This is a genomic window from Devosia geojensis (assembly GCF_000969415.1).
Lineage (GTDB): Bacteria > Pseudomonadota > Alphaproteobacteria > Rhizobiales > Devosiaceae > Devosia > Devosia geojensis.
The window spans coordinates 1-42,024 of the sequence record NZ_JZEX01000022.1 but is presented as its reverse complement, the minus strand read 5'-3'; the positions used below and the strand labels follow the sequence as shown (position 1 = coordinate 42,024).

The window sequence follows — 42,024 nt, the reverse complement described above, 5'->3', positions numbered from 1 at the left end:
GCCCAAGGGGATATAGGCGGCCTTGCCGGGTTCGGTCGCCAGCGAGATGCCGACGAGGTCGGCCTGCTGGTTGTCGAGGCCGGTGGTCTCGGTGTCGACGGCGACGAACCCTTGCGCGTAGATCGCGGCGATCCAGCGTTCCAGCGCCGCGCGCTCGCGGATGGTCTCGTAGGACGAAAGATCGAAGGGGATGGCCTTGATCTTTTCGTGCACCTGCGCCGCATGGAGAACGGTCGGCGAGGCGTCGCGCCCTTCGGCGGCAAGCCGCGCGGCGCGGGCCTCGGCGCGGGCGGCATTGTCGAAGCCGACGGGAGCGACGGGCTTGACCGCCAGCTCCGGGTCCGGCTCATAGGCGTCGGCATCCGCATCGAGGAGGGTCGCGAGGCGCTTGGTCGCCGCGTTGAACTCCATGGCCTTGAGGAACGGGAAGAGTTTTGAAGGCTCGATCGGGACGCGCGCCAGGGCGGAGAGCTCGAGCTCGAGCGGCACCTCCTTGGAGAGCGTCACCAGCTGCTTCGATATGCGGGCGAGGTCGGCGTTCTCGATGAGCTTTTGCCGGCGCGAGGGCTGCTTGATCTCCTCGGCGTGCGCCAGGAGGTTTTCCAGGTCCCCGTAGGTATTGATGAGCTCGGCGGCGGTCTTGACGCCGATGCCGGGCACGCCCGGCACGTTGTCGACGCTGTCGCCGCAGAGCGCCTGCACCTCGATGACCTTGTCGGGGGTGACGCCGAACTTGGCCATCACCTCGTCCGGCCCGATCCAGCGCAGCGGCGGCTGGCCGGGGCGGGGGATGGTGTCGAGCATGCGCACCCTGCCCTCGAGGTCGACCAATTGCATCAGGTCCTTGTCGGACGAGACGATGGTGACCTTGCCGCCGGCGGCGAGCGCTTGCGTGGTGTAGGTCGCGATGATGTCGTCGGCCTCCCAGCCCTCCATTTCGATGGGGGGGATGGAAAAGGCGCGGGTGGCGGCGCGGGTCAGCGGGAACTGCGGCACCAGTTCCTCGGGCGGAGGCGGGCGCTGCGCCTTGTAGTCGGCATAGATGGCGTCGCGGAAGGTCTTGGCCGAATGGTCGAAGATGACGGCCATATGGGTCGGCGCGTCCTCGCCCTTCAGGTCCTCCATCAGCTTGAAGATCATGTTGGTGAAGCCCTGCACGCACCCGACGGGCAGCCCGTCGGACTTGCGGTTGAGGGGCGGCAGCGCGTGAAAGGCGCGGAAGATGTAGGTCGAGCCGTCGACGAGCAGCAGGTGCATGGGCGATTCTCTATGAGGCGAAGTCGGCGGACTTTAGAACAGTCGGACGGCGAACGGCACCCTTTTCCGGGCAGGCGCATTTGGGCCGTTTTTGCCTGTTAACACTTGTGGCAAGCCGACCTGGACAGGCCGACTGGAGGAACACTTGCCCAACTTCCCCTCGACGCAACCCGCGGCGACCATTCTGGTGGTCGATGACGACGCGCTCATCGCCATGAACATGGTCGACATCCTCGCCGATCTCGGCCATGGGGCCCTGGAGGCCTATTCGGGCAGGGATGCCCTCGACATCCTGATGAGCGGCGCGCCGGTCGATGCGATGATCACCGATTATTCCATGCCCGGCATGAACGGCGTCGAGCTCGCCCGCGAGGCGCGCCGGCTGCGCCCCGGCCTGCCGGTGATGGTGGCGAGCGGCTATGCCGACCTGCCCGAGGGCGTCGAGGAGGACTATCCGCGCCTGGAAAAGCCGTTCGACGAGCGCCGGCTGGCCGCCTGCCTGGCACAGGCCCTCGGCGGGGCCTCCGTCGAGGCGCAGAAGTAGCGCGGGCCGCCGGCGAGGCGCGCACGGTCTCGACACAATCCTGACATCAATCTCATATTTGGAAGACGGCATGCGCCGCTGTCGCTGCGCGCGCATGCATCTGCAATCGGGGGACTAAATCGATGTCGAAACTGGTCGTATGGACCGCCGCCGCCTTCCTGGCGCTGGCGAGCCTTTCCGCTCATGCCGCGCCTGCCGTCTCGTTCGGGGACGACAATGGCGACTACGCCAATGATGGGGAGTGCGACGACGGCCGCTTCGTCGGCAAGGGCATGACCGCGACGCCGCTATTGAGCGACGACGTGCTGCACGACGCCACCGATTGCAAGGCGGCGTACGAAGCCGGCACGATTAGCCTCCGCGGGGTGGCCGACGACGGCGCCGTCGATTTCGGCGACGACAGCGGCGAATGGGCCAATGACGGGGAATGCGACGACATGCGGTTCGTCGGCCCGGGCATGACCACCACCGCGCTGCTCGAAGACGACATCATGCGCGATGCCAGCGACTGCCGCACGGCCTACGAGGCCGGCGAGATCAAGCTGCAGCTGAAATAAGCGGGCTGACGCCCGGCACGAACGCCTGCCGTTCCGACGAGCCGGAATGGCGGGCGCGCTCCGTCCGTCGCGGCCAAACCCGTTCTGATCGAGTCAGAACGGGTCTCTCAGCCCTTGTGGTGGTGCTTGCGAACCGGAAAGTGCCGTCCGCTTTCCCTGAAAACCGCTTCGCGAGCGGCGGGAGCCGGTCCGGTTTCCGGGGCTTTAGCGCAGCCCGCTCTTTTCGAGCAGCCCCTGGCGCTTGGCGTGATAGTAGTAGCCGGCCGCATAGAGCTGCACGGCCCGGGCCTCGTCGCCGCCGGCGACCATGTAGGCGCCGGCCAGATACCGCACCGCATAGCGCAGATTGGTTTCCGCATCGAGCAGGCCCGCAGCCTGCCCGCCGTAACCCATGCCGCGGGCCGTATCGTGCCGGATCTGCATCAGGCCCCAGTAGGGTCCGTTGCGCGCTGCCGGATTGTAGTCGCTCTCGCGGTCGATGACGCGGCGGATGAGGCTCTCGGGCACGCGGTAATGGTGGGCGTAGTGGGCGATGAGCCCGTCGAGATTGCCGGGGCCGGTCGAGGCATAGGCCAGCACCTCGGGCGAGGCGGGCGGCACCATGGCGGCATCGGGCACCGCGTCGGGGTCGGCCGCAGGCGCGAGCGCGGCGATGGCGGCGGTCGCCGGCTGCGTGGTGGCCGGGCGGGTGAACGCGCTCGAGCATCCGGCGAGCGCCAGCGCCGCGCAGAGGGCGGGCAGGGCCTTGGTAACGGCGCGCGACTGTCTCAAGCGCGGATCTCCCAGTGAGGCGGGGGCCGGCCGTTCACGCAGACGCGATGCGGCAGGCCTTCGCCTATTATGGTGGAATTCTGGCGCCGATGTGGCGGCGCCCGATCACGGTGCGCCGGCCCTTACAGGCCCAATGGTTGCCGAACCGTTACCGCGACGGGCGCGGCCCCGAAGGGCCAACCAAACCAGTTGCACGACTCCCGCCCTTCGATTAGGTTGCGCGCGTTCTCGGCGGGCCCTGCCCCGCCTCCGGCCTGCACCCGTAGCTCAGCTGGATAGAGCGCTGCCCTCCGAAGGCAGAGGCCACAAGTTCGAATCTTGTCGGGTGCGCCAGTTTTCGGTGTGATCTCACGCCCGAAATCTTGCCTGTAGTCTCCCGGTGAAAGACCGACGACCCGCGTGAAGACCTTTCTGAAGGCCCCCGGATCGGAATAGCCGACTTCCCACACGATGCGCTCAATGGGCTGTTTGCCGAATTGCAGCAGCTCCTTCGCCTTGGCCACCCGCACACCCGGCATAAAACGCCCGGGCGGAACTGCGCGGTTTCGCGCACGCTCAAGGCTTTGCCGACAAGCTTCTCACTCCGATGGCGAAACCGTCATGTTTAAGCATCAGTCGGCCCGAGCGCCCGCCGGGCTGGCTTTGCCTAAGCCGTTTCGCCGGATGCCCGGGCGCTCAGCACCTCATCCGGGACTGCATCGCCCCAGTCCTTCATGGCATAAAGCACATCACTCAACGACAGTCCCAACGGGGTCAGCTCGTACACGACCCGCGGCGGCGTCTCGGCGAAGGCCGTGCGCGTCACCAGCCCATGCTGCTCGAAGCGGCGCAGACGGTGGGTCAGGGTATGCGCGCTGATCCCGCTCAAGACCTCCCGCAGCTCTGTAAACCGCCGGGGGCCGTTCAGCAGTTCCCGCACGATCAACGTCGCCCAGGGCCCATCGAGAAGAAGCAGGAACCGCTCCACGCCGCATAGCGGCAGTTTTTTCTGATCCATGCTGATTTTCTTCCATTAGTGCATTTGACGTAACCGATGCAGATAATGCACCAACAAGCATTCAATTGCTACACCAATGAAGGAAAACCGATGTCTTATATCATCCATGGCGCCACCGGCGCCCAGGGCGGCCCGCTCTATGCACGCCTGCTCGCCTCGGGCAGGAAGGCGCTCGCTGCCGTTCGCGATCCGGCCAAGATCGCGGGCAAGCCCGCGGTTGCGGTCGACAATGATTCCGTGGATTCGCTCGTTGCCGCCTATCGCGGTGCCGACGGGGTCTTCATCCACCTGCCGCAGACATCCGAGCCCGCCCGCGTCCAACAGGCCAGGAACATTGTCGAAGCGATCAAGGCCGCGAAACCCAAACGTGTCGTGGTCTCGACCAGCGGCACCATCATAGACCAGCCCGGAACGGTCCTTCAGACCCCCGAGGACAGCGCCGTCGCGATCCTGGCGCGGGGCGTGGCGGAAAGCGGCGTCTCCCATGCCATCGCCGCGCCGCGTCTTTATCTCGAAAACCTGCTCCTGCCGATGGTCCTTGAACCGGCGCAAGCCGAAGGGGTATTGCGCTATCCGGTTCGCGCCGACTTCCCGGTTTCATGGAGCTCGCACCTCGACGTTGCCGAGGTGGCTGAACGGCTGTTGACCGACCATACGGCAACCGGCGTTGTCGGTATCGGCCACCGGCCCGGCCTGAAGGGCGCGGATCTTGCCGCAGGCTTCTCGGGGCAATCCGGCCGCACTGTCACCTTCGACGCGCTGACGCCGGACGCGTTCGGCAAGCTGATCGAGCCAATGCTTGGTCCGGCCACTGCCGGCGTCGTCGGCCTCTACCAAGCGCTTTCACAAGCCGCGGACAATTTGATTTCCGAGGACACCAGCGCGCAGAACCTGCTCGGCCTCCGGCCACGCAGCGTGCAGCAATGGCTGGCGGAGGTGCTGGCCTGATCCTGAGGCCCTCATCATTTGGAGGGCTACAGCGTAGACATAACTCTCAATCTTCACCCGGCGCGGCGCCATTCGATACAGAAATCCGAACGTCGAACGCGCCGGGAGCGTGCTCAGTCATCAGGTGGTCAATCCGAGATCGGGCGGCCACCGTATGATGCTGCAACGAGAAGGAGAGTCGGATGGAGTATCGGATCTTTCAACCGCCAGCAGATCTCGCGGACCTGGTCGAACATCTCTGGGCCGTGGAAAATCCGGCCCCTCTGGATCGACATCGCGAAATCCTTATCCCCAACGGGCGTCCAACAGTGCTGCTCTGCATCGGTGATCCAGGTTTGCGGATCGCAGAAGATGGAAGCGAAACGTCCAATCGCAGCAATGCCGCCGACGCAGCAATCCGCGTTCGTGCCGAACTATCATCTGCTTGATCCTGCCGACGCGGGTATCCCGGGTGCCGTAATGGACCGAAGCTACCGCAGCCAACCCGTCATCCTGTGGTTCGAGTTCAATGATCTCGGCGCCAGCATCCGGGCAATTGTCGAATCCGGCGGTGTCGTTGCGGGTGAAAGAAACACCATTCCCGGTGAGGGGCATGTCCAGTATATGGCCGACCCCGAAGGAAACGTCTTCGGCCTGAAGCAGCCTCTGCAGGACTGAGCCGGCGTTGCCGCTCCCGAGAGGCGCTGGATGCTTTGAGGTAGGACGGCATACCCTACCCGCCGTGATTATTGAATTCCATGCATAAGCCCATGCGGATCTCGGCATCTAAATAGATGGGCTGACATCGCCTAGGTCTAGGGCACGTTCCGGTGGAGACCCCGAGCATGCCCATTCCGACGATCAGACTGAACAATGGCCTCGACATGCCCGCCATCGGGCTCGGCGTCTTCCAGAGCCAGCCCGACGAGACGGCGGCCGCCGTCGAGGAAGCGTTGCGGGTCGGCTATCGCCACATCGACACCGCCGCCGCCTACATGAACGAACGCCAGGTCGGCGAGGGCATCAAGCGGTCGGGCCTCAAGCGCGACGAGGTGTTCATCGAGACCAAGATCTGGATCAACGACTACGGCTATGACGAGACGCTGCACGGGTTCGAGAAGAGCGCCGGCAAACTCGGGGTCGATGAGATCGACCTCCTGATCCTGCACCAGCCGCTGCCCTCGGCCTTCGAGCGCACGCTTGGAGCCTACCGGGCGCTGGAGACGCTGCTCGCCGAGGGCAAGGTGCGCGCCATCGGCGTCAGCAACTTCATGCCGCGGCACCTGGAGCGGCTGCTGGCGGAGGCGGCAATCGTGCCGGCGGTCAACCAGATCGAGGTCCACCCCTATTTCCAGCAGGCCGAACTGCAGCGGCTCCACGAACGGCACGGCATCCTGACGCAGGCCTGGTCGCCCATCGGCGGCATCACCTTCTATCGCGGCGGCAGCAGAAGTACGCTCGAAGACCCGACGATCCTTTCGATCGCGCAGGCGCACGGCAAGTCGGCGGCGCAGGCCATGCTGCGCTGGGGCCTGCAGAAGGGCCGCTCGGTGATCCCCAAGTCGGTGCAGCCGGCCCGGATCGCCGAGAATTTCGACGTTTTCGATTTCGAGCTGACCGGGGCGCAACTGGCTGCGATCGACGCACTCGAGACGGGCGTGCGCGGCGGGCCCGACCCCGACGCCATCAGCCTCGAGAATTTCAGCAGACCCATTCCGGAAGCATGAGGAGGAAAGAGATGAAGACGCGAACACTGGGCACGAGCGGCCTCGAGGTCTCGGCCATAGGCCTCGGCTGCATGGGCATGAGTGCGTCCTTCGGGCCGCCCATGGACCGCAACGAAGCGATCACGCTCATTCGCGCCGCGGTCGATCGCGGCGTCACCTTCTTCGACACCGCAGAGGTCTATGGCCCCTACGCCAACGAGGAGCTGGTGGGCGAGGCGCTGCGCCCGGTCCGCGACCAGGTGGTCATCGCCACCAAGTTCGGCTTCGACATCGAGGGCGCCGACAAGAGCGGCGGCTTTGCCCGCAAGCCGCTGAGCAAGCCCGAGCACATCCGCAAGGTGGTCGAGGGATCGCTCAAGCGCCTGCAGACCGACCGGATCGACCTCTACTACCAGCACCGCGTCGATCCCGGCACGCCGATGGAGGATGTGGCCGGCACCATCAGGGACCTGATCGGCGAGGGCAAGGTCAGGCACTTCGGCCTGTCCGAGGCAGGCGTCCAGTCGATCCGGCGCGCCCATGCGGTGCAGCCGGTGACGGCGCTGCAGAGCGAATACTCGCTCTGGCATCGGGAGCCCGAAAGGGAGATCATCCCGCTGCTCGAGGAGCTCGGCATCGGCCTCGTGCCGTTCGCACCGCTGGGCAAGGGGTTCCTCACCGGCACGGTGAGCGCCGGGCAGACGTTCGGGGCCGACGATTTCAGGAGCCGGCAGCCGCGGTTCTCGCAGGAGAACCTGCGGGCCAACCAGGTGTTCGTCGACGTCGTGCACGCGGTGGCGGCAAGCAAGGGCGTGACGAGCGCACAGGTGGCGCTCGCCTGGCTGCAGGCGCAAAAGCCGTGGATCGTCCCCATTCCCGGCACGACAAAGCTGCACCGCCTCGAGGAGAACATCGGCTCGACGCAGATCGAGCTCGATGCCGCCGACCTCGCCCAGATCGAGACCGGGCTGGCCGGCATCGAGCCGCAGGGGGACCGTTATCCGCCCGAGAACAAGGCCATGGCGGGTCGATAGGGCGAAACCCCCGGCGACCTAACCGCGGCCGCGCACGACCGCGAGGTTGAAATCGGGGCCGCCGAAGGTGGCCTCGAGGCGCATCCAGAGGGGGATCAACTGCTCCATGGCGCGGCAGGCGCCGAGGTCGCCGAGATCGAGGATCGATTGCCAGCCGAAGGTGCGCAGGAGCGCCGTCACCTCGGCCCTGGCGGCCTCGTCGTTGCCGGCGACGAAGACGTGGTGCCGCGCGCCGAGCGCGGCCGGATCGACCATCAGGTGGGCGCTGACGCTGTTGAGCGTCTTGACCAGGCGCACATCGGGAAACGCCGCCTGGATCGCCTGCCCGAGGGGCACGGCGATGGGCTGGTCGACCGCATGGTCGTAGTTGGCGATGTCGACGATGATCTTGCCGGCAATGGCGCATTGCCCGAGAACGGCGACCGCCTGCTCGCCCGGCAGGGCATTGACGATCCATTCGCCGTGATCGGCGGCTTCGGCGTGGCCGGCGACGCGGATGCCGGTCTCGCGCGTGAAGCGCGCGGCGCTGTCGCCGCCGGGACTGCGCGAGCCCATCACGACGTCGTGACCAAGCTCATCGAGCTTGCGCGCGATCGCCCCGCCGACCTGACCCGTACCCATGACGGCGAACTTCATCTCGTTTCTCCGACCAGGAAATCCTCGGCCACTATAGCGGGTCGAGAGCCCGGCGAAAGGGCAGTTCGGCTGCCCTGAAACGCGCCGCGACCACGCGTCGCGGCAGCGCGCCGAGGCATTGCGCGGGGTTCCATGACGCACCGGAAGGGGCCTTTTTGCGGGAGGGAACCGGGCGCTGCGCGACAGATCCGACGGGCGGACGCGCGCGGCAACGTGGCGCAAGATCGCACAACGCGCCGATCAATGGGTTGCCCAACCGGTTTTCGACCATTAGCTAGAAAATACAAATCACTCGAGCGCCGGAGCCTGCCAGACGAGATGCCGACAGACATCGCCCTTACCGTCATCTGGGTTCTGCCGTTCCTGGCCAGTCTGGTTGCTGTGGCCATACCCCGCGGAGCCCGCGACGGAGCGGCGTGGCTCGGCGGCACGGTGGCGGGCATCTGCCTGCTGGCGACGCTCGCGCTCTATCCTGCCGTCGCCGCGCAGGGCGCGGTGCGATCGGGGCTGGACTGGATACCGAGCGCCGGCCTCAACCTCTCCTTCCGCATGGATGGGCTGGCCTGGCTCTTTTGCGTGCTCATCACCTTCATCGGGCTCCTCGTCGTGCTCTATGCGCGCTACTACATGTCGCCCAAGGACCCGGTGCCGCGCTTCTATGCGCTGCTGCTCGCCTTCATGGGCGCCATGCTCGGCCTCGTCATCTCGGGCAACATCATCCAGCTCGCCATCTTCTGGGAGCTGACCAGCCTCGTCTCGTTCCTCCTCATCGGCTACTGGTATCACCGCGGCGACGCGCGCGACGGGGCGCGCATGGCGCTGATCATCACCGGCACCGGGGGGCTGGCGCTCTTCGTCTCGATGCTGCTCGTCGGCCATATCGTCGGCAGCTACGAGCTCGACGACGTGCTGGCCTCGGGCTCGCTGATCGTCGAGCATCCGCTCTATCCGGTCACGCTCATCCTCTTGCTCGTCGCCGCCTTCACCAAGAGCGCGCAGTTCCCCTTCCAGTTCTGGCTGCCCAACGCCATGACCGCGCCGACGCCGGTGTCGGCGTACCTGCACTCGGCCACGATGGTGAAGGCCGGCGTCTTCATCCTCACACGCTTCTGGCCGGTGATGTCGGGTTCCGACCTCTGGTTCTGGATCGTGACCTATACCGGGCTCATCACGCTGATCTTCGGCGCCTATACCGCGCTCTTCCAGCGCGACCTCAAGGGGCTCCTGGCCTATTCGACCATCAGCCACCTGGGGCTGATCACCACGCTCCTCGGCATGGGCACGCCGCTGGCGGCGGTCGCTGCGATCTTCCACACCGCCAACCACGCGACCTTCAAGGCATCGCTGTTCATGGCGGTCGGCATCATCGACCACGAGACGGGCACCCGCGACGTCAGGAAGCTCAGCGGGCTGCGCCGCTTCATGCCGTTCACCGCCACCCTCGCCATCATCGCCAGCGCCGCCATGGCGGGCGTGCCGCTGCTCAACGGGTTCCTCTCCAAGGAGATGTTCTTCACCGAGACGGCGATCTACGACCCCAACGTTTTCGTCAACCTGTCGCTGCCGATCGGGGCGACGATCGCGGGCATGCTGAGCGTCGCCTACTCGGTCAAGTTCGTGCACGGCGTGTTCTTCGGGCCGCCGCCCACCCAACTCGAAAAGACCCCGCACGAGCCGCCGCCGCTGATGCGCCGGCCGATCGAGCTGCTGGTCCTGATCTGCCTTGCCGTCGGCATCATCCCCGGCATCACCATCGGGCCGTACCTGGCCTCGGCCGTCACCTCGGTGCTGGGGACCGAGACGCCCTACTACAGCCTCTCGGTCTGGCACGGGTTCAACCTGCCGCTGGTGATGAGCATCATCGCCATGGTCGGGGGTGTCGCCATCTACGTGCCCTACTACCGGCGCCTGCGCGACGTCGACGGCGCGCCGCTGATCGGGCGGTGGCGCGGGCAGCGAATCTTCGAGAGGATGCTCGTCACACTCACCAATCGCTGGGCCCGCAAGGTCATCGCGACCTTCGGCACCCAGCGCCTGCAACCGCAGATCTTCCTCGTCGTCCTGCTCGCGCTCGCCGCGGGAGTCGCGGCCGGATGGGCCCGCATCGGGCAGCTGCCCCTGCCCGACAGCTTCGACCCCGTGCTGGGGCTCGTGTGGCTCGTCGGCGGCATCAGCGCGCTCGCCGCCGCCCAGCAGGCCAAGTTCCACCGCCTGGCCGCCATGATCCTGATGGGCGGCGCGGGCCTTGCCACCTGCCTCACCTTCGCCTGGTTCTCCGCGCCCGACCTCGCCCTCACCCAACTCCTCGCCGAGATCGCGACGACCGTCCTGATCCTGCTCGGCCTGCGCTGGCTGCCCAAGCGCCTGCCGACACCCGACGACGTCACCTGGAAGGTGCGCATAAGGCGCTATCGCGACGCGGGCCTTGCCGCGCTCGTCGGGCTCGGCGCGACTGTCGCCAGCTACGCGATCATGACGAGCCCGGCTCCCGAGGGCATTTCCGACTTCTTCCTCACCAACGCCTACTCGCAGGGCGGGGGCACCAATGTCGTCAACGTGATGCTGGTCGACTTCCGCGGCTTCGACACGCTGGGCGAGATCACCGTGCTCGGCATGGTGGCGCTGACGGTCTTCGCGCTCCTGCGCCGGTTCCGGCCCGCGGCCGACAGCGCATCGCGGCCCGAGCAGCAGCAGGTGCTCGACGACATGGCCAACGGGGCCGGCCAGCAGGTCGCCGACGACTTCCTGCGCATTCCCGCGCTCATCATGAACTGGATGTTCCCGGTGGTGATCGTCGTCGCCCTCTACATGCTCTTGCGCGGGCACGACCTGCCCGGCGGCGGGTTCATCGCCGGCATCGTCATGTCGCTGGCCTTCATCCTGCAGTACATGGCCGGCGGCACGCGCTGGGTCGAGGACCGGCTGCGCATCCTGCCGGTGCTGTGGATCGGCTGGGGCCTGCTGCTGGCGCTCATGACCGGGCTCGGCGCGATGGCGCTCGGCGCGCCCTTCCTGACCTCCGCCTTCGCCTATTGGGACATCCCGCTCATCGGCAAGGTGCCGATGGCGACGGCCCTCCTCTTCGACCTCGGCGTCTTCGCGCTGGTGGTCGGGGCGACGGTGCTGATGCTCATCGCGCTGGCGCACCAGTCGATCCGCCGGCCCAAGGCCGCCTCGGCCCCCACACCCAAGATCCGCGAGGGGCTCGACAAATGGAACTGACACTTGCCCTGGCCATCGGCGTCCTGGCCGGCTCGGGGGTCTACCTGATCCTGCGGCCGCGCACCTTCCAGGTGATCGTCGGGCTCTCGCTGCTCTCCTATGCGGTCAACCTCTTCATCCTCGCCATGGGGCGGCTGCGCATGGATGCAGCGCCGATCCTGTCGGGCGCCAACGCCAATCCGGCCGACTATACCGACCCGGTGCCTCAGGCGCTGGTCCTGACCGCCATCGTCATCGGCTTCGCCATGACGGCCTTGTTCCTCGTCGTGCTGCTGGCCGCGCGCGGCCTTACCGGCAACGACCACGTCGACGGGACGGGAAACTGAGATGGGCGAGATGAACCACATCGCGATCCTGCCGATCCTGGTGCCGATGATGGCGGCGATCGCCAACCTGATCCTCGGCGACCAGCGCAGCAGCAAGCGGATCGTCGGCCTCAACATCGCCTTCAGCATCATCCTCCTGGCGTCGGCCGTGCTGCTCTTCGTCACCCTCGCCCAGCCGGGCGCGACGGCGGCGGCGGTCTATCCGCTGGGCAACTGGCCGGTGCCGTTCGGCATCGTGCTGGTGGCCGACAGGCTCGCGGCGCTGATGGTCCTGACCACCTCGATCCTGGCGCTCGCCGCCCTCATCTTCGCCTCGGCCCGCTGGTACCGGAACGGCACCAACTTCTTTCCCCTCTTCCACGCGCTCACCATGGGGCTCAACGGCGCGTTCCTCACCGGCGACCTCTTCAACCTCTTCGTCTTCTTCGAGCTGCTGCTGGCCGCCTCCTACGGGCTGGTGCTGCACGGGGGCGGGCGCAACCGGGTGCGCTCGGCGCTGCACTACATCGCCATCAACCTCGTCGCCTCGTTCCTCTTCCTCATCGGCGTCGCCCTCATCTACGGCACCACCGGCACGCTCAACATGGCCGACATCGCGCGGGTCGCGCCGACGATCACCGGCGAGAACCGGGGGCTGTTCGAGGCGGGCGCGGCGGTGCTGGGCGTCGCGTTCCTCATCAAGGCGGGCGCCTGGCCGCTGCATTTCTGGCTGCCCAACACCTATTCCTCGGCAGCCCCGCCGGCCGCGGCGCTGTTTGCGGTCATGACCAAGGTCGGCTTCTATGCCATCCTGCGGCTGTGGACGCTGGTCTTTGCCAACGAGGCCGGGGAAGGGGCGACCTTCGCGCAGAACGTGCTGCTGGTCCTCGGGCTGGCGACCGTGGCCTATGGCAGCATCGGGGCGCTCTCGTGCAAGGCGCTCGACCGGCTGGCGAGCTACCTCATCCTGGTCTCGGCCGGCACGCTGCTGCTGGCGGTGGCCTTCAATGCGCCGGGGGTGACGGCCGGCGCCCTCTACTACCTCGTCGTCGCGACCCTTGCGGCTGGGGCGCTCTTCCTCCTCAAGGACGTCATCGACCAGATCCTGCCGGCAGAGGCGCAGATCCTGGCGGTTTCGCTCGAGATCTACGGCGACGAGGACGAGGAGCTCGACGAGGACGAGGAGGTGAGCCCGGTGACGCCGACCGCCGCGACGCTGATCAGCTGGTGCTTCGCCATCGCGGCGCTGGTGATGGCGGGCCTGCCGCCGCTCTCGGGGTTCCTGGCCAAGTTCGTCATGATCTCGTCGGCGCTTGCGGTGGGGGACGCGCCGACGGCGGCGACCTGGTGGTTCACCGGGGCCATCATCGTCTCGGGCCTCTTCGTGCTGGTGGCGATGGTGCGCAACGGCATCAACATCTTCTGGACGTCGCTCCCCGACGGGGCGCTGCGCATCCGCCCGATGGAAATGGCGCCGATCGTCGTGCTGCTGGCGCTCTGCGTGCTGATGAGCGTCGCGGCCGGGCCGATCCTCGAATTCCTCACCGACACCGCCGCCTTCATCCATACGCCGGGCGGCTATGTCGGCGCGGTCCTGCCGCCGGGAGCAGCCCCATGAAGCGCATCCTGCCCCACCCCGTGCTCGCCGGCTTCCTGCTGATCCTGTGGCTGGTGCTGCAGCAGTCGGCGGGCCTCGGCCATATCCTGCTCGGCGGCGCGATCGCGATCGTTGCTTCCCTTGCCGCGCACGCCGTCATCCCCGAGCCGGTGACGCTGCGCCGCCCGCTCAAGTTCGTGCAGCTCCTCGTCGTCGCCGGCATCGACATCATCCGCTCGAACCTGGCGGTGCTCTCGGTGCTGCTGCATCCGCGCCCGCGCCCCACGGCCGGCTTCATCGAGATGAAGCTCGAGCTGACCAACACCTTCGGGCTGGCCATCCTCGCCTGCATCCTGACGGCGACCCCGGGGAGCGCCTGGCTCGAATACGACCGCGAGAAGAGCTCGGTGCTCATCCACGTCTTCGACCTGGTCGACGCCAACGAGTGGGCCAGGACCATCAAGGCCCGCTACGAAACCCTGCTGCTGGAGGTCTTCCAATGAGCGTCGCGATCCTCGAATGGAGTCTGCTCGTCGCACAGGTCATGCTGGGCGTCGGCATGCTGGCGACCCTTTATCGCATGGTGCGGGGCCCGCACGCGCAGGACCGGATCCTCGCCCTCGACGCGCTCTACGTCGTCGCGCTGCTGCTGCTCGTGACGCTCGGCATCCGCACCAACAGCCAGGTCTATTTCGAGCTCGCCATGCTCATCGGGCTACTCGGGTTCGTCGGCACGGTGGCGCTCGCCAAGTTCCTCATGCGCGGCGAGGTGATCGAATGATCGCGGACCTGCCGCTCTGGCTCTCGATCCTGGTGTCGGCCGGCGTACTGGCCGGCGCGCTCCTGACCATGGCCGGGTGCCTCGGCCTTGTGCGGCTCCGGGACTTCTACCTGCGCATCCACGCGCCCACCATGGGCACGAGCATGGGCGGCGGGCTCATCCTCCTCGCCTCGGCCATCTACTTCACGCTGACCCAACAGCGGCTGGTGGTGCACGAAATCGCCATCTTCCTCTTTGTGACGGTGACGACTCCCGTCACGCTGATGCTGCTGGCCCGGGCGACGCTCTTCCGCGATCGCGCGGCCGGGTTCACCGCGACCGGACCCGACGCGGCACCCAAGGAGCGGCCGGAGGTCGCCGACTGACATTCCGCACGCCGACGTCATCGGCGGCCACGTCTTCACAAGGAAAGGGAGAGGATCCTGTGGACCTCGATATCGATACTCTGGTCAACGCGCTCGTCGCCGCCCGCAACGGATCGGGAGGGCCGGTCGCAGCGCAGCGCCTCAGCCACCTGACGCTGGACCAGGCCATGGAGATCCAGAGCAAGGTGCAGGCCGCGCTCGGCGAGACCACGGCCGCCGCCAAGATCTCGGTGGTGGACGGGGGCGCGCTGATCGCCCCGATCTTTGCCGGCGCGGTCGTCGGCGACGGCGAGACGTTCTCCATGCCGCGCCGCAGCTTCATCGCCCTCGAGATCGAGGTCGCCGCCGTTCTGGGGCAGGACTATCCCGCAGCGGCCACCGCCGGGAATGCCGAGGACCTTTCGGCGGCGATCGATCATTTCGTCGTCGGCATCGAGGTCCTGGGCACGCGGCTCGTCCAGCGCGAGGAGGCCGGCAAGTTCGGCGCGGTGGCCGACAACCTGACCGGGGCCGGTTATGTCGTCGGGCGCCAGAAGATCGGCGCGCTCGCCGACATCGAGGGACTGCCGGTGCGGGTCACCCTACCCGGCGGCGAGACGCGCGAGCTCTCGGCGCGCCATCCCTTCGGCGGGCCGCTCGCGCCCATCCTCGCCTTCGGCCGGCAGCCGCACCGGCACTTCCCGGCGCTGCGCAAGGGCGTCGTCGTCACCACCGGCTCGCTGACGACGCCGGTCGCGTTCGCAGAGGCCGGCGAGGTCACCATGCAGCTCGGCGACTACGATCCGGTCTCGTTCACGCTCGACCTGACGGACTGACAGATGCGGAGGACGGCAAAGCCGTCCTCCTTCCTCTCAGGGCGTGAAGAGGGTGCCGGCGATGTAGCGGTCGGTTCCGGCGCCGTGGTTGTAGTAGTAGACCGTCAGCGCCGTGCCGTCGGCGAGAACGACGGTGCGCGGATAGCCGAGGTCGGACATGCCCGCGTCATCGCGCAGGATCATGTCCGCGCTCCAGCTCCTGCCGCCGTCGGCGCTGGTGCGCGCGCGCATGCCGTAGGGCGCATCGCGGAATCCGTAGACGAGGAGCAGCCGGCCGTCCGGCAGCGCCGAGAGCGTCGGCGGATTGCCGCCATAGCCGGTGTTGTCGACCGCCCGGCCTTCCAGCGTCCAGGTGCGCCCGTCGTCGCGCGAGCGGTACTGCTCGATCCAGGCCCTTCGGTCGGGGCCCTTGCCGGGCGTCGAGCAGCGCACGAGGCAGAGGATGCTGCCGTCGGCGAGCTTCAGGGACGCGGGCATGATCGCATAACCCTCCGGCTCGTCGCCGACGAAGCCCTCGAAGGTGAAGGTGCGCGCGCCGTCGCGGGTGCGCAGGCAGAAGACCCGCCCTTCCCTGCCGTTCGACTTGACCGCCGTCAGCAGGAACAGCGCGTCGTGCCGCCCCAGCGGCACGATGTCGGTGCGCGCCGAGATCCCCGGCAGGCCGAAATCGCCGAAGCGGTAGGGGCCCTGCCAGGATCGGGCGCGGTCGCGGCTGACGTAGAACCAGCTGATCGAGCCGGCGTCGAGGCCGGTGCGGGCGGCCATGACGATGGTCTCGGGATCGGTGAAGTCGACGGGCTCGCCGAGCTGGGGCAGGTCGCGCCCGGGCACGATGTTGGGCTGGCTCTGCAGCGCCTCGACCACGTGCTCGTCGCCCGAGAGCGAGGTGCCGCCGGGGATCGTGCCGGTGAAGGGCTCCGCGGTCCAGGTGCGCCCGCCATCGAGGCTGCGGGCCTGCCGGCCGACGAACGGCCGGGTCATGTCGCGGGCGTGCAGGCCCTCCTGGGCGCCCCTGAAGCCCTGGGAGAAGACGGCGACGATCTCGTCGCCCCATGCCCAGAGGCCGTAATTGGCCGGCCAGGCGGCGTATTCGCCGGGGACGTGGTGGATCTCGACGTGCTCGATCATGGCAAGAACTCTCCGATGCGCGCTGGCGCGCCTGCTGATAACGGGTGAACGAACGCTAGCCCTTGACGCCGCTGGTGACGGCTCCGTCGATGACGTAGCGCTGGGCGAAGAGGAAGACGACGATGATGGGCATGGTGATGAGGGTGGCCATCGCCATGACGACGTTCCAGCGCGCGTCGGGCCCGCTCTGGAGCAGCTGCAGCCCGATCTGCAGGGTCGCCATGTCGCGCGAGTTGGTCAGGATCAGCGGCCAGATGAACTCGTTCCAGGCGCTCTGGAAGCTCAGCACCCCCAGCACCGCCATGGCCGGACGCGCCAGCGGCAGCAGGATGCGCCAGAAGATGGTGAAGGGCCTGGCGCCGTCGAGGCGCGCCGATTCCTCGTACTCGATGGGGATGCGGGTGAAGAACTGGCGCATCAGGAAGATGCCGAAGGGCGTCGCGGCCGTCGGCAGGATCATGCCCCAATAGGTGTTGAGCAGGCCCGTGCCGCCATTGCCCAGCCAATCGTTGCCGCCGGCGAAGGGGATCTTCTGGACGATGAGGAACACCGGCACGATCTGGCTCTGGGCCGGCACCATCAGGAGCCCGACGACGAGCGCGAAGACCAGCGTCTTGCCGCGGAACTGCATGCGCGCCAGCGCGTAGCCGGCCAGCGAGCAGAAGGCGAGGTTCGACGCGGTCGAGCCCAGCGCGAAGATCAGGCTGTTGATCAGCTGGCGTCCGGTATCGGGCGCGTTGATGACGTCGAGATAGTTCTGCCACACCAGCCCCTGCGGCACGAAGCTCGGCGGGAACCGGAAGACCTCCGGATCGGTCTTGAACGAGGTCGACACCATCCACAGGAACGGCGCCATGGTGGCAAAGGCGGCAAAGAGCAGCAGGCCATAGCCGACGACGGCCTCGGCGACCGGCCGCAGGGCGGCGAGCCTCGATGCGGCGGAAACGGGGGCGACGCTCTGCGCGTCCGACGTGGCGGTGCTCATGCCTCACCCTTCCTCATGATCTTGGTTCCGACGATCGAGAACAGCAGGATGACGAAGAACAGCACCGTCGACATGGCGGCCGCGTAGCCGAACTCGGTGTAGCCGAAAGCCGTCTGGTACATCTGGAAGACGATGGTTTCGGTCGATCCCAGCGGCCCGCCGCCGGTCATGACGTAGATGGCGCCGAACACCTGGAACGACTGCACGATGAGGATGATCATCAGATAGAAGGTGACCGAGGAGAGCATGGGAACGGTGATGCGCCGCAGGATGGCGAACTTGCCCGCGCCGTCGAGCCGGGCGGCCTCGTAGATCTCCTCGGGGATGTCCTGGAGGCCGGCGAGATAGATGATCATGGCCGTGCCGAAATCGCGCCAGACGGCCATGATGATCAGCGCGGTCATGGCAAGGTTCGGCGATTGCAGCCAAGGCTGCGGCGGCAGGCCGAGCGAGACGAGAAGCCCGTTCATCGGCCCGGAATAGGGCTCGTAGATGTAGACCCAGACCACAGCCGCCGCGATCAGCGAGGTCAGCACCGGCAGGTAGAAGATGGTGCGGAAGGCGACGCGGAACGGAAAACGGCGATTGAGCGCCACGGCCGCGAGGAGACCCAGCACCATCGTGGGCAGCGTCACCCCGAGGGTATAGTAGCTGGTGTTGAAGACCGCCTGCTGGAAGCGGCCGTCCGAGAGAAGGCGCAGGTAGTTGTCGAGGCCGACGAAATTCGTCGGCCTCAGGAACGAGATGTCGGTAAAGCTCATCCCGATCGTGGCGGCGGCCGGCAGCAGCAGCGACAGGAACAGGATCAACAGCGCCGGGGCGAGGAAGAGATACGCGCCCAGGTTCTGGTTGAAAGCCGGAGCGTCGGCGGCACCCGATCGGAATGTCATCGCTCGCGCCTCAGCCCCGGTCGAGAATGGTCTGCACCTCGGCGGCCGCGGAGGTCAGCGCGTTCTCGACGCTCGTGCGGTTGAACATGGCCTCCTGCACGGCCCGGGCGATGATGGTCACGAGGCGGGAGAAGGCGGGGATGGCCGGAGCCTTGGCCGGCGCGAAGCTCGCCGTGTGCACGAACTTGGAAAGGTACGGGTCCGCCTGCACCGCCGGGTCCTGCTGGGCGGACTTGAGGACGGGCACGTTCTTGCTCTCGACGGCGAACGCCACCTGCTGCTCGGGCGAAAGCGCGAACTCGATGAACGCCACCGCGCCCTCGGTGTTGCGCGCATCGCGCGGGACCGCGTAGCAGAAGGGATCGACGATGGAGGTGAAGCCGCCGCCCTCCATCGGAATCGGAGCCACGTCGAACTCGATGCCGGCCCGCAGCGCATTGTTGGTCGAATAGTTGCCGGCGATGATCATGGCCGCGCGGCCGGTGTTGAAGGGGCTGGCGAGCCCGCCCGGCCCGAGCCCGAAGCCGAGGTCGGTGACCTTGTCGGCATACAGCAGGTCATAGAGGAAGGTCAGCGCCTTGACCCCCTCGGGACCGGCGAAGGTGGGCGTCGACAGGTCGTCGCTGAGGAGCGAGCCGCCCGCGCCCTGCAGGAAGATGGTGAAGGTCTCCCAGGCTTCCAGGTCATTGTGGAACATGCTGAAGCCGGCAACCTCCAGGAGGCCCGATTCGGCGCGCCTGGTAAGGGCGACGGCCCACTCGCGCAGTTCCGCCCAGGTCGTGGGCGGCGCATCGGGATCGAGCCCCGCCTGCGTCACCAGCGCCCGATTGAAGCCGATGCCGCGCGAGGTGCCGTACATCGGAACCGAATACTGGGCGCCGTTGATGTGGCCGTAGGCCAGAAGCGAGGGGTCGAGCGCCGTCATGTCGACATCGAGCGCCTCGCCGAGATCGAGCATGCGGTCGCCGGCCGCGTAGGTGAGGTTGTAGTCCCAGTGCTGGACGAAAAGATCGGGCGCGGTGTTGCCGTTGATCGAGGTGAGGATCTTCTCGTTGAGCTGCGGCGGCTCGGCGTAGAGGGTGCTGACGAGGTTGCGCTCCGGGTGGGCGGCCTTGAACGCGGCCTCCAGCGCCTCGCCCGCCGCGCGCTTGCTGCCGGCGAACTGAGACCAGAAGACCAGCTGCTGGTCCTGGGCGAAGGCGCGGCCGGCAACGCCTGTGAGGCCGAGCGCCAGGGCGCTGCCGGCGACCCCGCGCAGAAGCTCGCGCCGGTTGAGGCCGCGGTGTTTGATGGATGTGGACATGTGCTCTCTCCCTTGTGGCGCGCCGGCTCTCCTCGGCCGGGCGCGCGAAATGACTATTGGATGTCGCGGATGCTGCGTCCCGCCCCGTTGCGATCGAAGAGGTGGAGCTGCGCCAGCGGCACGCTGACGTCCAAGGCGGAGCCGCGCGCCATGCGCGGGTCGCCGTTGAACAGCGCCGTGAAGGTCTTGGCGCCAACGGGCGCATGGACGATGGTGTGGAGGCCCAGCCGTTCGACCGTCTCCGGGGTCATGCGGAACGAGAGGTGCCCGGCCTCACCGGCGCCCGGCAGCATGGCCTCGGGCCGGATGCCGATGGTGACCGCATCGCCCGCCGACACCTCCTTGCCGTCGTAGGACACCGCGAAGCTGCCCAGCCCCTCGACGGTGAGGCGCGCGGCATGGCCCTCGACGGCATCGACACGGGCAGCGGCGAAGTTCATCGGCGGGCTGCCGATGAAGCCGGCGACGAAGAGGTTTGCCGGGTTGTGGTAAAGCTCCATGGGCGCGCCGACCTGTTCCACGCGCCCGCCGTTCAGCACCACGATGCGATCGGCCATGGTCATGGCCTCGAGCTGGTCGTGCGTCACATAGACCATGGTGGAGCCGAGCCGGCGATGCAGCTGGGTGAGCTCGGCACGCATCTCCATGCGCAGGGCCGCGTCGAGGTTGGAGAGCGGCTCGTCCATCAGGAAGATGCCGGGCTTGCGCACGATCGCCCGCGCGATGGCGACACGCTGGCGCTGGCCGCCCGACAGCTTGGCGGGCCTGTCCTGCAGGCGGGTGGACAGCTGCACGATCTCAGCGGCGCGCGAGACCTCGCGCTTGATGTCGTCCTTCGTGCGCCGCTCCATCTGCAGCGGGAAGGCGATGTTCTCGAAGACGCTCATGTGCGGATAGAGCGCGTAGTTCTGGAACACCATGGCGACGGGCCGCTGGCCGGCCTGGCGGGCGGTCATGTCGTTGCCGCCGATGGCGATGCGCCCGCCGCTGACCGGATCGAGCCCGGCGATGAGGCGCAGCAGGGTCGACTTGCCGCAGCCGGACGGCCCGACGAACACGGCGAATTCGCCGTCCGCGATCTGCAGCGACACATCGCGCAGGGCGTTGAACGCACCGTAGACCTTCGAAACACCCGACAGTTCGAGTTCCGCCAACGTGTCCCCTCCCCTGCAAATCCCGTTGCCGCGAGCCTTGGCCAGCGGCATGCAGAAGGACCTTGCAACAAATTGGACCGTGTGTAAATACTTGATCGTCTCAAGCTTTCAATTAGTGATTGTATCAGTGAACCAGCCGCTCTCATCCGACACGAAAATCCGGCCTCTCGAGGCCGCCCGGCAACAGGTTGGGGGGATCGTCGCCGCAGCGCTCACGCCTGTGACCGACGACTACCGGATCGACATCGCCCGGTGGCGCGCCCATCTCGACTGGCTGCTGGCGCAGGGGTGCAGCTACGTGTCGCCGTTCGGGTCGACGGGCGAAGGCCCATCCTTTTCGGCCATCGAGAAGATCGAGGCGCTGACGGCCCTGCGGCACGGCGGCTTCGACATGGAGCGCGTGATTCCCGCCGCCATGAGCGCGGCGCTCGACGACACGGCGGCGACCGTTTCGGCGGCGGCGCGACTGGGATGCCGGGCCGCGCTCATCGTGCCCCCCTACTATTACGGGGCGAGCGGCGAGGGGATCGCCACCTATTTCGCCGGCTGCGCAGCGCGGCTCGGCGGGACGTTCCCCATCGACATCGTGCTCTACCACATTCCCCAGATGAGCCGGGCGCCATTCACCACGGGCCTCATCGAGGCGCTGCTCGCGCGGCATGGCGAGCGGATCATCGGCATCAAGGATTCGACCGGCGTCGAGCCGGACACCGTCGCCCTTGCCGGGCGCTTCCCGTCGCTGCGGGTGTTTACGGGCGACGATCGCGTGCTGCCGCCGCTGCTGGGGGTCGGCGGGGCGGGCATGATCGGCGGCATGCCCAATATCGTCGCGCGCGAACTGGTCGGCCGTGCAGGATCGCAGACCGCGCTCAACGAGGCTGCGGCCGTCGACCGGGCGGCCCGGCGCATCGAGGCGGTCGAGGCCTGCGGCGGCGTCGTGGCGCTGAAGGCCCTCAAGGCCCGCATGGCCGATGACCCGGCCTGGCGCCGGCCGATGCCGCCGCTTCTGCCCATCGATCCGGCTGCCGAGGCGCGCCTGATATCGGCATTCGAAGCAACCCGGTTTGATTTTGCCGCGCAGTCTGATTGATTGACCGGCAAGATCAATGATCGGAGAACCTGCCATGATGACGGGCAACAACCGTTCGGGCACACCCGCTTCCGGAGCCAGGCCGGAAGCGGCGAACGAAAGCGCCCTCAACCGGCAGATCGCCTATCGCCGCTTCCAGGAGCTGCTGCTCACCGGCGACATCCGCCCCGGCCAGAACCTTTCGCAGCGCGAGCTCATGGGCAAGCTCGGCATCTCGCTGGGGGCGCTGCGCGAGCTCCTGGCCCGCTGGGAGGCGGAAGGCCTGCTCGCGGTGATGCCGCAGCGCGGCATCCAGATCACCACGGTCGACCTGCGGATGATCCGCGAATCCTACCAGCTGCGCATCGCCTACGAGCGCGAGGCGACGATCTACGCGGTCGAGCACCTCAGCGACGAGGACCTTTCCGCCCAGCGGCGCCTGCACACCAGCATCCTGGAACGCGCTGGCGCCGGCATCACCCGCGAGCTGCTCGACGAAGCGCAGCACATCGATTCGGCGTTCCACGATTTCCTGATCGCGGCGACGGGCAACGAGACGCTGATCCAGGCCTATTCGATCAATTCGCTGCGCGTGCGCATGATCCATCTCGATCGCATCCGCCTCAACCCGGCGGTGCTCGCCCCTGCGCTCGACGATCACCTGGAGATCATCGACGGCATCATGGCGCGCGACAGGGCGCGCGCCGAGAGCGCCATCGAGCGCCACATCTTCAACGCCCGCCAGCGCGCCGTGGCGTTCTGATCACCTGACCGAGGGGGAGCGGGCGCGCCCCGCCGCCTTTCGCGTCACTGCGCCGGTACGGGCGTCTCCACCATCTCGCGCATCCGCCTTGCGGTTTCGACGAGGTTGGCAAGGCACGCCTCGACCTCCGGCCAGCCGCGGGTCTTGAGGCCGCAGTCCGGGTTGACCCAGAGCTGGTCGGGCGGGATCGCGGCCGCGGCCTTCCTCAAGAGCGCTTCCATCTCGATCCGGCCGGGCACGCGGGGCGAGTGGATGTCCCAGATGCCGGGGCCGATCTCGTTGGGATAGCGGAAATCGCGGAATGCCTCGAGCAGGTGCATGTGCGAGCGCGAGGTCTCGATGGAGATCACGTCCGCATCCATGCGGACGATGGCCTGCATGATGTCCTCGAACTGCGCATAGCACATGTGGGTGTGGATCTGCGTCCCGTCGGCAACGCCCGAGGCGGTGAGGCGGAAGCAGTCGACGGCCCAGGAGAGATACGCCTCCCAGTCGCCCCGCCGCAGCGGCAGGCCCTCGCGCAGCGCCGGCTCGTCGATCTGGACGATGCCGATACCGGCCGCTTCCAGATCCAGCACTTCGTCGCGGATGGCCAGCGCAATCTGCCGGCACGTCTCTGACCGCGGCTGGTCGACGCGCACGAACGACCATTGCAGGATGGTGACCGGGCCGGTCAGCATGCCCTTCATGGGCCTGTCCGTCAGCGAGGCGGCGTAGGCGGACCAGCGCACCGTCATCGGCGCCGGACGGGATACATCCCCATAGATGATCGGGGGCTTCACGCAGCGCGAGCCATAGCTCTGCACCCAGCCGTTGCGGGTGAAGGCGAAGCCGTCGAGCTGCTCGCCGAAATATTCGACCATGTCGTTGCGCTCGAATTCGCCGTGCACCAGCACGTCGAGCCCGAGCCGCTCCTGCAGGCGCACGGCAGCCGCGGTTTCCTCCTCGAGGAAGCGCTCATAGGCGGCAGTGTCGATGATGCCCTTGCGGAGCGCCGCGCGCTTCTCGCGCACGGCCCTGGTCTGCGGGAAAGAGCCGATGGTGGTGGTCGGGAAGGCCGGCAGGCGCAGGCGCGCGCGCTGGACCTTCCGCCGTTCGGGGAACGGGCTTGAGCGCGCCAGCTCCACGGGTTCGGCAGTCCGCGCCTCGACCTCGCGCCTGTGGATGCGCGGCGAGGCCTTGTGCGCCGCAAGCGCTGCCGCGCTTGCCTCGAACGCGGCCTTGGCCGCGCCCCTGCCCCTCTTGATCGCGCTCGCCAAGGCCGCCACCTCGTCGAGTTTCTGGCGGGAAAAGGCGAGCCAGGACTTGAGCTCGGCATCGAGCCCCGTTTCCTCGTCGAGATCGACGGGCGTGTGGAGGAGCGAGGAGGAGGGGGCGATCTCCAGCCGGCCAGGCCCAATGCGGTCCCAGGCCTTCCCGACCAGCGCGAACGCCGCATCGAGGTCGGTGCGCCAGATGTTGCGCCCGTCGACGACGCCCACGGAAAGCACCATCTGCGGCCCGAGCGCATCGAGCACCGGCACGAGCTGTTCCGGCGCGCGCACCAGATCGATATGAAGACCCGCGACCGGCAGGCTCGCGGCCAGCTCGAGATTGTCGAGCAAGGCGCCGAAATAGGTGGCGACGAGGATATTCGGAGCGACCGGCGCTAGCGCCGCATAGGCCCTGGCGAAGGCGGCCTTCTGCGCCTCGCTCAGGTCCAGCACCAGCACCGGCTCGTCCACCTGCACCCACTCGGCGCCCTCGGCCTTCAAGGCGGAGAGGAGGTCGGCATAGGCCGGCAGCACCGCATCGAGGAGCGTGAGCGGATCGAATCCGGCCTCTCCCTTGGCGAGGGAAAGCCACGTCACCGGCCCGACGATCACCGGCCGTGTCTCGATCCCCAGCTCGCGCGCCTCGCGGAATTCGTCGAGCGCCTTGCTGGCCGAGAGCGCGAAGCGCTGCCCTTCGTGCAGTTCCGGGACGATGTAGTGGTAGTTGGTGTCGAACCACTTGGTCATTTCCATCGCCGGCGCCTCGCTGGTGCCGCGGGCGCAGGCGAAGTAGCGCTCGAGCGGATCGGCGGTGCGCGCGAAGCGCTCGGGCACGGCGCCGAGCGCCACCGTCATGTCGAGCATGTGGTCATAAAAGGAAAAGTCGTTGGAGGGGACGATCTCGATGCCCGCCTCGCGCTGCTGGCGCCAATGGCGGGCGCGCAGCTCGCGGCCGGTTTCGAGAAGGACGGCGGCGTCGGTCTCGCCCTTCCAGTAGCTCTCGAGAGCCTTCTTCAGTTCACGATGGGCGCCGATGCGCGGGAAGCCGAGATTGGCCGATCTGGTCATGATGATACCGGTATGACGATGCGTCCCGGCGCCACGCATGAGCGACGACGGCCGGGCGTTGCGAAAACGATGAAAGGATGAGGGTGCGGAGCGGATCCGCGCGTCAGCGGGAGCGACGCATTCGGCGCGCTGCGGGCGTCGGGGTCGGCAACAGGGAGAAATGACGGTCGGTCATGGTCAAAGGTCCTTTTGCCGATTCCCCCGCCCGGCATGAAACGACGTTCGCGTCCGCGGTAGGTCTCCTGGCTCGCGGATCGTCCGGCCGCCCGCCTTCCCAGCTTTCGCCAGTGGCTCGATTGGGCGCCGTCACCGCCTACAGTTGCGGGGGCAGCTCCGGACTTGCGCGGGTCTGCCGCGCGCACCGGATTCCCGGTTATCCCCTCGCGGGGACCGTGGACCATCGCAGGATGCACCCGCGGCGGGGCTGAGTCAATAAAGATATAAAGATTTCTTTATGTGTTATCGATGCTTGTTTGCACACACGCACCCATGCACCGGGTCATCACCGCGAAAGCGGGGACCTCCGTTTGTGGTTGCAGCAGGAGGAAAACAGAGGTTCCCGCTTTCGCGGGAATGACCCTGCGGTTGGGCAGGATTAGGTGGCCTGAACCCTCAGTCCCACACCGACAGCATCGCCGTTTCCACATAGCGCAGGTGGTCGGCCATGGCCTTGCGCGCCGCGTCGGGATTGGAGCGCTCGATGCCGGCGACGATCGCCTCGTGGTCGACGAGGATATGCCGGCGCAGGTCGTCGATGCTGGCGAGATGGGCATGGAAGCGCCGGTCGACCTCCTCGCCGCGCGAGGTCCAGAGGTCGTTGAGCAGCTCGCGCAGCACCGAGTTGCCGCAGGCGTCGGCGATGGTCAGGTGCAGCGCCTGGTCGCTCGCGGCCGACCAGCGCCCGGCGGCGGTCTCCTCGCGCATCTGCTTCAGGGTCGCATGCAGCGCCGCGACGGCCTCGGCGCCGATGTTGCGCGCCGCGAGCGCGGCGACCTCCGGCTCGATGACGATGCGCGCCTGCATCACCTCAAGGGGCGAGTGGTTCTGCTCGGGCAGGGGCTCGCCGCCGTTGCGGCGCACGAACGCGCCGACGCCGACGCGGATGTCGATGAGGCCGGCGACCTCGAGTGCGATCAGCGCTTCGCGCACCGTCGGGCGGCTGACGCCGAGGTCCTGGGCAAGCTCGCGCTCGGAGGGGAGCTGACGGCCGGGTTCGGCCGCGCCCGAGACGATGAGATCGCGGATCTGGTCGGCGATCTGGATGTAGAGCTTGCGGTTGGATACGGCCTGCAGCTTCATGAGTCCCTACGCGTCGTCTTGGCGGCCGACTCGCGGCCGGGTTTGTTCACCTCACGGTCCTTTTAGCAACAAAACGGCTTTGCAGTCTACTGGCCTGACCACTTGACAGCCTAGCCTCATTACCTTAGCACTTTATCTTACGGTTCCGCCGCATGCCCGTTGGAGGACGGGTGCGGAACGCACGCAGATTTGCCGGAGGGAGGACTTCCGATCACCACCGCTGGCCGCGAAGCGCTTAACGCCTGAAGGCGCCTACGGCGCCTCGAAACGAATTTCACTCGCTGGCAGCCGGCCGGCGCCGCGGCGCCGAACCTCGGTTGCCGCCCGTTTGCCGCTGACCCGAGGGAAAAATGAATAAGCCCGTTTCCATGAAAGACCTGGTGCTGGCCGAGGACAAGAAGGCCTGGTTCGTCGACTCCCGCTTCGGCATGTTCATCCACTGGGGACTCTATGCGCTGGGCGCGCGCCACGAATGGCTGAAGAACCGCGAGGAGATCGCGGACGCCGACTACCAGAAATATTTCGAGAACTTCGATCCGGACCTCTACGACCCCAGCGAATGGGCGCGGCGCGCCCGCGAGGCGGGGATGAAATACGTGGTCCTCACCGCCAAGCACCATGAGGGCTTCTGCCTTTGGGACAGCAAGGTGACCGACTACAAGGCGACCAAGACCCCCTACGGCAAGGACCTGCTCAAGCCCTTCGTCGAGGCGTTCCGCGCCGAGGGCCTCAAGGTCGGCTTCTACTATTCGCTGATCGACTGGCACCACCCGGATTTCCCGATCGACGTGCACCATCCGCAGCGCAACCACCCGGATGCCGCCGAGATGAACATCGGGCGCGACATGACGCGCTATGCCGCCTACATGCGCGACCAGGTGACGGAGCTCCTGACCAACTACGGCAAGATCGACGTCATCTGGTTCGACTTCAGCTATCCGCGGCGCACCTATCTCAACTTCCCCGGCAAGGGCCGCGAGGACTGGCAGAGCACCGAGCTTTTGAAGCTCGTGCGCCAGCTGCAGCCGGACATCATCGTCAACAACCGGCTCGATCTCCTGGACGAGGAAGGCTATTTCCCCGACATCACGACGCCCGAGCAGTACACGCCGCGCGTCGCGCCCAAGGTCAAGGGCGAGAACATCACCTGGGAGGCCTGCCACACCTTCTCGGGCTCCTGGGGCTATTATCGCGACGAGCAGACCTGGAAGGATCCCGAGCAGCTCATCAAGCTCCTCGTCGACACGGTCTCGCTCGGCGGCAATCTCCTGATGAATGTCGGGCCAACCGGGCGCGGCACGTTCGACGACCGCGCCAACGACGCGCTCAAGGTCTACGGCGACTGGCTGAGGCTCAACGGGCGCGCCATCTACGGGGCCGGCGCCTCGCAATACGCCGCGCCCAAGGACTGCCGCTTCACCCAGCGCGGCAACCGGCTCTATCTGCACATCTACAGCTGGCCGTTCCGCCACATCCACATCGACGGCCTGGCCGACAAGATCAAATACGCCCAGTTCCTGCACGATGCGAGCGAAGTGCACTGGCTCTCGCCGGTGGCCGAGGTCGACAGCAACATCGGCGTCGTAGTGCCCGACGGCATGATCACGCTGGAGCTGCCGGTCGTCGCGCCCAAGGTCACGGTGCCGGTCGTCGAGATCATCCTCAAGGACTGAACGCAAAGCCCGGCGCCTCGAGGCCGCGAGGCGCCGGACATGAGGGAAACGCGGCCATACCGTTCAAAATGATGGATCGAGGAGGAATCATCATGAAGACAACCGCGATGCTGGCGGCCGCTGCGCTCCTTGGCGCCGCCCTCGCCGGCCCGGCCGTGGCCCAGGACCAGCCGGTGACGATCACCTGGCAGATGTGGGGGAGCGACCAGAACGATATCGCCGCCTGGCAGCACCTGGCCGACATGGTCAGCGAGGCGCACCCGGAAATCACCGTGCAGCTGCAGACGACGCCGTGGAACGACTACTGGACGAAGCTGCCGGTGCTCGCGGCATCCGGCCAGCTCGGCGATATCGTGGCCATGCAGTCGCTGCGCATGCCCAACTTCTATTCGCTGCTCGAGCCGCTCGACGAGCGGATTTCCGCCGACGGGTTCGACATCGATGCGTTCGACGCCTCGATCATCGGCGGTATGTCCAATGACGGCGTCGTCTACGGCCTGCCCTACGACGTCGGGCCGTGGATGATGTTCTACAACAAGGACAAGTTCGAGGAAGCGGGGCTTGCCCTGCCCCAGCCCGGCTGGACGCTCGACGAGTTCAAGCAGGCGGCGGTCGCCCTCACCGGCGACGGCGGCTTCGGCTTCGGCGTCGTGCCCAACGGCTATTCGATCTTCGCGGCCGCGCTCGGGGCCGACTACATCAACGAGGAAGGCCAGCTCGACCTCACCAGCACCTCGGCGCTGGCGGCGGCCGACGAGTTCCTGGGCCTCGTGACGCGCGAGAAGGTCGCTCCCCTCGTCGCTCCGGGCGCCAGCCCCGGCGACATCATCGCCGGGCGCTTCGAATCCGGCAATATCGCCATGATGGTCGACGGGCCCTGGAGCCTCATCAGCAAGCGCGACACGGTGCAGTTCGAGATGGGCCTTGCCCCCCTGCCGCGCGGCGAGGGCGACCTCAAGGCCGTGACCGCCGGTTCGGGCTTCGGCATCTCGACCTCGAGCCAGAACAAGGACGCCGCCTGGAAGGCGATCCAGGTCATCACCGGACCCGAGGCGCTGAAGTATCTCGCCGAAGCCGGCCGGGCCCTGCCCGCCCGCAAGGCCGAGCAGACCTACTGGTTCGACGTGGCGGCCGCCGGCGTCGAGGGCGCGCGCGAGGCGCTCGAATACTCGCTCTCGCACTCGGCGACCTACGAGATCACCAGCAACTGGAACGCGGTCGAGAACCTCTTCACCCAGTACTACCCGCTGGCCATGACCGGCAGCCAGTCTCCCGAGCAGACCATGCAGACGATCCAGAGCCTGGCCCAGAGCCAGTAAGGACGCCGGCGGCGGCGGGCGCGACACCTGCCGCCGCTCCCATTCCGGGAGGACCCATGACCGAGACCGTTTCCACCAGAGAAGCGACGATGGCGCCGCCCCGCCGGCGGAACCGCATGTCGGCGCAGGAAGCGCGCACCGCGCTCGTCTTCCTCCTGCCGAGCCTTCTCGGCTTCATCGCCTTCATGCTGTTTCCCATCATCGCCTCGCTCGCCATCAGCTTCACCAACTGGCAGCTGATCTCGGCGCCGAGCTTCGTCGGGTTCGCCAACTACCAGCGGCTCTTCACGCTCGATCCGGCGTTCTACACGGTGCTCGGCAACACCCTGTTCTTCACGCTCGAATACCTCGTCCTCAACATCGTCCTCTCGCTGGGGCTGGCCGTGTGGATCTCGAGCCTCAAGCGCGGCCAGCGCTGGTTCCGGGTGATCTTCTTTTTACCGACCTTCACGCCCGCAATCGCGGCTTCGGTCGTGTGGCTCCTGATCTTCACGCCCGGCGGGTTCATGGACACCGTCTTCCAGACGCTCGCGCTGCACGTGCCGAACCTGCTGCTCGACCCCAAGCTCGCCATGCAGGCGGTGATCATCGTCACCCTCTGGGCCAACGTCGGCTACAACATGGTGCTGTTCAACGCAGCCCTCGACCTCGTGCCGCAGAGCTATCTGGAGGCCGCCAAGATCGACGGGGCCAGCGCCTGGGACCGGTTCTGGAAAATCCGCCTGCCGCTGATTTCCCCCACCGTCTTCTTCGGCACGGTGATGACCGCCATCACCTCGCTGCAGGTGTTCGACCAGATCTATGTGGTGACCCGTGGCGGCCCCGGCTCGGCGACGGCGACCCTCGGCTTCGCCATCTACCAGAACGGCTTTGGCAACTACCAGATGGGCTACGCCTCGGCGCTCGCCTGGGTGATGTTCATCATCATCATGGCCTTGACCGCCCTGCAGTTCTGGCTCCAGCGCAAATGGGTGCACTATGACAGCTAATGCCCTGCCGACAGCCGCCGCCCGCCCGCGCCGCAAGCAGAAGAACGCGGGGCTCAAGCTTTTCCTCGACATCCTCAACCATGGCGCGCTCACCCTCGTCGCGCTCGCCTTCCTCTTCCCGTTCTTCTGGATGGTCTCGAACGCGGTGAGGAGCGATGCCGAGGTGCTCGCCGTGCCCCCGCGTCTGCTGCCGACCGAGTGGCAGTGGGAGAATTTCGCGGAAGCCTGGCTGCGCCTGCCGTTCGGCCGGTTCTTCCTCAACAGCGCCATCGTTGCCGGCGGGGTCACCGCCATCACCATCGTCGTTTCGGCCCTCGCCGCCTACGCCTTCGCGCGCCTGCGCTTTCCGGGGCGCGACAGCATATTCGTGGCGTACCTCGGCACACTGATGATCCCGCAGGTGATGCTGGTGATCCCGCTCTTCCTCATCGTCAACCAGCTCGGCTGGGTCAACACCTACCAGGGCATGATCCTGCCGATGGCCTTCTCCTCGTTCGGCGCGTTCCTGTTGCGGCAGTTCTTCCTCTCGATCCCGCGCGAGCTCGAGGAAGCGGCGCTGATCGACGGGGCCTCGCGGCTGCGAATCCTCGTTTCGATCATCATTCCGCTCTCGCTGCCGGCGATCGGGCTCCTCGCACTCTTCACCTTCATCGGGCAGTGGAACAACTTCCTCTGGCCGCTGGTGGTGGTGAACGGCATGGAGTACGCAACGCTCCCCTTGGGCCTTTCCATGTTCCAGACCGAGCAGGGCACGTCCTGGAACTACATCATGGCGGGCGCGGCGCTTTCGATGCTGCCGGGGCTGGTGCTCGCCGTCATCCTGCAGCAGGTCATCTACAAGGGCATCACCGTCGGGGCAGGATTCGGCGGACGCTAGGACCGTCGCACAACAACAAGGGAGGAACGTGAAATGGCCAGTGTCGCCGTCATGGATGTGATCAAGACCTACGGGGCGCTCGAAGTGCTGCACGGCATAGACCTTGCCGTGCGCGACGGGGAGTTCCTGGTGCTGGTCGGGCCCTCGGGCTGCGGAAAGTCGACGCTGCTGCGCATGATCGCCGGTCTTGAAGACATCACCGGCGGCGACATCCAGATCGGCAGCAACATCGTCACCGACCTGCCGCCCAAGGACCGCGACATCGCCATGGTCTTCCAGAACTACGCGCTCTACCCGCACATGCGGGTGCGCGACAACATGGCGTTCGCCTTGAAACTCGCCCGGCGCAGCCGCAGCGAGATCGAGGACGCGGTCAACCGCGCCGCCGGCATCCTCGACCTCTCGCACCTGCTCGACCGGTACCCGCGCGAGCTTTCCGGCGGGCAGCGCCAGCGCGTCGCCATGGGCCGCGCCATCGTGCGGGACCCGGCCGTCTTCCTTTTCGACGAACCGCTCTCCAACCTCGATGCCAAGCTGCGCGTCGCCATGCGCGCCGAGATCAAGGCGCTGCACCAGCGCCTCAAGACCACCACCATCTACGTCACCCACGACCAGATCGAGGCCATGACCATGGCCGACCGCATCGTCGTCATGCGCGACGGAGTGATCGAGCAGGTCGGCACGCCCTTGGAGCTCTACGACCGGCCGGCCAACCTGTTCGTCGCCTCCTTCATCGGCTCGCCGGCGATGAACCTCATCGAGGGCACCGTCGCGAGCCGCGACAGGCAGCCGGTGCTCGAAGCGGACAGCGGGGCATCCTGGCCGCTGCCGGTGGACCTTGCCATCAACCAGGGCGACCGGCTGATTTATGGCGTGCGGCCCGAGCACCTGTCCATCGCGCCCGGCGGCGTCGAGGCGCAGATCGTCGTCGTCGAGCCGACCGGCGCCGAAACGCATGTGCTGCTCGAGGCCGGCAAGCAGCAGATCACGGCGGTGCTGCGCGAGCGGCTCGACGTCGGCCCGGGCGCCAAACTCCCGATAGCACCGGACTTGAAGCACATCCACCTCTTCGACCCCCGCACCCAGGCGCGGATTTCACGCTAGCCCCCAGAACGTCCGACAGAACGCCATGCCCCGCATCACCGGCCTTCGCACCCACGATCTGCGCTTTGCCACCTCCCAGTCGCTCGACGGCTCGGACGCGATGAATCCGGACCCGGACTATTCGGCCGCCTATGTGGTGCTGGAGACCGGCCGGCGCGGGCTCGAAGGCCATGGCCTCACCTTCACCATCGGGCGCGGCAACGAGGGGGTGGTGGCGGCGATTGAAGCGCTGAGCGAGCGGGTCGTGGGCTTGGAGCTTTCCTGGATCGCCGAGGATCCCGGCCGCTTCTGGCGGCACGTGACGGGCGACAGCCAGCTGCGCTGGATCGGGCCCGACAAGGGCGCCATGCACCTTGCGACCGGGGCCGTCGTCAACGCCGTCTGGGACCTCTGGGCAAAGGGCGAGGGCAAACCCGTCTGGCAGCTCGTTGCCGACATGAGCCCGGAAGAGCTGCTGCGCATCGTCGACTTTCGGTACCTGACCGACGCCATAACCCCGGCCGAGGCGCTCGACATCTTCACCCGCGCGGCCGAGGGCCGCGAGGAACGCCGGCGCCTCCTCGAAGCCAGAGGCTATCCCTGCTACACCACCTCGGCCGGGTGGCTGGGCTATCCGGACGAGAAGCTGAGGGCCCTCGCCCGTGAGGCGGTGGACGCCGGCTTCACCCACATCAAGCTCAAGGTCGGGCGCAGCCGCGAGGACGACATAAGGCGCCTGAAGATCGTGCGCGAGGTCATTGGGCCTGAGCGCATCCTGATGGTCGATGCCAACCAGATCTGGGAGGTCGGCGAAGCCATCGACTGGATGGGTTCCCTCGCCTTCGCCAGGCCCTATTTCATCGAGGAGCCGACGAGCCCCGACGACGTCGAGGGCCACCGCAAGATCAGAAACGCCATCGCCCCGATCAAGGTCGCGACCGGCGAGATGTGCCAGAACCGCATCCTCTTCAAGCAGTTCATCGCCCGTGACGCCATCGACATCGTGCAGATCGACGCCTGCCGCATCGGGGGCCTCAACGAGGTGCTCTCCGTGCTGCTGCTGGCCGCCAAATACGGCAAGCCCGTCTGGCCGCACGCGGGAGGCGTCGGCCTTTGCGAATACGTCCAGCACCTTGCCATGATCGATTATCTCTGCGTCTCGGGCACGATGGACGGGCGCGTCGTCGAATATGTCGACCACCTCCACGAGCACTTCCTCGATCCCTGCCGCATCGAGAACGCCGCCTACATGCCCCCGCAGGCGCCGGGCTTTTCCATCGAGATGAAACCGGCTTCCATTGCCGCACACGACGTGGCGCCGGTGCCGGGCGGGACGAGGCGTTCGGTTGTGGTGGGGTAAAGTCGGCGATAACGGGAGAGCCCGGACATTGCCGTTACCCACCGGCTGTCATCCCGGCGAAAGCCGGGACCCAGTAAACGGCGCCGTCGCGGCTCCGCACAGTATCGCCGCCACATCAGGTCATCCCCGCGAAAGCGGGGATCTCCGTTGCAGAGAAGCAAGTGGAAACAGGGGTTCCCGCTTTCGCGGGAATGACCCCGTGGGAGTGATGGGATCCTGGGCGAAACTCGGTAGGCCGGCGTCTACTGGGTCCCGGCTTTCGCCGGGATGACAGCCGGTGGTGGGATTGATCGTGCCCGACATACGGCCGCCCTTGCGCAGGCGCGTGCGTCATCTTAATAGGAGTTCGACTCTCATATTTTAGCCGTCCGCACCAGCTTTCATGACCAGCACCCAGCCCTACCGCATCTTCGACGTCACCCTCGCCCGCTTCGCCGACGTCTCGCCGCACCTGCGGCGCTTGACCTTCACCGGGCCGGAGGTCGCCGACATGACGACGATGGCGCCGGACCAGCGCATCAAGATCTTCTTTCCCAGGGACGGGATCGCGCCGGACGTGCCCAAGGACGGCGACTGGTACAAGTCGTGGAAGGCCCTGCCGGTCGCCGACCGGGTGCCGATGCGCACCTACACCATCCGTCACCTGCGCGCCGAGCAGTGCGAGGTGGACATTGATTTCGTGCTGCATGGCGAGACCGGCCCCGCCTCGCGCTGGGCAACCCGCGCCCAACCCGGCGACCGGGTGCAGATGTCGGCACCCAATCGGCTCTCGCGGAGCCCGATCGACGGTTTCGAGTGGAAGCCGCCGGCGGGCGTCAGGCATATCCTCTTGATGGCCGACGAAACGGCGCTGCCGGCCCTCGCCGGCATCCTCGAGGAGCTCTCGGCGCGCCCGAACCTGCCGCGCGTCGAGGCCTTCGTCGAGGTGCCCTCCAACGAGGATCGCATCGCGCTTGCCGATTGGGGTGGGCTCACCCTCCACTGGCTCGCACGCGAGGACGCGGATCTGCGTCCCGGGGACCTGATGATCGACGCCGTCCGCCGCGCCCGCCTGCCGCAGGGCGCCGCTGCGGCCGACCTCGTGCTCGAGGACATCGACATCGACGCCAACGTGCCCTGGGAGCGCGCCCAGCCCATCGACGGCGGCGATTTTTACGCCTGGATCGCCGGCGAATCCGAAGCCGTCATGGCCATCCGCCGCTTCCTCATCAAGGAGAGGGGCCTCGACCGGCGCACCCTCAACCTCATGGGCTATTGGCGGTTCGGCAAGGTCTACGAGTAGGCAGGCGGGTGTCCCGCAGGCGCCCCGCATCGTTACCCCCCCACTGGGTCATCCCCGCGAAAGCGGGGATCTCCGTTTGCTAAGCAGGTGACGTCAACGGAGGTTCCCGCTTTCGCGGGAATGACCCTGTGGTCGGGTGGGGCGTTCTAACAATTTCTCCGCAAATCGTCCGCGGCTGCTCAGTTCACCGTCTCGCCGACGCGCTCAGCAGCCCTCACCCGCAGCCCCTCGAGCAGTGCGCGGAACGCGGCGACCGCCTTTTTCGAGGTCGCTTCCGGGTCGTCGGAATTGGCGATCCACTGGGCTGCGTGCAGCGAAGCGCCGTTGATGAGGCGGGCGGCCGCTTCCGGATCGATGTCGCCGACGACGCCGTCGGCTTTCAACCGCTCGAGATCGTCGACGAGGCAGGCGAGGCACCCGCTCTGCGACGTGGTCATCCACGATTCGCCGAGCACCGCAGGTCCGTCGCAGTGGATGATGCGCTGGATCTCGGGCTCGATCGCCATTTCGATATAGGCGGCGCAGCTCTCGACGAAACCGCGCCAGCCGCCGCCGGCGCGCTCCGTGATCTCAGCGAGGCGAACCGTGACCTCGGCGTCGATCTGCGAGACGACGGCGGCGAACAGCCCCTTCTTGTCGCCGAAATGGTGGTAGAGCGCGCCGCGCGTCAGCCCGGCCTCGGCGGTGAAGTCATCCATCGATGCCTCTGCGTACCCCACCGTGCCGAAGGCCCTGCGGCCGGCGGAGAGGAGCTTGCCCCGGGTTTCGGCGATCATTTGGCTGCGCGGTTTGTGCGCCATCGCTTTCCTTTCACATACGGTTCGTATATTAATTGACATACGTCGCGTATGCAACTATGTGATTGACATACGCCACGTATGTGAGTGGCGTTTCCCCGATTTTCAAGGAACGTCCCATGTCCAACCCCTATAGCGAAATCTTCCGCGCGCCGGGCGCCAAGGGCTTCGCCTCGGCCGGGTTCCTCGCCCGCCTGCCGCTCGCCATGACGACGATGGGCATCGTTGCCATGCTGTCCCAGACGCACGGCGAATACTGGCTGGCCGGCGCGGTCGCGGCCACCTTCGCCCTCACCAACGCGTTCGTCGCCCCGCAGATCTCGCGGCTCGTCGACCGGTTCGGGCAAAGCCGGGTACTGGTGCCGGCGACCACCCTTGCGGTCGCCGCGTTCGTCGCGCTGCTCGTTGCCACTTACTTGCGCTGGCCGAACTGGACGCTGTTCGCGAGCGCGGTGCTCGCCGGGTCCCTGCCCAGCATGCCGGCGATGGTCAGGGCCCGCTGGACCGAGATCTATCGCGACACCCCGCTCCTGCGCACCGCCTTCGCCTTCGAATCGGTCGCCGACGAACTCGTCTACATCGTCGGTTCGGTCATGTCGGTGGGCCTCAGCGTGACGCTCTTTCCCGAAGCGGGCGTGCTGATCTCGACGGTGAGCCTGGCCATCGGGTCGACGCTCTTCGTCATGCAGAAATCGACCGAGCCCAGGATACAGCCGGTTGCCCGCCGCCAGGGGCGTTCGGCCATCTTCCTGCGGCCCGTGCAGATCGTCACCCTGACGCTCATCGCGGTCGGCACCATCTTCGGCACGGCCGAAGTCACGGTGATCGCCCTGACGGAGGCCTGGGGCACGCCCGCCTCGGCAAGCCTGGTGCTCGGAAGCTACGCGGTCGGCTCCTTCATCGTCGGCCTCGTCTACGGCGCGCTGAAGCTGACCATGCCCCTGGCCCGCCAGTTCCTCATCGCCGTGGCGATCGTTGCGGCGACGACGATCCCGCTGCTCTTCATTCCCAACGTGCCGCTTCTCGCCCTGCTCCTGCTCCTCAGCGGCGTGGCCATATCGCCGACCTTCATCACCGCCTTCGGCCTCGTCGAGGAACTCGTGCCGGCCGGCAAGCTGACCGAAGGCATGACCTGGGTGATCACCGGCATCGCCATCGGCATGGCGATCGGCTCCTTCACCTCCGGCTGGGTCGTCGACCAGTACGGCGCCGCTAGCGGCTTCTGGGTGTCGGTGGCGGCCGGCGGCATCGCCTTCCTCGTCGCGCTGCTGGGCCAGGTGAGCCTCAAGGGCGCGCACCGGCGGGAAGCGGCGGACCTCGCCGCCGCCTGACCGGCCCTGCCCATCCGCCAAGACCCGTCCCGCCCGTGCCCCACGGGCGGGATTTTCCTTGTCGTTCTTCCGGCCGGGCGCCGCCCGGCCCCGCCGCAACCGAATCCCAAATTGTAAGTTCTGCCAATGGATTGCGCTGCAATTTGCCGCGCCATTGGGATTGGCGAGCCCTTATCCTTTTGCCATTATTGAAAAAATCGCCGTGATTCATCGGCCGCATGCGGAGCGGTCGCTTGGCGAAACGCCGGCAATGTCGCCGGCAAGGGGCCGGTTATCAGATGTCAAATCCTCCATTGCCATTCCAGGACATATTCGACGCGGGTGGCCGGGGATTGCAGCACAACGGGCTGCGCAAGGCCAATGAGCGGGCGGTGCTCAGCATCGTCGCCTTCAATCCGGGCGTCTCCAACGCCGAGATCTCGCGCCTGTCGGGGTTGGCGCCGCAGACCGTCTCGGCCATCCTCGCCGATGTCGAGAAGGCGGGCCTGATTTCGCGCGGGCAGGTGCTGCGCGGCCGGCGCGGGCAGCCGGCGACCCCGATCTTCCTCAGACCCGACGGGCGCTATTGCCTCGGCTGCGAGATCGGCTGGCGGCACCTGCAGTCGGTGCTCATCAACCTGCATGGCGAGGTGCAGGTCGAGCGCCAAGACGTGCACGACTTTCCCGACGCGCGCACCATCGTCGGCCGGGTCGGCGAGCATGCGCGCGCGCTCGCCGAAACCCTTGCGCCCGAGGCGCGCGGGCGCCTCGCCGGCCTCGGCATCGCCATGCCCACCTATATCTGGCGCACCATCGAGGAGGTGGGGGCGGATGCCGAGCAGGTCCGCCTCTGGCAGGAGCTCGACCTGACCCGCGCGCTCTCGGCCGAAACGGGGCTGGAGGTCACCATCTACAACGACGGCAACGCCGCCTGCTGGAGCGAGCTCATCGCCACGCCCCGCCCGCGCCCGTCCGACGTCATCTATTTCCTCGTCTCGCACTTCATCGCCGCCGGCGTCATCGGCCAGGGCACCCTCTGGGAGGGCCCGTCGGGCAATTCGGCCAATCTTGGCTCGATGCTCATCGACGCCAGGGACGACGGGCCGCGCGTCGCCCACCACGTCGCCTCGCTCGGCGCGCTGGCCGACCGGCTGGAGGCGGCCGGCCGCCCGCGCCCCGTCGGGCCCTACGGCGCGTGGGACTGGGACGGCTTCGAACCGGTGCTCGGCGAATGGCTCGAGGCCGGGGCCGTCGCCCTCGCCCGCGTGATCTTCAACACCGCCGTCGTCATCGAGGCGAAGGTGGCGGTCATCGACGGGGCCATGCCGCGGCCGGTGGTCGAGCGGCTGGTCGAGCGCGTCGTCCATCACCTGGGCACGCTCCCCTCGACATCGCTCGGCCCGCCGCAGGTCATGGGCGGGCGGCTGGGGCCGCTGGCGCCGGCGATCGGGGCGGCCGAGCTGCCGCTCTACCGGCGATATCTCTCGCGCTCGCTCGCCGACATCACCGGCTAGGGAGCTCCCGGCGGCTTGGGCAACGCCCTAGCCGTCCTTGAGCTCATCGAGCCGGCGCTTGAGATGGGCGCTGGGGGTGAAGACCACGACCTTGCGCGCGGCGACCGGATAGGGTTCCCCGGTCTTGGGGTTGCGCCCCTTGCGGGCGCCGCGGGTGCGCACTTCGAGCGTGCCGAAGCCGGTGAGCTTGACGGTCCGCCCCTGTCCGAGCTCGGAGCCGATGAGATCGAGCAGCCGCGTCACCAGCCGGTCAGCGTCGGTCGATGCAACACCGAAACGTTCAATGAGCCTGCGCCGCAAGCCGGCGCGCGTCAGAGTCTGGCCCAAGGCGTCATTTCCCTCCCGTTGAATGCGCCGCAAGAGACTGCTTTAGCAGAATAACTTCCAATTGAGCAATTAATGGAATGGGTAGGTTAACCGGATGCAGAAAGCTGACATGTCGCATCAGGTTATGTTGACATATTTTAGAATCGTTATAAGCTGCGCGCAAATCAGAAGGCCGCGATGCCGTTTGCCGCACGGGCTGCCCGCCCCTTGCGGCATGGGCAGGCCCGCCGCGTCAGACCGCGAGAGATCAAATCGGCCGTTCGCGCCGGAAAGGACCTGAGTTGAGACTCACCCGTCAATCCAATTACGCCGTACGCACCCTCGTCTATTGCGCCGTCAACCAGCCGGAACTGAGCCGGGTGGCCGATATCGCCAGGGCCTATGGCATCTCCGAGCTCTTCCTGTTCAAGCTTATCAAGCCGCTGGTCGAGAACGGGCTGATCGAGACCGTGCGCGGCCGCCACGGCGGCATCCGCCTCGGCAAGCCGGCCGAGGAGATCACGCTGCTCGACACCATTCGCCTGACCGAGGAGAACTTCGCGCTCGCCGAATGCTTCGAAGAGGGCGCCGACTGCCCGCTGGTGGGCGAATGCGACCTCAACGGGGCGCTGCGCGAAGCGCTCGGCGCGTTCTTTTCCGTGCTCGAGAGCTACACCATCGCCGACCTCGCCCAGAAGAAGCGCTCGCTGCGTGAGCGGCTGGGCCTGACGGAACTCCTCGCCGAAGCAACGCCGGTCCACTGAGCCGCGCCACCGGCGCAGTGATCTTCTGCACGAGCATCGTCCCACCACGCCATAAAAACATGATCTTGACAGTCATGTTTTTATGCGGCAATGTCGTCCCATCAACGTGATCGAGAGATCACGTCACCAGACGACGGGGCTTGCTGCTACCGTCTCCCCGGGCTGGTCAGGGTCCTCAACGCCCTGACCAGCCTTTTTCGTCCCCGCTCCCCTTCTCGCCCCACGGTTGCCAACGCTACCCGCCTGTGGTCTATCGCGCCATCGTGCGGGCCGATGGGGCGCCGCATTCAGTTCCCGCAGAATTCCCCATGCCCGCCGCACCGCTCCTCGCCCTGCAGAACATCCACCTGACCTTCGGGGGCACCAAGCTCCTCGAAGGGGCCGAGCTCATCGTCTCGCCGGGCGAGCGGGTGGCGCTGGTCGGGCGGAACGGCTCGGGCAAGTCGACGCTGCTGCGCATTGCCGCCGGGCAGATCGAGCAGGACGCCGGCGACCGGTTCCTGGAGCCCAGCGCCACCATCCGCTACCTGCCGCAGGAACCGGACCTTTCCGCCTTCGAGACCACCCTCGCCTATGTCGAGGCGGGCCTTGCGCCCGGCGACGACGCCTATCGCGCCCAGCACCTCGTCGAGGCGCTGGGGCTGACGGGCAACGAGGCGCCCTCGACCCTCTCGGGCGGCGAGGCCCGCCGCGCGGCGCTGGCGCGCGTTCTCGCGCCGCGCCCGGACGTGCTGCTGCTCGACGAGCCCACCAACCATCTCGACCTGCCGGTCATCGAGTGGCTCGAGGGCGAGCTCGCCTCCATGCGCTGCGCCATGGTGCTGATCAGCCACGACCGGCGGTTCCTCGCCGACCTCACTGGGGCCACCGTCTGGCTCGACCGCGGCGTCACCCGCCGCATCGAGAAGGGCTTTGCCGCGTTCGAAGCCTGGCGCGACGAGGTTCTGGAGGCCGAGGAGCGCGACCGCCACAAGCTCGACCGGCAGATCGCGCGCGAGGAGCACTGGCTGCGCTACGGCGTCACCGCCCGCCGCAAGCGCAATGTCGGCCGGCTCGAGCGGCTGGCGGGCCTGCGTCAGGACAAGCGCGAGGCGCGGCGCACGGCCGGCGGCGTCAATCTGGAAGTCTCCGAGGCCCGCGCCTCGGGCGCTCTCGTTTTCGAAGCGGAGAACATCTCCAAGTCCTTCAGCGCGCGCCGAGTGGTTGCCGACTTCTCGACCCGGGTCATGCGCGGGGAGCGCGTCGGCATCGTCGGGGCGAACGGGGCCGGCAAGACGACGCTCATCAAGCTCCTCACCGGCGAGCTCGCGCCCGATGCGGGCCGGGTGCGGCTCGGGGCCAACCTGCAGTCCGCGATCCTCGACCAGGGCCGTGCGCGCCTTCATTCCGAAACCTCCTTGAAGGACGCGCTGACGGGCGGGGGCAGCGACACCATCGTCATCAACGGCGAGGGCCGGCACGTCGTCGGCTACATGAAGGACTTTCTCTTCACCCCCGAGCAGGCCAACACGCCGATCGGCAAGCTCTCGGGCGGCGAGCGGGCCCGTGTGGCATTGGCCCGCGTGCTGGCGCTTCCCTCCAACGTCCTCGTCCTCGACGAGCCGACCAACGACCTCGACCTCGAAACGCTCGACCTCCTGGAAGAGATGGTCGCCGACTATCCCGGCACCGTCCTCGTCGTCAGCCACGACCGCGACTTCCTCGACCGGGTCGCGACTTCGGTGATCGTCGCCGAGGGCGAGGGCCGCTGGATCGAATATGCGGGCGGCTATGCCGACATGGTCGCCCAGCGCGGCGCCGGCGTCTCGGCGCGGCCGGCGGCCGCAAAGCCGGCCAGAGCCGAAAAACCCCCCGCATCCGCCCCGGCCGCCCCTGTCCCCAAGCGCAAGCTGAGCTTTAAGGAAAAACACGCTCTCGAAACGCTGCCTGGCGAGATGGAAAAACTGACCGCAGAGATCACGGCCCTCAACGCAGCGCTCGCCGACCCAAATTTCTACACCCGCGACCCCGCCGCGTTCGCGCAAAAGAGCGCCGCGCTTGCAGAGACGCAGCAAAAGCTGCAGGCGGCCGAAGACCGCTGGCTGGAACTCGAAATGCTGCGCGAGGAGATCGAGGGATAGGCGCACCGGCCGGGCGGCTTCTGCACCGCCATCCCGCCACTCCCGATGTCCTGGCGAAAGCCGGTGGGTGTGGCACCATGCTGCCACAGGCATGTCTCTATACACATCTGGAAAAAAAAAAAAAAACACAGCCTACAACACTCACGTCTGCACTATTTAAATATCATTCTGTAATATCCACATATATCACTGACACCATTACGA

Annotated in this window: 38 protein-coding genes, 1 tRNA gene, 2 pseudogenes and 1 riboswitch; of the genes and pseudogenes, 27 read left to right on the top strand and 14 right to left on the bottom strand. The window is 67.1% G+C overall.

Annotated elements, in window-relative coordinates; translation table 11 throughout:
• On the bottom strand, positions 1-1,257 hold a 1,257-nt coding region (locus VE25_RS01355; protein ID WP_046106781.1), incomplete at its 3' end, for a 5'-3' exonuclease H3TH domain-containing protein.
• A 145-nt stretch (positions 1,258-1,402) separates the two neighbouring features.
• Here VE25_RS01355 and VE25_RS01350 point away from each other — a divergent pair.
• Positions 1,403-1,801: a response regulator gene (locus VE25_RS01350; RefSeq protein WP_046106780.1), complete on the top strand. Its 399-nt coding sequence runs from the start codon at positions 1,403-1,405 to the stop codon at positions 1,799-1,801.
• Between the two features lie 122 nt (positions 1,802-1,923).
• Positions 1,924-2,358 (top strand): hypothetical protein, encoded by a 435-nt coding sequence (locus VE25_RS01345; RefSeq protein ID WP_052731647.1) that lies wholly within the window; start codon positions 1,924-1,926, stop codon positions 2,356-2,358.
• 204 nt (positions 2,359-2,562) lie between these two features.
• Here the strand turns inward: VE25_RS01345 and VE25_RS01340 are convergent.
• A pseudogene (locus tag VE25_RS01340) lies at positions 2,563-2,913 on the bottom strand (transglycosylase SLT domain-containing protein); the annotation flags it as partial.
• Between the two features lie 472 nt (positions 2,914-3,385).
• Between VE25_RS01340 and VE25_RS01335 the strand changes: the two are divergent.
• Positions 3,386-3,462, top strand: a tRNA-Arg gene (locus VE25_RS01335).
• 41 nt (positions 3,463-3,503) lie between these two features.
• Here VE25_RS01335 and VE25_RS23500 read toward each other — a convergent pair.
• Together VE25_RS23500 and VE25_RS01330 are read right to left on the bottom strand one after the other, a co-directional pair.
• A pseudogene (locus tag VE25_RS23500) lies at positions 3,504-3,656 on the bottom strand (helix-turn-helix domain-containing protein); the annotation flags it as partial.
• A gap of 119 nt (positions 3,657-3,775) precedes the next feature.
• On the bottom strand, positions 3,776-4,126 hold the full coding sequence (locus VE25_RS01330; protein WP_046106779.1) for a winged helix-turn-helix transcriptional regulator: 351 nt from the start codon (positions 4,124-4,126) through the stop codon (positions 3,776-3,778).
• A gap of 90 nt (positions 4,127-4,216) precedes the next feature.
• Between VE25_RS01330 and VE25_RS01325 the strand changes: the two genes are divergently transcribed.
• The 4 genes from VE25_RS01325 to VE25_RS01310 all read left to right on the top strand — a co-directional run bounded on the left by VE25_RS01325 (position 4,217) and on the right by VE25_RS01310 (position 7,793).
• Complete coding sequence (locus VE25_RS01325) at positions 4,217-5,074, top strand: NmrA family NAD(P)-binding protein (RefSeq protein ID WP_046106778.1); 858 nt, start codon at positions 4,217-4,219, stop codon at positions 5,072-5,074.
• Between the two features lie 351 nt (positions 5,075-5,425).
• Entirely contained in the window at positions 5,426-5,731 is a 306-nt protein-coding gene (locus VE25_RS01320) for a VOC family protein (RefSeq protein ID WP_152664468.1), read from the top strand.
• 167 nt (positions 5,732-5,898) lie between these two features.
• On the top strand, positions 5,899-6,780 hold the full coding sequence (locus VE25_RS01315; protein WP_046106776.1) for an aldo/keto reductase: 882 nt from the start codon (positions 5,899-5,901) through the stop codon (positions 6,778-6,780).
• Positions 6,781-6,791: 11 nt separating this feature from the next.
• A complete protein-coding gene (locus tag VE25_RS01310; protein ID WP_046106775.1) occupies positions 6,792-7,793 on the top strand; it encodes an aldo/keto reductase in 1,002 nt (333 codons plus the stop codon).
• 18 nt (positions 7,794-7,811) lie between these two features.
• On the opposite strand, the gene VE25_RS01305 is transcribed toward VE25_RS01310, so the two are convergent.
• Positions 7,812-8,429: an NADPH-dependent F420 reductase gene (locus VE25_RS01305; RefSeq protein ID WP_046106774.1), complete on the bottom strand. Its 618-nt coding sequence runs from the start codon at positions 8,427-8,429 to the stop codon at positions 7,812-7,814.
• Between the two features lie 318 nt (positions 8,430-8,747).
• Between VE25_RS01305 and VE25_RS01300 the strand changes: the two genes are divergently transcribed.
• From VE25_RS01300 to VE25_RS01270, 7 genes are read left to right on the top strand one after another with little or no spacing between them, the layout of a single operon-like run.
• Positions 8,748-11,651: a monovalent cation/H+ antiporter subunit A gene (locus VE25_RS01300; protein ID WP_046106773.1), complete on the top strand. Its 2,904-nt coding sequence runs from the start codon at positions 8,748-8,750 to the stop codon at positions 11,649-11,651.
• The gene (locus VE25_RS01295) at positions 11,642-11,977 is read left to right on the top strand and encodes a Na+/H+ antiporter subunit C (protein WP_046106772.1); all 336 of its coding nucleotides are present in this window, start codon (positions 11,642-11,644) and stop codon (positions 11,975-11,977) included. The genes VE25_RS01300 and VE25_RS01295 overlap by 10 nt, the downstream gene beginning before the upstream one ends.
• 1 nt (position 11,978) lies before the next feature.
• Positions 11,979-13,574 carry a monovalent cation/H+ antiporter subunit D gene (locus tag VE25_RS01290; RefSeq protein ID WP_244466837.1) on the top strand — a complete coding sequence of 532 codons (1,596 nt, stop codon included), beginning with the start codon at positions 11,979-11,981 and terminating at the stop codon, positions 13,572-13,574.
• Positions 13,571-14,056 carry a Na+/H+ antiporter subunit E gene (locus VE25_RS01285; protein WP_046106771.1) on the top strand — a complete coding sequence of 162 codons (486 nt, stop codon included), beginning with the start codon at positions 13,571-13,573 and terminating at the stop codon, positions 14,054-14,056. The genes VE25_RS01290 and VE25_RS01285 overlap by 4 nt, the downstream gene beginning before the upstream one ends.
• Positions 14,053-14,334, top strand: a complete 282-nt coding sequence (locus VE25_RS01280) for a K+/H+ antiporter subunit F (protein ID WP_046106770.1) — start codon at positions 14,053-14,055, stop codon at positions 14,332-14,334. Before VE25_RS01285 ends, VE25_RS01280 begins: the two co-directional genes overlap by 4 nt.
• Positions 14,331-14,699 carry a monovalent cation/H(+) antiporter subunit G gene (mnhG, locus tag VE25_RS01275; protein ID WP_046106769.1) on the top strand — a complete coding sequence of 123 codons (369 nt, stop codon included), beginning with the start codon at positions 14,331-14,333 and terminating at the stop codon, positions 14,697-14,699. The genes VE25_RS01280 and mnhG overlap by 4 nt, the downstream gene beginning before the upstream one ends.
• Before the next feature lie 59 nt (positions 14,700-14,758).
• Positions 14,759-15,514 (top strand): fumarylacetoacetate hydrolase family protein, encoded by a 756-nt coding sequence (locus tag VE25_RS01270; protein WP_046106768.1) that lies wholly within the window; start codon positions 14,759-14,761, stop codon positions 15,512-15,514.
• A gap of 36 nt (positions 15,515-15,550) precedes the next feature.
• On the opposite strand, the gene VE25_RS01265 is transcribed toward VE25_RS01270, so the two are convergent.
• Genes VE25_RS01265 through VE25_RS01245 form a run of 5 tightly spaced genes read right to left on the bottom strand, consistent with a single transcriptional unit; the run spans position 15,551 to position 20,974 of the window.
• Positions 15,551-16,642 carry a sialidase family protein gene (locus VE25_RS01265; RefSeq protein WP_046106767.1) on the bottom strand — a complete coding sequence of 364 codons (1,092 nt, stop codon included), beginning with the start codon at positions 16,640-16,642 and terminating at the stop codon, positions 15,551-15,553.
• 55 nt (positions 16,643-16,697) lie between these two features.
• Entirely contained in the window at positions 16,698-17,627 is a 930-nt protein-coding gene (locus tag VE25_RS01260; protein ID WP_052731646.1) for a carbohydrate ABC transporter permease, read from the bottom strand.
• The gene (locus VE25_RS01255; protein ID WP_046106766.1) at positions 17,624-18,517 is read right to left on the bottom strand and encodes a carbohydrate ABC transporter permease; all 894 of its coding nucleotides are present in this window, start codon (positions 18,515-18,517) and stop codon (positions 17,624-17,626) included. Before VE25_RS01255 ends, VE25_RS01260 begins: the two co-directional genes overlap by 4 nt.
• Positions 18,518-18,527: 10 nt before the next feature.
• A complete protein-coding gene (locus tag VE25_RS01250) occupies positions 18,528-19,820 on the bottom strand; it encodes an ABC transporter substrate-binding protein (protein WP_046106765.1) in 1,293 nt (430 codons plus the stop codon).
• Positions 19,821-19,873: 53 nt separating this feature from the next.
• The gene (locus tag VE25_RS01245) at positions 19,874-20,974 is read right to left on the bottom strand and encodes an ABC transporter ATP-binding protein (protein ID WP_046106764.1); all 1,101 of its coding nucleotides are present in this window, start codon (positions 20,972-20,974) and stop codon (positions 19,874-19,876) included.
• 127 nt (positions 20,975-21,101) lie between these two features.
• Here VE25_RS01245 and VE25_RS01240 point away from each other — a divergent pair, with 127 nt between their 5' ends.
• Both VE25_RS01240 and VE25_RS01235 read left to right on the top strand, forming a co-directional pair.
• On the top strand, positions 21,102-22,064 hold the full coding sequence (locus VE25_RS01240; RefSeq protein ID WP_201776024.1) for a dihydrodipicolinate synthase family protein: 963 nt from the start codon (positions 21,102-21,104) through the stop codon (positions 22,062-22,064).
• A 34-nt stretch (positions 22,065-22,098) separates the two neighbouring features.
• On the top strand, positions 22,099-22,806 hold the full coding sequence (locus VE25_RS01235; protein WP_244466836.1) for a GntR family transcriptional regulator: 708 nt from the start codon (positions 22,099-22,101) through the stop codon (positions 22,804-22,806).
• Positions 22,807-22,850: 44 nt separating this feature from the next.
• Here VE25_RS01235 and metE read toward each other — a convergent pair whose 3' ends face one another.
• Positions 22,851-25,127, bottom strand: coding sequence for a 5-methyltetrahydropteroyltriglutamate--homocysteine S-methyltransferase (metE, locus tag VE25_RS01230; protein WP_046106763.1), 2,277 nt, complete (start codon positions 25,125-25,127; stop codon positions 22,851-22,853).
• 215 nt (positions 25,128-25,342) lie between these two features.
• A riboswitch (cobalamin riboswitch) is annotated at positions 25,343-25,537 on the bottom strand.
• A gap of 202 nt (positions 25,538-25,739) precedes the next feature.
• On the bottom strand, positions 25,740-26,426 hold the full coding sequence (locus VE25_RS01225) for a FadR/GntR family transcriptional regulator (RefSeq protein ID WP_046106762.1): 687 nt from the start codon (positions 26,424-26,426) through the stop codon (positions 25,740-25,742).
• Positions 26,427-26,776: 350 nt separating this feature from the next.
• Here VE25_RS01225 and VE25_RS01220 point away from each other — a divergent pair, with 350 nt between their 5' ends.
• The 7 genes from VE25_RS01220 to VE25_RS01190 all read left to right on the top strand — a co-directional run bounded on the left by VE25_RS01220 (position 26,777) and on the right by VE25_RS01190 (position 35,009).
• Complete coding sequence (locus tag VE25_RS01220) at positions 26,777-28,099, top strand: alpha-L-fucosidase (protein ID WP_046106761.1); 1,323 nt, start codon at positions 26,777-26,779, stop codon at positions 28,097-28,099.
• Between the two features lie 92 nt (positions 28,100-28,191).
• The gene (locus VE25_RS01215; RefSeq protein ID WP_046106760.1) at positions 28,192-29,418 is read left to right on the top strand and encodes an ABC transporter substrate-binding protein; all 1,227 of its coding nucleotides are present in this window, start codon (positions 28,192-28,194) and stop codon (positions 29,416-29,418) included.
• A gap of 89 nt (positions 29,419-29,507) precedes the next feature.
• Entirely contained in the window at positions 29,508-30,407 is a 900-nt protein-coding gene (locus tag VE25_RS01210) for a carbohydrate ABC transporter permease (protein ID WP_244466838.1), read from the top strand.
• Entirely contained in the window at positions 30,397-31,284 is an 888-nt protein-coding gene (locus VE25_RS01205; protein WP_046106758.1) for a carbohydrate ABC transporter permease, read from the top strand. The genes VE25_RS01210 and VE25_RS01205 overlap by 11 nt, the downstream gene beginning before the upstream one ends.
• A gap of 33 nt (positions 31,285-31,317) precedes the next feature.
• Entirely contained in the window at positions 31,318-32,388 is a 1,071-nt protein-coding gene (locus VE25_RS01200) for an ABC transporter ATP-binding protein (RefSeq protein ID WP_046106757.1), read from the top strand.
• Between the two features lie 25 nt (positions 32,389-32,413).
• A complete protein-coding gene (locus VE25_RS01195) occupies positions 32,414-33,727 on the top strand; it encodes an L-fuconate dehydratase (RefSeq protein ID WP_046106756.1) in 1,314 nt (437 codons plus the stop codon).
• 382 nt (positions 33,728-34,109) lie between these two features.
• Complete coding sequence (locus VE25_RS01190) at positions 34,110-35,009, top strand: siderophore-interacting protein (protein WP_046106755.1); 900 nt, start codon at positions 34,110-34,112, stop codon at positions 35,007-35,009.
• Between the two features lie 179 nt (positions 35,010-35,188).
• Here the strand turns inward: VE25_RS01190 and VE25_RS01185 are convergent, their stop codons facing one another.
• Positions 35,189-35,809, bottom strand: a complete 621-nt coding sequence (locus VE25_RS01185; protein WP_046106754.1) for a TetR/AcrR family transcriptional regulator — start codon at positions 35,807-35,809, stop codon at positions 35,189-35,191.
• A 116-nt stretch (positions 35,810-35,925) separates the two neighbouring features.
• Here VE25_RS01185 and VE25_RS01180 point away from each other — a divergent pair, with 116 nt between their 5' ends.
• A complete protein-coding gene (locus VE25_RS01180; RefSeq protein ID WP_046106753.1) occupies positions 35,926-37,137 on the top strand; it encodes an MFS transporter in 1,212 nt (403 codons plus the stop codon).
• A gap of 332 nt (positions 37,138-37,469) precedes the next feature.
• Positions 37,470-38,630: an ROK family transcriptional regulator gene (locus tag VE25_RS01175; protein ID WP_046106752.1), complete on the top strand. Its 1,161-nt coding sequence runs from the start codon at positions 37,470-37,472 to the stop codon at positions 38,628-38,630.
• A gap of 27 nt (positions 38,631-38,657) precedes the next feature.
• Here the strand turns inward: VE25_RS01175 and VE25_RS01170 are convergent, their stop codons facing one another.
• Positions 38,658-38,957, bottom strand: a complete 300-nt coding sequence (locus tag VE25_RS01170) for an HU family DNA-binding protein (RefSeq protein WP_046106751.1) — start codon at positions 38,955-38,957, stop codon at positions 38,658-38,660.
• A gap of 281 nt (positions 38,958-39,238) precedes the next feature.
• Between VE25_RS01170 and rirA the strand changes: the two genes are divergently transcribed.
• Together rirA and VE25_RS01160 are read left to right on the top strand one after the other, a co-directional pair.
• Positions 39,239-39,700, top strand: a complete 462-nt coding sequence (gene rirA / locus VE25_RS01165) for an iron-responsive transcriptional regulator RirA (RefSeq protein WP_046106750.1) — start codon at positions 39,239-39,241, stop codon at positions 39,698-39,700.
• A 308-nt stretch (positions 39,701-40,008) separates the two neighbouring features.
• The gene (locus VE25_RS01160) at positions 40,009-41,820 is read left to right on the top strand and encodes an ABC-F family ATP-binding cassette domain-containing protein (RefSeq protein ID WP_046106749.1); all 1,812 of its coding nucleotides are present in this window, start codon (positions 40,009-40,011) and stop codon (positions 41,818-41,820) included.
• The last annotated feature ends 204 nt before the right edge of the window (positions 41,821-42,024 follow it).

What these genes read in the sequence shown, in the direction of transcription:
- VE25_RS01180 (WP_046106753.1), top strand. Translation starts at nt 35,926, where the DNA reads ATGTCCAACCCCTATAGCGAAATCTTCCGCGCGCCGGGCGCCAAGGGC.
- VE25_RS01250 (WP_046106765.1), bottom strand. Translation starts at nt 19,820, where the DNA reads ATGTCCACATCCATCAAACACCGCGGCCTCAACCGGCGCGAGCTTCTG.
- VE25_RS01200 (WP_046106757.1), top strand. Translation starts at nt 31,318, where the DNA reads ATGGCCAGTGTCGCCGTCATGGATGTGATCAAGACCTACGGGGCGCTC.
- VE25_RS01300 (WP_046106773.1), top strand. Translation starts at nt 8,748, where the DNA reads ATGCCGACAGACATCGCCCTTACCGTCATCTGGGTTCTGCCGTTCCTG.
- VE25_RS01195 (WP_046106756.1), top strand. Translation starts at nt 32,414, where the DNA reads ATGCCCCGCATCACCGGCCTTCGCACCCACGATCTGCGCTTTGCCACC.
- VE25_RS01265 (WP_046106767.1), bottom strand. Translation starts at nt 16,642, where the DNA reads ATGATCGAGCACGTCGAGATCCACCACGTCCCCGGCGAATACGCCGCC.
- VE25_RS01295 (WP_046106772.1), top strand. Translation starts at nt 11,642, where the DNA reads ATGGAACTGACACTTGCCCTGGCCATCGGCGTCCTGGCCGGCTCGGGG.
- VE25_RS01315 (WP_046106776.1), top strand. Translation starts at nt 5,899, where the DNA reads ATGCCCATTCCGACGATCAGACTGAACAATGGCCTCGACATGCCCGCC.
- VE25_RS01225 (WP_046106762.1), bottom strand. Translation starts at nt 26,426, where the DNA reads ATGAAGCTGCAGGCCGTATCCAACCGCAAGCTCTACATCCAGATCGCC.
- VE25_RS01260 (WP_052731646.1), bottom strand. Translation starts at nt 17,627, where the DNA reads ATGAGCACCGCCACGTCGGACGCGCAGAGCGTCGCCCCCGTTTCCGCC.
- VE25_RS01185 (WP_046106754.1), bottom strand. Translation starts at nt 35,809, where the DNA reads ATGGCGCACAAACCGCGCAGCCAAATGATCGCCGAAACCCGGGGCAAG.
- mnhG (WP_046106769.1), top strand. Translation starts at nt 14,331, where the DNA reads ATGATCGCGGACCTGCCGCTCTGGCTCTCGATCCTGGTGTCGGCCGGC.
- VE25_RS01280 (WP_046106770.1), top strand. Translation starts at nt 14,053, where the DNA reads ATGAGCGTCGCGATCCTCGAATGGAGTCTGCTCGTCGCACAGGTCATG.
- VE25_RS01220 (WP_046106761.1), top strand. Translation starts at nt 26,777, where the DNA reads ATGAATAAGCCCGTTTCCATGAAAGACCTGGTGCTGGCCGAGGACAAG.
- VE25_RS01290 (WP_244466837.1), top strand. Translation starts at nt 11,979, where the DNA reads ATGGGCGAGATGAACCACATCGCGATCCTGCCGATCCTGGTGCCGATG.
- VE25_RS01305 (WP_046106774.1), bottom strand. Translation starts at nt 8,429, where the DNA reads ATGAAGTTCGCCGTCATGGGTACGGGTCAGGTCGGCGGGGCGATCGCG.
- VE25_RS01325 (WP_046106778.1), top strand. Translation starts at nt 4,217, where the DNA reads ATGTCTTATATCATCCATGGCGCCACCGGCGCCCAGGGCGGCCCGCTC.
- VE25_RS01205 (WP_046106758.1), top strand. Translation starts at nt 30,397, where the DNA reads ATGACAGCTAATGCCCTGCCGACAGCCGCCGCCCGCCCGCGCCGCAAG.
- VE25_RS01320 (WP_152664468.1), top strand. Translation starts at nt 5,426, where the DNA reads ATGGAAGCGAAACGTCCAATCGCAGCAATGCCGCCGACGCAGCAATCC.
- VE25_RS01285 (WP_046106771.1), top strand. Translation starts at nt 13,571, where the DNA reads ATGAAGCGCATCCTGCCCCACCCCGTGCTCGCCGGCTTCCTGCTGATC.
- VE25_RS01215 (WP_046106760.1), top strand. Translation starts at nt 28,192, where the DNA reads ATGAAGACAACCGCGATGCTGGCGGCCGCTGCGCTCCTTGGCGCCGCC.
- VE25_RS01310 (WP_046106775.1), top strand. Translation starts at nt 6,792, where the DNA reads ATGAAGACGCGAACACTGGGCACGAGCGGCCTCGAGGTCTCGGCCATA.
- VE25_RS01160 (WP_046106749.1), top strand. Translation starts at nt 40,009, where the DNA reads ATGCCCGCCGCACCGCTCCTCGCCCTGCAGAACATCCACCTGACCTTC.
- VE25_RS01255 (WP_046106766.1), bottom strand. Translation starts at nt 18,517, where the DNA reads ATGACATTCCGATCGGGTGCCGCCGACGCTCCGGCTTTCAACCAGAAC.
- VE25_RS01235 (WP_244466836.1), top strand. Translation starts at nt 22,099, where the DNA reads ATGATGACGGGCAACAACCGTTCGGGCACACCCGCTTCCGGAGCCAGG.
- VE25_RS01190 (WP_046106755.1), top strand. Translation starts at nt 34,110, where the DNA reads ATGACCAGCACCCAGCCCTACCGCATCTTCGACGTCACCCTCGCCCGC.
- VE25_RS01210 (WP_244466838.1), top strand. Translation starts at nt 29,508, where the DNA reads ATGGCGCCGCCCCGCCGGCGGAACCGCATGTCGGCGCAGGAAGCGCGC.
- metE (WP_046106763.1), bottom strand. Translation starts at nt 25,127, where the DNA reads ATGACCAGATCGGCCAATCTCGGCTTCCCGCGCATCGGCGCCCATCGT.
- VE25_RS01330 (WP_046106779.1), bottom strand. Translation starts at nt 4,126, where the DNA reads ATGGATCAGAAAAAACTGCCGCTATGCGGCGTGGAGCGGTTCCTGCTT.
- VE25_RS01345 (WP_052731647.1), top strand. Translation starts at nt 1,924, where the DNA reads ATGTCGAAACTGGTCGTATGGACCGCCGCCGCCTTCCTGGCGCTGGCG.